This is a genomic window from Micromonospora sp. NPDC051196, assembly GCF_040682415.1.
In the GTDB taxonomy this organism is placed as follows: domain Bacteria; phylum Actinomycetota; class Actinomycetes; order Mycobacteriales; family Micromonosporaceae; genus Micromonospora.
In genome coordinates this window covers 230,687-288,357 of the sequence record NZ_JBFBAY010000009.1, presented here as the reverse complement: position 1 = coordinate 288,357, position 57,671 = coordinate 230,687, and the positions used below count along the sequence as shown (strand labels likewise).

Genomic DNA, 57,671 nt, shown 5'->3' with positions numbered 1-57,671 from the left:
CGGCCAGGAGAAGGCGACCTCCCGCAGGCGCGCCTGGTACTGCGCGGTGGCGGCGCTCGGGGTGATCCGGGCGGTCCAGTTCGGGCCGTGCAGAAAGGACAGATCCTCGACGATGCGTGGCAGTCGACGTAGTTCTTCGATGACGAAAGGACCGGCCACCGGGTCGTCGCGCATCGCGTCGGCGGCCTCCTCCAAGGTCTGGTAGACCACATGCAGCTGTTCGAGCAGCGCGGCGTATCCGGCCCGGTCCAGGTGTCCCGACAACAACGCGTCGAAGTACGTCACGTTCTGCGCGGCCCGGTGGTCCGCCCTGGTCAGCTCTCGCACCTCTGCGGCGAACCCCATGAGCACCTCCTGTTAGGTAAGCCTAACCTATCATGATCTAGCGCTCCTGGGGAGATGGCCGAAAGTGCCAGCCCAGGCGCCCCGCTAGGGGATACCCACCGGCCCCACTCGGCACCCGGCGTGGCGAGGCGCGGAAGCGTTGACAGCGCACGAGCCAAGTGATGTGCTCAGACCGGCGCGCCAATGGTAATCATTTCCATTAAGCGAGGAGAAGCATGTCGCTCACCGTGTCACCCGACCTACTGCGAGCCGCCGAGTCCGGGCCTGTCACCGACGAGGAGTTCACCGCCTGCGTACGCGAATCGCTGCCGTACGCCTGGCAGACCGTCAGCCGGGTGGTAGCGCAACTGGCCGCCTCGGACGCCGAGTTCACCGACAACGTGATCGCGCCGCCCGGTGATGTGGAGCGTGGGCAGCTGCTGCGCGCACTGGCCAGCGACGCGATCCGCGCCGGCCTGGAACGTCACTTCGGGGTGAAGCTGGCCTTCCAGAACTGCCACCGGGTCGCGGCGTTCCGTCCCTCGGCCGTCGACTCCGAGACGTACCACCGCTTCGTCTCCGCGCGCGGCCAACTGCTCAACCAGTCTCCGGAACTGCGCAACTGCTGACGCGGTCAGGCCCTCGGCGGGCGGGCCCACGCCACCGGCGTACGCCCCCGTCCCGCCCGCCGAGGGCCGCCGCCCCACCGCCCGGCGGCGCGTCGCCACCGGGCGCCGCGTCACTGCCCGGCGGTGACGGGATCGGGCCGCTACCCCAGCGGCGCCACGATCTGAATGAGGTTGCCGCAGGTGTCGTCGAAGACGGCGGTCGTCACACTCCCCACCTCCATCGGCTCCTGGGTGAACGTGACGCCCAGCCCCTTGAGCCGCTCGCACTCGGCGGGCACGTCCGCGACGGTGAACATGGTGAACGGAATCCCGTCCGCGACGAGCGCCTTCTTGTAGGCGGCAGCGGCCGGATGCTGGTCCGGTTCGAGGAGCAGTTCCACACCCTCCGGGTCCTCCGGGGACACCACGGTCAACCAGCTGTATTCACCCAGCGGCACCTCGGTCTTCTTACTGAAGCCGAGCACCTCGGTGTAGAAGGCCAGGGCCTTGGCCTGGTCGTCGACGAGAACACTCACGTGTCCGATTCGCATGGTCCCACCCGCCATCTCTGATAGATCTGCTGGAGTGGAGACGTGTCAAGGTCGATGAAGGTGTACCGGCCCTGGCGCCGCAACACCACCAGCCCCGCCTCGGCCAACACCGCGAGGTGCTGGGAGATGGCCTGGCGTGTCGAGGTGAAGCCCTTGTCCGTCAAGCGGACGCACAACTCGAACAGCGTCTGGCCGCTGCGATCCTGCAACTCGTCGAGGATGGCGCGCCGGGTGGGATCCGCCAGCGCCTTGTACACGTCGCCCACCACCAGACAATAGGCAAGCAGATACTTGCATGTCAAACCTCGACAACGTTCCGAGTAGGTAAACCCTTGCCCCAGGCGGCCGGCAGGCCTGGCGCGAGCCGACGCCGCTTGCGACGCTTACGCTCGTGTACGACTACGACGTGTTGGTGCTGGGTTCCGGACCCAGCGGTCAGAAGGCCGCGATCGCCGCCGCCAAGCTCGGCCGACGGGTCGGCCTCGTGGAACGGCGCGACATGATCGGCGGGGTGTGCATCAACACCGGCACCGTCCCGTCCAAGACGCTGCGCGAGGCCGTGCTCTACCTGACCGGCCTGAGCCAGCGGGACCTCTACGGCAGCAGCTACCGGGTAAAGGAAGAAATCACGGTCAGCGACCTGGCCGCCCGCACCCAACATGTGATCAACCGGCAGACCGATGTGATCCGCAACCAGTTGACCCGCAACCGGATCGCGATGATCACCGGCACCGGGCGGTTCGCCGACGCCCACTCGGTCTGGGTCGACGGCGGATCCGGCCACGAATCCAAGGTCACCTTCGACAAGGCCATCATCGCCGCCGGCACCCGCCCAGCCCGCCCGGACAGCGTCGACTTCGACGACCGGACCATCGTGGACTCCGACGGTGTCATCAACCTCCAGGCCGTACCGCGCAGCATGGTGGTGGTCGGCGCCGGTGTGATCGGCATGGAGTACGCCTCCATGTTCGCCGCGCTCGGCACCAAGGTCACCGTGGTCGAGCGGCGCGACAAGATGCTCGACTTCTGCGACGAGGAGATCGTCGAGTCGCTCCGCTACCACCTGCGCGACCTGTCGGTGACGTTCCGCTTCGGCGAGGAGGTCGCTGCGGTGGAGAAGCACCAGAGCGCCGCCCTCTGCGTACTCAAGAGCGGCAAGAAGATCGTCGCGGACACGGTGATGTACTCGGCCGGCCGACAGGGCCAGACCGACGCGCTGGACCTGGCAGCCGCCGGCCTGTCGGCGGACCGGCGCGGCCGCATCGAGGTCGACGCGAACTACCGCACCGCCGTGGCGAACATCTACGCGGTGGGCGACGTGATCGGCTTCCCCGCGCTGGCCTCCACCTCGATGGAGCAGGGCCGGCTGGCCGCGCAGCACGCCTGCGGCGAACCGGACCGACCGATGCACGAGTTGCAGCCGATCGGCATCTACACGATCCCGGAGATCAGCTTCGTCGGGCAGACCGAGGAGCAGCTGACCGACAGCGCCACCCCGTTCGAGGTGGGTATCGCCCGCTACCGCGAGCTGGCCCGAGGCCAGATCGTCGGTGACTCGTACGGAATGTTGAAGTTGCTCGTCTCGCCGGACGACGGACGCCTGCTCGGCGTACACGTCTTCGGCACCGGCGCCACCGAGATCATCCACATCGGACAGGCGGTGATGGGTCTCGGCGGCACGGTCGACTACCTGGTCGACACGGTGTTCAACTACCCGACCCTGGCCGAGGCGTACAAGGTGGCCGCGCTGGACGCCGCCAACAAGATCCGCAACATCACCCGCATCGACGGCTGACCCGTCGCGTCGGGCCGGGTGTACCGGCCTGACGCGACGGGCGTTGGTCAGCTGGCCGCCGCGAGCGACCGGCGGCGCGGCCCCAGGTGCCGGGCGTACGCGCCGGTGGTGAAGAAGGCCGGCAGGTCCTCGCCCAGCGCGGTCTCCTCGACGATGCGCGCCGCCTGTGCGGCGCGTTCCCCCTCGGCCTCCCCGCCTCCCTCGGTCAGCGCCGCCAACTCCTCGGCCAGCATCGCCCGCACCCGCTCTTCGGTGACGCTGCCGCCATCGGCCAGCGGCGTACCGTGGTGCAGCCACTGCCACAGCTGGCAGCGGGCGATCTCGGCGGTCGCGGCGTCCTCCATCAGGTTCCACAGCGCCACCGCGCCGGCACCCCCGAGCCAGGCGTCGATGTAGTGCAACGCCACCGCGATGTTGGCGCGCACGCCCGCCTCGGTGACCTGACCCGGTGTCTTGTCCACCGAGAGCAGGTCGGCGGCGGTCACGTCCACCTCGTCCCGCTGCCGGTCGAGCTGGTTGGGGCGCTCGCCGAGCACCGCGTCGAACACCTCCCGACAGGTCGCCACCAGGCCGGGGTGGGCCACCCAGGAGCCGTCGAACCCGTCGCCGGCCTCCCGCTGCTTGTCCGCCTGCACCTTGGCCAGGGCGGTCGCGTTGACCTCCGGGTCACGGGCCGGCACGAAGGCGGCCATCCCACCGATCGCGTGCGCGCCGCGCCGGTGACAGGTCCGCACCAACAACTCGGTGTACGCCCGCATGAACGGCACGGTCATGGTGACCGCGGCCCGGTCCGGCAGGACGAAGTCCGGCCACTGCCCGAAGTTCTTGATGATGCTGAAGATGTAGTCCCACCGGCCGGCGTTCAACCCGGCCGAGTGCTCACGCAGCTCGTAGAGGATCTCCTCCATCTCGAAGGCCGCCGTGATCGTCTCGATCAGGGTGGTCGCCCGGATGGTGCCCTGCGGCAGCCGCAGGTAGTGCTGGGCGAAGACGAAGATGTCGTTCCACAGCCGGGCCTCGCGGTGGTCCTCCAACTTCGGCAGGTAGAAGTACGGTCCCGCGCCGGCGGCGAGTTGCCGACGGGCGCAGTGGAACAGGTAGAGCCCGAAGTCGACCAGGCTGGCCGAGATCGGCCGGCCGTCCACCACGATGCCCTTCTCCACCAGGTGCCAGCCGCGCGGCCGGACCACGATGGTGGCCAACTCCTCGCCGAGGGCGTACCGCTTGCCGCGCGGGTCGGTGAAGTCGATCCGCCGGTCCAGGGCGTCCATCAGGTTGAGTTGTCCACCGATGACGTTGTCCCAGGTGGGGGCGGTGGCGTCCTCGAAGTCGGCGAGCCACACCTTGGCGCCGGAGTTCAGCGCGTTGATGGTCATCTTGCGTTCCGGCGGGCCGGTGATCTCGACGCGCCGGTCTTCCAACCCGGGTGCCGGTGGGGCCACCCGCCAGGTCGGGTCGGCCCGCACCCCGATGGTCTCCGGCAGGAAGTCGGGCAGTTGCCCGGTGGCGAACCGGTCCCGCCGCGCCCGGCGGGTGTCCAGCAGGGCCACCCGCCGGGCGGCGAACTCGCTGTCCAGGGTGACCAGGAACTCCAGCGCCTCGGGCGTGAGCACCTCGTCGAAGCGTTCGGCCATCGGGCCGATGATCTCGTACCTCATCAGATTCCTTCCCTGGATACTGCGGCCTTCAGGCCGGTGAGGAAACGGGTCCGCTGCGTAGCAGGGCAGGCGACGCCGGTCCGCTGCCGGGACGGACCGGCGTGCACCCGTGTGTCACCGCGAGCCTTGTCGGCGAGCGTGTTCGAATGTGAGCTGTGTCCAGGACTGTGAAGCGGGCGTTCAGGTACCGCTTCTACCCGACCCCTGAGCAGGCCGCTAAGCTTGTTCGGACGTTCGGGTGTGTCCGGTTGGTGTACAACATGGCGTTGCAGGCGCGGACCGAGGCGTGGACGTTGCGTCAGGAACGGGTCAGCTACGCGGCCACGTCGGGGATGCTGACCGCGTGGAAGAAGACCGAGGAGCTGGCGTTCCTTAACGAGGTGTCTTCGGTGCCGTTGCAGCAGACGCTGCGACACCTGCAGGCTGCGTTCACCAACTTCTGGGCGAAACGCGCGAAGTACCCGACCTTCAAGAGCAGGAAGAAGTCCCGCCGCTGCGCGGAGTACACCACCAGCGCGTTCCGCTACCGGCACGGCCACCTCACCCTGGCCAAAATGACCGAACCGTTGAACATCGTGTGGTCGCGGCCACTGCCCGACGGGGCGGCACCGTCGACGGTGACGGTGTCGCAGGATGCGGCCGGACGCTGGTTCGTGTCCCTGCTCTGCAACGACGTGATCGTGCAGAACCCGGCCACCGGCATAGTCGGTGTGGACGCCGGCCTGGACAGCCTGCTGACCCTCTCCACCGGAGAGAAAATCACCAACCCCCGGCATGAGCGCCGGGACCGGGCCGCCCTGACCAGAGCGCAGCGGAACCTCGCCAGGAAGGAGAAAGGCTCCGCGAACCGGGCCAAGGCCCGACTCAAGGTGGCCCGGGTCCATGCCCGGATCGCTGACCGTCGTCGTGATCACCTGCACAAACTGACCACTCGACTCGTTCACGAGAACCAAGTGATCGTGATCGAGGACCTGACCGTCCGAACCATGGTGAAGAATCACCGTCTGGCCCGCGCGATCAGTGACGCGGCGTGGCGGCAGTTCCGCACCATGCTCGAGTACAAAGCCGACTGGTACGGCCGCACTCTTGTCGTCGTGGACCGCTGGTTCCCGTCGTCGAAGCTGTGCTCGGCGTGTGGTGCTCTCGCTGAGCGGATGCCGTTGCACGTCCGGTCGTGGGCCTGCCGATGCGGGCAGACCCACGACCGCGACGTCAACGCGGCCCGCACCATCCTCGCGGAGGGGCTCTCCGTGATCGCCTGTGGAGACGGCATAAGACCCCAACGGGCAAACGCCCGCACAGGGCAGCCGTCGACGAAGCAGGAACCCCCTGGGGCGACCCAGGGAATCCCCGTCCGTTAGTGCGGCGAGGACTGTCAAGCGAACTGCTCCTCTTCGGTGGAGCCGCGCAGCGCGGTGGTCTCGGCGGCCGGGTTGAGCACGGTGCTGATCAGGTCGAAGTAGCCGGTGCCGACCTCGCGCTGGTGCTTGACGGCGGTGTAGCCGGCCGGCTCGGCGGCGAACTCCCGCTCCTGCAGCGACACGTAGGCGGCCATGCCGTCGCTGGCGTAGCCCCGGGCCAGGTCGAACATCGAGTAGTTCAGGGCGTGGAAGCCGGCCAGGGTGATGAACTGGAACTTGTAACCCATGTGGCCGAGTTCCCGCTGGAACTTGGCGATGGTCGCGTCGTCGAGGTGCTTACGCCAGTTGAACGACGGCGAGCAGTTGTAGGCCAGCAACTGGTCCGGGTACTCGGCCTTGATCGCCTCGGCGAAGCGGCGGGCGACCTCCAGGTCCGGGGTGCTGGTCTCCATCCACAGCAGGTCGGCGTGCGGGGCGTACGCCAGCCCTCGGGCGATGCACGGCTCGATGCCGTTGCGCACCCGGTAGAAGCCCTCGGCGGTGCGCTCGCCGGTGACGAAGGGCTGGTCGCGCTCGTCCACGTCGGTGGTGAGCAGCGTGGCGGCCTGAGCGTCGGTACGGGCGATGACCACGCTCGGCACCCCGGCCACGTCGGCGGCGAGCCGCGCCGCCTCCAGGGTGCGGACGTGCTGGCCGGTGGGGATGAGCACCTTGCCGCCGAGGTGGCCGCACTTCTTCTCGCTGGCGAGTTGGTCCTCCCAGTGCACCCCGGCCGCGCCGGCCGCGATCATCGCGTTCATCAGCTCGTACGCGTTGAGCACGCCGCCGAAGCCGGCCTCGGCGTCGGCCACGATCGGGGCCAGCCAGTCGATCGCCGAGGTGTCCCCCTCAGCGGTGGTGATCTGGGCGGCGCGCAGCAGCGCGTTGTTGATCCGGCGGACCACCGCGGGCACCGAGTTGGCCGGGTAGAGGCTCTGGTCGGGGTAGGTATGCCCGGCCAGGTTCGCGTCGGCGGCCACCTGCCAACCGGACAGGTAGATCGCCTTGAGCCCGGCCCGGACCATCTGCACGGCCTGGTTGCCGGTGAGCGCGCCGAGGGCGTGGATGTAGTCCTCGCTGTTCAGCAGCCGCCACAGCCGGTTCGCCCCGTGCCGGGCCAGGGTGTGCTCCTCCTGGATCGCGCCGCGCAACCGCACCACGTCCTCGGCGCGGTAGCTCCGTCGCACACCCCGCCAGCGGGGGTTGGTGTCCCATTCGTGCTGCAACTGCTCGACCGGAGTAGGCATCGTCTCAAGTCCCTTCACCATTCGTGGCACACCGTGGCCGTTGAGCTCCGCTGCTGGCCGCCGGTGGTGCAGACCACGTTCACACGCCTGGTCGGCGGGGGTCGAGAGACGGAAAATGCCAATTCTTGTAAATCCTCGGAGGCGTTTTGCAAAGTTGTTAATGAGCCTATTGGCAGCGGTGCTAATGTGATCCGACAAACCTGCTGGCGTGGGAGGTGAGGACGATTAGCAAGACCTTCGCCGGGGCCCGGCTACGCCGGCTGCGCGAGGAACGCGCGCTCAGCCAGACCGAGTTGGCCCGGCACCTGGGCATCTCCCCCAGCTACCTCAACCAGATCGAGCACGACACCCGACCGCTGACCGTGCCGGTGCTGCTGCGCATCACCGAACTCTTCGGCGTCGACCCCACTGTCTTCGCCGCCCACGACACCCCACGCCTGGTCACCGGGCTGCGGGAGGCCCTGCCCAACCGGGCCAGCCCCGCCGAGCTGACCGAGTTGGCCACCCGGCTGCCCGAGCTCGCCGCCGCCGTCATCGACCTGCACCGGCGCTACCAACAGGCCGAGGAGCAGCTCGCCGAGCTGGTCGGTGACCGGGAACGACTCGGCCGCAGCCCGCACGACCAGGTCACCGAGTTCTTCTACCGGCGCCAGAACTACGTACCGGAAATGGACGAGGAGGCCGAGCGGCTGGCCGCCGAGATGGGGCTGCGGCGCGGCGAGATACGGGGCCGGCTACGCGACCGACTCGCCCAGCGGCACGGGGTACGCATCCTCCGCGAGGACGGCGACACGCTCGGCGGTGAGCTGCACCGCTACCGGCCGCAGACCCGCACCCTGCACCTGTCCACGTCGCTCCGCGGCGGGCAGGAGGCGATGCGGATGGCCGCACAGATCGCGCTGCTGGAATTCGCCGACGTCATCGACGAGATCGTCGAGTCGGAACACTTCGACGACGCGCAGACCCAGATCCTGACCCGGGTCGGCCTGGCCAACTACTTCGCGGCGGCGTTGATCCTGCCGTACGAGCAGTTCCTGACCGCCGCCGAGCAACGCCGGTACGACATCGAACTGCTCACCCAGCGCTACGCGATCGGCTGGGAGACGGTCTGCCACCGGCTCAGCACGCTGCAACGGCCCCGGGCGCGTGGGGTGCCGTTCTCCTTCGTCCGGGTCGACCGGGCCGGCAACATGTCCAAACGCCAGTCCGCCACCGGCTTCCCGTTCTCCCGCACCGGCGGCACGTGTCCACTGTGGAACGTGTACGAGGCGTTCAGCGCACCGGGCCGGGTGGTCACCCAGGTCGCGGCGATGCCGGACGGGCAGCGCTACCTGTGGATCGCCCGCACCATCACCCGCCACCACGGCGGCTACGGCCAACCCGGCAAGGTGTACGCGATCGGGCTGGGCTGCGAGACCCGGCACGCCGGCCGGCTGGTCTACTCCACCGGCGTCGACCTGCACGCCGCCGAGGCCGCCACCCCGATCGGGCCGGGCTGCAAGACCTGCGAACGGATGACCTGCCCGCAGCGGGCCGCCCCACCGATCAGCCGCCAACTGGACGTGGACGAGAACCGCAGCACTTTCGTCCCGTACCCCCTTCGTGATTGACCTCTGCAGGCGTTAGATCATCAACGGTCGCGCCGTCCTTTGATCACGGTTTGTCGGTGACAGACGCTGGGGCGATGCGCAGTCCGGCGCAGTTGATCCCACCGCTGCGGTTACGCGTCGAGGAACGTGGTCACCGTGTCGAGGTAGGCGTCCGGCGCGGTCTCGTGCACCAGATGGCCAGCGTCGATGGTGACGAGCCGGGAGTCGGTGAGTCGCTCGGCGAGTTCGACGACGTACTGCTGGGGCACCGGGCTCGACGGCCCGCCACCGATCACCAGGGTGGGTACGGTGATCCGGGCGATGATGTCGGCCCAGTCCGGAGCCGGATCGTCGATCTCGGGGCGAACCTGCTCCACCACCCGCCAGTCGAATGGCAACTCCCCCGCTGGCCGCTCGGGTGGCGCAGGTGGACGAGGGTACGGAAAGCCGATGTCCTCCAACACCAGGCGACGGATACGCCGAGGTCCGGCTGCGGCCGCTCGGCAGGCGACAAGACCGCCGAGGGAATGACCGATCAGATCAACCGGCCCGCCGTCGAGTCGGTCGAGCAGACCCAGGACGTCCTGGGCGAACAACTCCAACCGGTACGCGCCAGGCCAGTCACTGCCGCCGTGGCCGCGCAGATCGACGGCGTGCACCGTCCGCTCGACGGCCAGCCCTTCCGCGACCGCATCCCAGTCACCGGCGGTCCGGCCGGTGGCGGGCAACAGCACCACGGGTGTGCCGGCCGCATCAGCGACGGGCCATACCCGCAGCGAGAGGCGAATGTCGCCGAGCATGACGTCAACCAGGTCGGGCACCAACCGAGCATGGTCGACCTCACCGCCCGAGGCCAAGCGATTCCGCTACCGGCAGACCCGCCGCCCAGGTGTGCGTAGTGTCCCGGGCCCGAGAGCCCCCCGCCGGCGCTCACCATGCTGGCCTGCGGGGTTCATGCGGCTTCCTTCTGCAGTGCGGGGCCGAGGAGCAGTCCCCCGTCGATGACATACTCGGCGCCGGTAATGAAGGTCGCGTCCGGCGATGTGAGAAACAACAGCAGCGCAGTAATGTCGGCGGGCTGACCGAGTCGCGGGACGGCGAACGGCTCGGGCGAGTAGAAGTCGGCGATCGGGGTGTCACTGCCGGCCGCCGGCTCGGTGATGAACGGGATGGCGACAACGCCGGGGTGGATTGCATTGACGCGGATGTTGTCGCGGCCCAACTCAAGGGCAGCAGTCTGAGTGAGCCCTCGAACCGCCCACTTGCTGGCGACATAGGGCGCGTAGAAGGCAGTACCACCGATGCCCATGGTGGAGGCGATGTTGATGATCGCTCCTCCGCCCGCGCGCCGCAGTGCCGGTGCGGCTGCCTTGATGCCGAGGAAAGTGCCGGTGAGGTTGATGTCGAGGACGCGAGCCCACGTAGCCTGGTCGGTGGACTCGATGAGGGCCGGCGGGTTCTGCACCCCGGCGTTGTTGACCAGGATCGTGAGCGCGCCGAAGGCCTTCCCGGTCTCCGCGACGGCGGCGGCGGCCCACGACTCCTCCTGGGACACGTCGAGGCGGACGAAACGCGCCTGATCTCCCAACTCGGCGGCGAGGTCAGCCCCACGCTCGGCTTTTGTGGCACCGATGACGACGTTGGCGCCTTCGGCATGGAAGGCGCCAACGTGGCTGGCCCCCTGCCCACCAGTGCCACCGGTGACGAGAACGGTCTGATCGGCGAAGTGCCCGGACCGACCTGCGCCCGCCCTCCGGTTGATCATGAGGTTGGCGGCATTAATTGATCTCCATACCGCAGTCAACCTCATGATCAACGGGGACGGGCGGGCGCCGGGGTTATCCCTGGGTGATGGTGATGTCGTCGACGGCGGCTTCGACCAGGCTGGCGGTGCTGGCGTCGGCGGCTTCGATGAGGATTCGTATGCTTTGGCCGGTGTAGCTGCTCAGGCTCCAACTGCCCGACGCCCAGGCGGCGTTGCGGTTGGTGGCGCTGGCCGACTGGGTGAACAGGGCGGTGGTGCCGCCGTTGTGCACCACGGAGACCCGGAAGAAGTCCGCGCTGGTGGCGTTGCTGCCGTGGGCGAGATACCAGGACAGCTTCAACGTCAGCGGGCCGGTGGCGGGCAGCGTGATGGCCGGCGAGCGGACGCTGGTCGTACCGCCGTCGATGTCGTAGTCGCCGGCGGAGGTGCCGGCGAGCCTGCCGGTGACCAGGTCGTTCGTGCCGGAGAGGGCGGTGAGTTGCTTGGCGCCGCTGGAGTTGGTGGCCTGCGCCACGCCGCGCTCCCAGCCGCCGACGGTGGCGGTGTCGGTGCCGGCGGGATTGGTGGTCCAGCCGGTCGTGGTCTCGAAGGTGTCCGACCAGACCGTCGTCGCCGGGGTGCCGGCGGCCAGCGTCCACAGCGCGTACGCGGCCGCGTCGCCGGCCCGGTTGAGCACGGTGTCGGAGATGTTGCTCGGATACGTGTCGCACGCCCGGTGGTAGCAGGGGTCGAAGGCGCTCTGGGTACCGCCCCACTTGGTCACCTGCGCGGCGGTCTTCACCCGGGACGCACCCGCCGCCACGCCCGAGGTCTGCACGCCGATCGCGTTGAAGGGGGCATCGTCGGAACGGCCGGCGCCTTCGGTGTTCTCCTCGGTCGGTACGCCAATGGAGTCGTAGTACGCCTTCAACGTCTGGCCGGGTGCGGAGGTGATCCGGTTGATGAAGTAGCCGCCGTTGACGGAACCGATCATGTCGAAGTTGAAGTACGCCTTGATCTTCGCCCGTTCCGCGCTGGGCAGCGTGTTGGCGTAGAACCTCGACCCGTTGAGGCCCTGCTCCTCGTCGGTCCAGAAGGCGAACCGGACCCGGCTGGTCAGGCTCGGATTGGTCGCCGCGAGGGTCAGGGCGATCTCCAGCAGCGTCGCCGACCCGGAGGCGTTGTCGTTGATGCCGGGACCGGCGGATACGCCGTCCAGGTGCGCGCCGAACATGTAGATGCTGTTCGGGTCCCCACCGCCCGGCCAGTCGGCGATCACGTTCGGGCCGGCTCCACTGGTGCATCCGGAGGTGCAGTTCTGCCGGGTCACGGTGAATCCGGCGGCGACCAGCCTGTTGTACACATAGGTCACCGAGGCGGTGTAGCCGGCGCTGGTGGCACGCCGGTTGCCGCCGTTGTTGGTCGCGATCGTCTGGAACTGTTGCAGGTGCGCCTTTGTGTTGGTCAGCGAGATGTCAGGTGCCGCCATGGTGGATACCACCGTGGCGGTTGCGGGAGCGGTGGTCGCGGGGGCTGTGGTCGGCACGGCGACCACAGCCACGAGGGTCAGGGCCAGGGCTGTGCAGGCACGCAACACCGAAGTTGCTCGCATCGATTTCTCCTGCCGGGTAGGGAACGCCGGGCCACCGGCAGCCGCAGACTAGGACCGCGCGAAGAATGGCGTAAATGCATCGAGCCATACCTCTTTCTCCATAGCGCGGTAAGCGCGAGGTGACAGTCATTGGACGCAGTAGATGATCACGCAAATCGACACTCGTGATCGCGTACGGTGATGACGCCGGTCAGTCGGGTCAGAATGCCGATACGCTTGCCACCCGTCCGCGAGCACAGGTCAGGTGTATGGCTGGTCGTCCGCACCGCGTTGCGCGGCCACTGCTGGCCGTCAGCCTGCTGCTCGTCGCCGCGGTGCTGGCCGGTTGTACGGTGGCACGCCCGGCCGAGACCACCCGGTTACGGGTGCTCCAGATGAACCTCTGCAACAGCGGCATGGCGAAGGGCTGCTACACCGGGCGGGCGGTCACCCGGGCCGCCGAGGTGATCCGCACCGAGACACCCGACATCGTCACCCTCAACGAGATCTGCTTTGGCGACGTCGACGTGTTGGAGCAGGTGATGACGCAGGTGCACGCCGGTCGGGTGGTGGCGGCCTTCCAACCGGCCCGCAACGGCCGCACCGGCGACCCGTACCGCTGCGTCAACGGCCAGCAGTACGGCGTCGGCGTGCTCGCGCACATCCCCTCGCCGTACCGGGGCCACACTGTGCACCACGGGTTCTACCCGGCGCAGGACCCGGCCGACCCGGAGCAGCGGGCCTGGCTCTGCCTCGCCGCCACCGGCGTCTACTACGCGTGTACCACGCACCTGGCGTACACCAGCGCCAAGTTGGCCCTGGCCCAGTGCGCGCACCTGCTCGGGGTGGCCATCCCGCAGTTGCAGGCCCGCTCCGGCTACCAGCCCACCGTGGTCAGTGGCGACCTCAACCTGCGCCACGGCGGGTCACCCGACGTGCGGTCCTGCGTGCCGGCGGACTACCGGCACCGGCACGACGGCGGGGTGCAGCAGTTCATGGTCACCGCCGACAGCACCGTCGAGTCCGTCGGCTCGATCGGGATGAACCGGACCACCGACCACGCCGCGTTCCTGGTCACCCTGGCCACCCGTCGGCAGCAGGACCCGCAGGTCTGAGCGGGGCGCTCAGTCCCACCAGAACGCCCAGGTCGGCGCGTCGACGAGACGCTCGGCGTAAGCGGCGACAGTGTACGGACGCTGCCCCTGCAGGACGTTGTCCGGGCAGAAGGCGAAATGTTCGGCGGCGATGGGCAGCGCCTCGTCGAGGTTGCTCGGCGGTGCGGCGACGCTGAGGTAGAGCTCGGCGAAGCCGGCGCCGATCACCCGTACCCCGAAGCGGTCCTCCCAGCTCCGCAGCACCGCGCACAGCTCGGCGACACCGATGTGGTTGATCGCACCGTGCCAACCGACAGCGGCCAGCACGTCGCTGCTGCGCTGTGCGGGCACCAGGCCGAGATGCGCCTCGGTCAGGGCCTGCGACAGCTGCTCGGCCCAATGGTCGGCGTGCTCGCGCACCGCGACCCGGGGCGGCAGCACCGGGGCCAGGCCCGGCCAGGCCCGACCGTACGGCGCGACGAGCGAATCCCCCTCGGCCGGGGGCGGCGAGTCGTCGCCGTCGCCGGTCTGGTCGGCCCACCGGTCGGCGAGTACCCGCTCGGCGTCGTGCTGGTCGGGCGTAGAGGCCGCAGGCCAGAGCTCACCGCCTTCCCAGGGGCGGGACATGTCACCGCCGAGGCCGTCCAGCAGCAACGGCCACAGCCCGGAGCTCTGGTGTGCCGCGTGCAACCGGGACCACAGTCCGGCCGGTGCCGGCTCATCGCTCATCCACAACACCGGTCGTTCGTCGGCACCCTCGCTGCCACGTACCGTCCGGCCGGGCGGCAGCGGCACGGCAAGCGTTCGCGGAGCATCGTCCGGGAACAGTTCCAGCAGGTCGGCGGGCATATCGTTCAACTGCGAAGTCACGAGGCGTGAGCGTAACGGCCGGGGCGGACAATTCCCGCGCTCCGCGCGGCACCACCTCGACGAAAACCGGTTGCCCGGGCGGTCGGGCTGCGCCAGGGTGGGCGCATGACGTACTGACGGATCGCACCCCGCTGCGCCGAGACACCTCCGCGCGCCCCCTCGTGCCCTCACCCACCGTCCGTGCCTCCTCTTCTCCTCGGGAGAGAACTCCTTGTCTGAGCTCCACCTGCGGCAGTCACGGCTGCCCGCGTCCGGCCCCGCCACGATCAGCGTCTTCGCCTCGCCCACCAGTTGGATCGAGTCCGACGCCCACACCCAGTGCCGTCAGGTCGCCGCCCTCGACGGCATGATCCACGTCGCCGCCATGCCCGACCTGCATCCGGGCAAGGGCGCCCCGATCGGGGCCGCGATGACGTCCCGCGTGCTGTATCCGTTCCTCGTCGGATCCGACATCGGCTGCGGCATCGCGGTGTTCCCGATCCGACTCAAGCGGCCCGTACCGGAGAAGCTGGCCGCGCGTTTCCCCGACCTGGACCGTCCGCTGCATCCCGAACGGGACGCCGACGATCCGGCCTGGACGGTGTTGACCGGCGAGATACCCGCCGGCCACGTCGAGGGTCTCGGCACGGTGGGCCGGGGCAACCACTTCGTCGAGTTGGCGCGGATCGGCGCGGTGCTCGACCCCACCCACGCGAGTCGTCTCGGACTGGCCGCCGGCGACCTGGTGCTCGTCGTGCACACCGGCTCCCGAGGGCTGGGCGAGCGGATCCTGCGGGAGCACACCGAACGGCACGGCGCGGGCCCGGCCCCGGAACCGGCGGCGTACCTGGCGCGGCACGACGAGGCCGTGCGGTGGGGTGCGCTGAACCGCCGGCTGTTGGCCGCCCGGGTCGCGTACGCGCTGGGCGCCGAACCGACCGAGCCCATCGTGGACCAGTGCCACAACCTGGTGGAGGTACGTGACGGCAGCTACCTGCACCGCAAGGGCGCGGCGCCGGGTGACGGCCGGGACGTGCTGATCGCCGGCACCCGGGGCACCCCGTCCTATCTGGTCGCGGCGCACGCCGGCGCCCAGGCCAACTACTCGGTGGCGCACGGTGCCGGACGGAAGATGTCCCGGGCCGACGCCCTGCGCCGAGGGCGGGCCAAGCACACGGTCGAGGAGCTTCGGCGTACGCCGGCGGGCTCGCTGGTGGTGTGCGGCGACCGGCAGTTGCTCTTCGAGGAGGCGCCGGGGGCGTACAAGCGCATCGAGCAGGTGATCGCCGACCTGGTCGAGCACCGGCTGGCCACCCCGATCGCGACCACGGTTCCCCTGGTCACGTACAAGACGGCCGACCTCGCGGCCGGGTCGCGGCGCGACGAGCGACGTCGGCGGGGCCGGCGATGACGGTACGCCTGCTGCTGTCGGCCGGACGCGGCCCGCAGGAGTGCTCCTGGGCGCTGGCCCACCTGCTGCGACGCCTCGAAGCCGACGCCGCACGGCAGCGGCTGCGGGTGCACCGCCTCGACACGGTCGCCGGTGACCGGCCCGGCACCTACCGCTCGGTCCTGGTCGACATCCACGGCGCTGGTGTCGAGGCGTTCGCCGCCTCCTGGACCGGGACATTGTGCTGGCAGGCACCCAGCCCGTACCGGGCCGGGGTCGGTCGGAAGAACTGGTACGTCACCGCCCAGCCCTGCCCGGCGGACACGGACGTCACACCGTTCGAGGAGTCGGACGTCGAGATCGTCGCCTGCCGAACCGGCGGGCCCGGCGGTCAGCACCGGAACAAGGCCAGCACTGCGGTACGGGCGACGCACCGACCGTCGGGGCTGGTGGTGGTGGTCGACACCGAACGCCAGTTCAGCCTCAACCGCCGGATCGCGCTGCGGTTGCTGCGACAGCGCCTCGCCCGCCGGGACGATGCGGCGGCACGCCATGCCATCACCGATCGCTGGCACCTGCACGATCGGCTGGTACGCGGCAACCCGACCCGGGTCGAACGTCCGTAGCTACCCGGCGCTGCCCCAGGCGGCATCGACCAGGGCGGGAAGCACCCGGGCCGCCGGACCACGCAGGTTGATCTCGGACACCCGGTCCAGCGGCGTCGGTTCCGGATTGATCTGGATCACCGTGGCGCCGGACCGGGCGGCGACGTGCGGGATCTCCGCGGCCGGATACACCAGGCCAGAGGTGCCGACGGTCAGCAGTACGTCGCAGGAGGCGGCGGCCTCGGCGGCGGCTTCCAGGGCCGGCTGTGGCAGCGCCTCACCGAACCACACCACGCCGGGCCGGACCGGTGCCGAACAGCGGTCGCAGCGCGGCGGCGGCAGCCGGCGTCCCTCGGCGGGCTCGTCCGGCGCGAGTGTCGGTGCCGGGTAAGCGCAGGCGGAGCAGCGCGGCGCGAACAGGCTGCCGTGCAGGTGCAGCGGGGCGGTGGAGCCGGCGCGCTCGTGCAGGTCGTCCACGTTCTGAGTGACCAGCACGGTGTGCGGGACGTGGGCCTCGATCGCGGCCACGGCCAGGTGCCCCGGGTGCGGTCGGGCCCGCGCGACGACGGCGCGCCGCCACTCGTACCAGCCCCAGACGAGGGCCGGGTCGGCGTCGAACGCCTCCGGGGTGGCCAACTCCTGTGCGTCGTAGCGCTGCCACAGGCCGGTGAGCGCGTCGCGGAAGGTCGGCACACCGCTCTCGGCGGACATGCCCGCGCCGGTGAAGACCACCACTCGCTGGGCCTGGCCGAGCAGCTTCGCGGCCTGCGTCGTCGCCGTATCGGTCATCCGTCGAGACTATCGGCGCTCGGGTCGGTCGCCGGGGTCGCCTACAGTGTCGGATCACCCCGTCGCCACGCCACCACGGCGTGACGAGGAGGATCGGAGGGCCGTTGCGCCGGATACGCGAACTCGAACTCCACGACTGGTTGATGCTCTCTTTCGTCGCGGTCTCCTTCGGTTGCGCGATCTGGATGGCCGTCCTCGCGATCGACTCGTTCCGGGCGGCGTACGGCGGGGTGGCCGGCGCGATGACCGTCGAAGACTGCGTGTACGCCGACACCGACGACGGACCCCAGTGGACCTGCTCCGGGCCGTTCGTCTCCGCCGACGGTGCCGTCCACATCGACGCGGTGACCCTGCAGGACCGTCCCACCGGCCCTCTCGAAGACGGTACGACGGTGGCGGGCCGGGTCAGCAGCCCCTCGGCGGGCACCCTGCACACCGACGGCCACACCTGGATGTGGACGGCCGGGGCAATGCTCTTCTTCCTCGGGCTCGGTCTCTACCACCTACGGCCCGTCCTGCGAACCGAGCCCGAGATGGCGACGCCGCCTCCGGTTGATCCCGAAATCGCGGCGGTCGCCGAACGGGCCCGCGCGTTCCTCACCGAGTGGGACCATGCCTTCGCGCCGTCGACCCCGTTGGCCGTGGCGCCGTCAGCAGGGTCGACCGTCGACGCACCGAAGCGGGCGAACCTCGCCGTTGGGAAGGTCGTGGCCGGCTGGCTGCTGCTGGGGCTGACCATCGCCGCCACAATGTGGCACCTGATGGAGTGGGAGCGCCAGCAGGACGCGCCCCTGACCGCGCAAGCCCTGGGCACGGTCACCGGTGCCCGACTCGGCGCGGAAAACCGGATCGAGGTCGCCTACCGCGACGCCGCGGGAGACGACTGGCGGGTGCGGTGGAAGCCGCTGGACGCCGACAGCTATCCGGAAGGCGGCCAGGTGCCGGTGCGGTACGACCCGACCCAGCCGTACGAGGTGATGCCGGCGTATCCCGAGTTCTTCGAGATCGAACCGCGAGGGCGGACGGTGCTCGTCCAGCTGGTGCTGCTGCCCGGGTACGTGTTGGCCGGGGCGTGGACGTGGCGGCTCGGGCGCTGGGTGCTCGGCGCGTTGCGTCGTCGCCGACCGGCCGAGGCCCGGGTCATGGTGGCGCAACTGCACTGGGGCACCGAGCCGACGTCGTTCTGGCTCGAGCTACGCACCGAGGACCGGATCTGGTACCAGCGGATCGTCTGGGATCGCCGGCTGGTGCGCTGGCTGGACCGCAACCCGTGGAGCGTTGACCGGGTGCCGCTGAGCGTCGAGCTGCGCCGCTGCCCGGGGCTGCGGCGCATGTACCTGGTCGACGCGGCCGGGGTGGGGCGGCTCTGGCCGGCGAGCACCGCCCGCGCCCGACCGCCCCGCAACTACGAACTGAGTCCGGTCAAGCTCCACATGTTCGGCTTCGCCGAGCCGATGAGCAGACATCTGGCGATTCTGCTGGCGTTGACCGTCCTGGCCGGGGGCGGTTGGCTGCTGGCCGGTCCGGCCGCTGCCGCCTACCTGCTGGCGTTGATCGGCAGCTACCAGCTGTGGGGTGGTGGCGCACCCTGGCGCGGCTTCTACGCCCTGCGCCGCTGACCTCGTCTGGAGGCCTATCCGTTCACTCGGCCAGGATCTGCTCGCGCAGGATGTCGGCGTGCCCGCAGTGCTGGGCCAACTCGCGCAGCACGTGCAGGTACACCCAGCGCAACGGCAGCGGGCCGCGCCGGTTGCCGTACACCAGGTCGTCCAGGTCGAGCGACGCGGTGGCCCGGCGGGACTGTTCGCAGACCTGCCGATGTCTGCGTTGCACGTCGGCGATGGTGTCGGCGTCGGTGAGCACGAAGGACTCGTCAGGTGTCGCGGGAATGCCGATCTCGTCGCGCGAGCGGCGGGTGATCGCTTCGTCGAACCAGACCTGTTCGACGAAGGTCGCGTGCTTCACCAGGCCCAGCAGGGTGGTCCGGGACGGCACCAGCGAGCGGCGGGCCTGCTCCTCGGTGAGCCCGTCCAGGCAGCTGTTCAGTGCGGCGCGGTGCTGGTCGAGGAAGACCTCGAACTGCGGCCGGATCGGGTGGTCGCGCACGTCGTCGACGGATGTCGTCGGCAGGGAGGACATGCGGTCAGCATCCCAAACGCGCCCGCCGGCGGCAACGCACCGGGCCGAAGCGGGCGGCGACCGTTACGCCGCAACGGCGGGGTCCAGGTCGGCGGGAAATCGCCGTTGCGGCGTAACGGGGTTGGTCACGGTCAGGCCGGTAGGCGCCAGACCTGGTTGGACCCGCCGAAGCAGTCCCAGATCTGTAGCCGGGTGCCGTCGGCGGAGCTGTTACCGGTGGCGTCGAGGCACCGGTTCGACGCCGGGTTGCGCAGCGTGCCGTTGGACTGGGCCTGCCAGACCTGGGCGCCGGTGCCGTTGCAGTCCCACAGCTGGATCGGGGTGCCGTTGGCGGTGCCGGCACTGGTCACGTCCAGGCACTTGCCGAGGGCGCGCAGCGTGCCGTCGGCGCCCACGGTCCACCGCTGCGCGTTGGTGCCGTTGCAGGTGTAGAGCTGGATGGCGGTGCCGTTGGCGGTGTTCGCGGCGGCGACGTCCACGCACTTGCCGGCGATGCCGGTGATCGGGCCGGTACCCCCGGACGGCGTACCACCCATGACGGTGTCGTAGATCGCGCTGACCAGTGAGGTCGCGCCGCTGGTGTCCTGGGTGAGTTCCCAGTTCATCATGCCGCCGGCGTTGGCCATCGCCCACTGGGTCTTGCGCTTGACGGTGGGGATGCCGTTGTAGCACTGCTGGGCGCCGCCGGCCGTGGTGCAGTCCCGGTTGGCGTTGGCCGGGTCCATGCCGACCAGTTGGGCGTACGTGTAGTAGCCGGGTCGGCTGTAGAAGGGCACGCCGAGCACCGCCTTGCTGGCCGGCAGGCCACGGGCCTTCCAGCCGTTGACCGCGTTGATCGACCAGTCGTAGTTGGCGTGTGGGCTGCCGCCGTCGTACGCCATGATGTTGAGGAAGTCGACGTGGTTGAAGACCGACGTCGGCACCCCGTCGCGGTAGTAGCCCTCGGCGACCACAGCGGCGGTGAGCAGCTTGCCCTGTGGGCGCAGCGCGTTGCTGAGTTGTTGCATGAGCAGGCTGAAGTTGTTGGCCGAGGCGCCCGGGTCCGGGTACTCCCAGTCCATGTCGACGCCGTCTAGGCCGTACTGGTTGACGAAGTTGACCACGTTGTTGACGAACGTGGTGCGGGTGCTGGCGTTGGCGGCCAGGGCCTCGAAGGCGGAGTCGTCGCCGTCGTTCCAGCCACCGATGGCGATGGAGACCTTGACGTTGTTGGCCCGGCCGAGCGACACCAGGGAGGACAGTTTGCCGGGATTCTCCACCGGCCGCAGGGTGCCGTTGCTGTTGGGCAGCACGAACGCGTAGTTGATGTGGGTGAGCTTGCCGTACTGGACCGAGTTGACGTTGCCGGTCCACGATGGCAGGTAGCCGACGCTCTTGAAGTTGTTCGGCAGGACCACGGCCTGGGCGGCGGTCGGGGTGACGGCGAGGGTCGCGCCGGCGGTGACCAGGGCGAGCAGGCCGGCGGTCAGGGCCGAGCGGGGCCGGAGACGTGGTGAGGACATCGAGGGCCTTCCCGGAGCAGGTGGCGACACCGTGTCGTCCCGGCCGACGCCGATGACAGCGCCGGTCGGGGCGTACGGATGGACAGGGTCGGTCACCTCGAGGCAGCCAAATCTTAAGGAATGTTAACGGTAGTGGTCAATGACGCTTGTCGATGTCGGTCAGTTGATGGCGACCGAGTAGGAACCGGTCTGGACCTCGCCGCTGCCGGTGAAGATCTCCGGTCCGGCCTGGACACTGGTCAGGTACTTCGAGCTGCTCATCCAGCCCCGGGAGACCACGTCGTTGGTGAAGTCGCGGATGTTGAGCGTGGCGCTGGTGGTGTTGCTGGTCCGCACGTACGAGTAGACGTTCCAGGTGCCCACGTAGCCGCGCCACACCTCCCAGGTGGTGCCGGCGATGGTGACGGTGCCCTGGCGGGTGCCGGCCGGAGAGGCGTTCGAGCGGTACAGCCAGATCATCAGCTCATCGGTGGGCTGGTCCGCCGAGCCCGGGTTGGCCATCGGGTGGAACCACATGTCGTACGCGACGTTCATGTTGCCGCTGCCGGTGACGTTGAACTGCCAGGTGGTGTTGACGTTGCGGTTGGCGGACACCTGCACCGGCAGGCCGGTGTTCGGCCGTCGCCAGCCCCAATGCCAGCCGAGGATGGCCGCCGCGTACGACTTCACGCTGCCGGCGTCGCCGCTCCAGGTGTAGCGGGTCCCCCACCGGATCCGGTCGCCGGAGCCTCCGTTGGTCCAGATGCACTGGTTGCCCGTGGCGCCGGTCGCGCCCCACTGGTTGTTGGGGATCCAGTACTTGCCGATGTCGATCAGGTCGCTGCTGTTGCACAGCGGACCGACCGGCACGTAGTCGCCGATCGGTGGCGGCGTGGTCGGCGTGGGCGAGGGGTTGGTCGAGCCGGTGCAGGTCACCCCGTTGAGCGTGAACGAGGTCGGCGCCGGGTTGGCACCGCTGGACGACCCGCTGAAGCCGAAGCTCGCGGTGCCGTTGGTGCCGATCGCGCCGTTGTACGACACGTTGGTCGCGGTCACCTGAGCCGCGCTCTGGGTCACGGTGGCGTTCCATGCCTGCGTCACCCGCTGGCCCGAGCCGAACGACCAGGTCAGCCGCCAGGACGAGACCGGGTCACCGAGGTTGGTGATGGTCACGTCGGCGTTGAAGCCGCCCTGCCACTGGGCGGAGACCACGTACCGCACGGTGCAGCCGACCGCCGCGGCATGAGCGACGGCCACCCCGACGGCGGCGGTGACGACGGTGACGGCCGTCGTGGTGGCCAGGAGCACGAGGCGATGACGTTTCGCCATGGGTCTTCTCCTTCGGTAGCGGACCGCCGACCGAAGCATGTTGGCGTTCACATCGAGGCGACCGTCCCGGATGGAGCGAGCACGTACCGACCGCGACAGCCTGCGGCGGTGTGCGCGACGGTCGGACCGACGCCGATGCGCAGGTCGTTGGCGGTCGCGGCCCATCTCACCGGTTACCGTGCCCGAGGTCGACCGGCGGACACGGCGCCGGCTCGGCCACCCTGCCCTTTATCGATGGATGTCATTGTGAAGGTACGACAGTCGCCGGACGCCAGTCAACGAATACCCGTCGCCTGGCGTCCGGTGTGGCGGGTCCGGATCAGTCGCGCAGCAACGGCAGCACCCGCTGGCCGAGCAGGTCGATCCCGCTACGCGGAGTGAGCCCGTGCGGGGTGCCGAACTCGACCCGACTCGCCCCCGCGTCGAACACCGCCGCGGCCTGCGCGGCGACCTGTTCCGGCGTACCGGAGAAGGCGAACAGGTCGAGCAGGTCGTCGCCGATCAGGGCACCGGCCGCGTCGTCCTCCCGGCGGGCCACGTGCTCCTTGATCCGGGCCAGCAGCTCCGGATCGACCTCGACGGTGGGATCGAGGGCGGCGACCACCGCGAGGTACATGGCCACCTCGGTACGGGCCACCCGCCGGGCCAACTCCCCGTCCAGGTCCACGACCGTCACCGCGCCCAGCACCACGCCGGTGCGGTCACCCCCCGCCTCGTCGAGCCAGGCGCGCATCGTCTTGGCCATCGCCGGGTTCGCCGAGCCACCGACCTTGACCTCGGCGGCGTACCCGGCGGCGGACCGGGCGGTCTGCTGCCCCCAGGTGCCGACCAGCACCGGCACGTCCGGCCGGGCCGGCGCGTAGCGCAGGCTGGTGCCCGGCGCCACGGTGAACTCCCGGCCCTCGAAACCACTGTCGTCGCCGCCGAGCAGCCGACGGACGATCTGCACCGTCTCGGCGATGCGCCGCAGCGGCCGGGCCTGCGCCACACCGATCTCCTGCAACCAGGTGCCCCGGGCCAGGCCCAGGTACGCCCGGCCGTGCGAGGCCAGGTCGAGGGCGGCGACCTGCCCGGCGACCTCCACCGGATGCAGGGTGAACGGGTTGAGGCAGGCCGCGCCGAGCCGGATCCGGCGGGTGTGCCGGGCGGCCACCAGCAGCGGGAAGATCGGCGGCTGGTACATCAGGTCACCGAAGACCGACAGCACGTCGAAGCCGTACCGTTCGGTCAACTCGGCGAGCTCGGCGTACTCGTCGGCGGACTTGTCCGATTGCAGGCCGATGCCGACCAGGCGGTCGCCGGTCACGTCAACTCCTCGGTGGGGATCTGCCGCAGGGCGGTGCGTTCGATGCGCATGATGACCCGCTCCTCGGGATCCGGGCAGGCCACGTGGCTGTCCCGGGCCATCCAGTCCCCCTCGGCCAAGGCCCGCTGCTTGGCGGGCAGCAACGGCAGGCAGGCGGCCAGCGCGTACATGCAGAAGTGCTGGCCGGCGGGGATGCTCAGCCGGCATGACTCGGTCAGGTCGATCTGGTCGCCGACCTTCATGCCGCACACCGAGCGGCCCTCGATCCGCTCGACCACGACCCGCAGGTCGTACACCTCGGTGGTGGCTTCGTCGGTGGTGGGTTCGTCGGTGCTCATCGCATTGCCTCCGCGTGGTGGTGCACGATGCGCCAGCCGGTGTCGTCGCGGCGCAGTACGTCGGTGACCCGGAAGCAGACGTCCGGGCGGTCGTCGCCGAAGCGGGCCCGCAGCACGTAGCGGACCAGGCCGGTGTCGCCCCAGCTCTCGGCACCCAACTGCTCCGGTGCCACGCTCACCGGGGCCGGACCGGTCGCGGCGGCGGCCCGGGAGTCCCGCAGGTCGTCCAGGGCGGCCAGGCCGGTCAGCAGGTCGTCCGCATCGGACTCCCAGATGGTCAGGTCGGGGTGCAGGTGGGCGTCGAACGCCGGGCGGTCGCCCAGCGACCGGTACATGTCGCTGATGGTGGTGCTGAGTTCGTCGATGCTCATCGGGTCACTTCCGGGTGCTCAGGTCGGGGGTGGCAAGGCCTCGGCGAGGCGGGCGCGTAGCGGGTCGAGGCCCATCGGCCCGAGGGCCAACGCGGTGTGGTGGAACCGTTTCCGGTCGAACGCGGCACCGGCACGTCGTTCGGCGTCCCGGCGGGTCTGCTGCCACAGCCGGGCCCCGACCTTGAACGCCAGGGCCTGCGCCGGCCAGCCGAGGTACCGGTCGACCTCGAAGCGGGCGGTCGCGGCGTCCAGCCCGGCGACCCGGGTGAGCAGGTCCACGGCCACGGCCGGCGTCCAACGGTCGGCGTCGGTGAAGCCGTTGCCGGCCGGGATCGGCAGGTCGAGGTGCAGGCCGAGGTCGATGACGACGCGGGCGGCCCGCCACATCTGCCCGTCGAGCATGCCGAGGCGTTCGCCGGGGCCGGCGTAGAGGCCGAGTTCGTCGGCGAGGCGTTCGGCGTAGTGGGCCCAGCCCTCGGCGTACCCGTGCACGTGGCACAGGTGGCGTTGCCAGGGGTGCAGCTCGTCGGTGGTCAGCGTGACGGCGTGTTGCAGATGGTGCCCGGGCAGCCCTTCGTGGCAGAGCGTCCCGACGTGACGCCACACCGGCACGGTCGACTCGCCCGGCGGCACCGACCACCAGATCCCGCCGGGGCGGGTCAGGTTCGCGTCCGGCGGGGTGTAGTACATGACGCCGGACGCGGCGGGGCTGATCCGGCACTCGACGTGGCGGGTAGCGGCCGGGATGTCGAAGTGGGTGCCGTCGAGCTGGTCGGTGAGCAGGGCGGTGCGCTTGCGCAGCCACTGCTCCAGGGCGGGACCGACCGGCACCCGGCCGGCGGGGTCGGCGTCCAGCGCGGTGCGGGCCGTCGGCGGATCCGGGTAGCCGCAGTCGACCGCCGCGGCGCGCAGTTCGGCGTCGGTGCGGGCCAGCTCCGCCCAGCCGTACGCGTACAACTCGTCGAGGTCCACGGTGGCACCGAGAAAGGCGCGGGAGGTGACCTCGTACAGCTCACGGCCGACACCGTCCACGTCGGATGCGGCCGGGGCCAGTTCGGTGCGCAGGAACGCGGCGAACCCGTCGGTGGCTGCGGTGGCCTGCCGGGCTCCCTCGGTCAGCCGGTCGGCGAGTGGACCGCCGGGACAGCCGGCGACGAGCCGGCCGTAGAAGTCGCCGGCGGTCCAGCTCTGGCACTGCTCGGCGACGACCAGCACCTGCCGGCGGGCGACCAGGTGACCGCGCTGCGCGGAGCGGCGCAGGGTCGCGGCGTACTGGTCGAGTGTGGCGGGCAGCCGGTGCAGGTGCTCGGCGACGACGGCCCAGTCGTCGGCGGTCTGCCGGGGCAGGTTGTCGAAGACCTGCCGGGCCAGGTGGACCGGGGTGGCCAGCGGGGCGAGCAGCCGGGTGGTGAACCCGGCCTCGTGCAGTGCGACCTCGCTGGCCAGCCGCTCGGCCAGGGCACCGGCGAGGGTCCGTTGCGCCGGGTCGTGGGTGGTGACCGAGGCGAGCGCGGTCGCGGTGTCGCGGGCCAGCGCCGCGCGGGCGTCGAACGCCTCCGGGGACAGCTCCGCCAACTGCGAGTCGGGGGTACGCCCGGCCGCCTCGGCGGCCTGCGGGTCGAGTTCGGCGAGCGCGGCGAGATAGTCGTCGGCGATCGTCGTGATCACGGTCATCGTCGCGCCCGGGTGCGGCCGTGGTCGTCGCGGTAGACGACGCCGCCCTTCATCACCACGTGCAGGGTACGCAGGGCGGAGACCGACCGGGTCGGGTCGTCACGCAGCACCAGCAGGTCGGCGTGCTTGCCGGCACTGATGCTGCCCAGCTTGTCGTCGGCTTCGAGCCACTCGGCAGGCCGGATGGTGGCGGCCTTCAGCGCATCCGCGACGGGCATCCCGGCGTCCACCATGAACTCCAGCTCCCGCACGGTGGCGGTGGTCTCGTCGTAGCCGGCGTGCGGCGGCATGTCACTGCCCAACGCGATCGGTACGCCGTTACGGATGGCGTGTTGCAGGCTCTCCCAGTGTCGGGGGCCGGCGCCGAGAGCGCGTTCCATCAGCCAGCCGGGCACGCCCGAGTCGCGGAAGAACTGTTCACAGCGGCTGACCACGATGGTCGGGACGTACCAGACGTTGCGTTCGGCCATCAGCCGGGTGACCTCGTCGGTCAGCTCGTAGCCGTGCTCGACGCAGTCCAGGCCCAGTTCCACCGCCCGGCGTACGGTGTCGGCCGGGCCGGCGTGCGCAGTGACCTTGCGTCCCCAGTCGTGGGCGACCCGGATGACGGCGGCCATCTCGTCGTCGAGCAACTGCGGGGTGTCGATCGCCTCGTACTGGCCGGCGATGCCGCCGGAGATGCACACCTTGATCAGGTCGGCGCCAGCCCGGATCTGGGCGCGGGTGAGTTGCCGGAACCCATCGGCGCCGTCGGCTTCCAGGGCGTCGGCCTCCCAGCCGTGGCCCCCGGTGCAGCACAGCGCGTGCCCAGCGGTGAAGATCCGGGGGCCGTCCACCGCGCCGGCCTCGATGCCCTTGCGCAGCGCGAAGTCGGCGTAGCGGCCCTCGCCGACCAGCCGGGCGGTGGTGACCCCGGCGTGCAGGGTGCGCCGGGCGGAGTCGGCCATCAGCAGCACCAGTTCGGCCAGGTTGGACCGGTGCACCTCATCGGCGAGGTGGCCGGGCAGGCCGAGGGAGAGGTGCACGTGCATGTTGGTCAGTCCGGGCATCACCACGTCGCCGCCCAGGTCGACCACCGGGACGTCGCCGGCCTCGGCGAGCACGTCGTCGACCGGCCCGACGGCGCGGATCATGCCGTCGGCGCCGATCCAGATGCCCTGGTCGGCTTGGAGGTGGTCGGCGACGCCGTCGTAGAGGGCGAGGTTGACCAGGACCTGTTCGGTTGCGCGATGCATGACGGCGTCCTCAGTGGGCGGCCACGGCGGGGGCCGTGGTGGGGTCGTTGAGCCAGCAGGCGGCGCTGCGTCCGCCGAGGTCGAGGGTGGGTGGCTGGTCCCCGCACGGGGCGAAGGCGTTTGCGCAGCGCGGCCGGAACCGGCAGCCGGTGGGGGCGTTCGCCGGGTCGGGCACCTCCCCGGCGAGGGTGGCGGGCAGTCGTGGGGTGGGGCCGATCTGCGGCACCGCGTCGATGAGCGCCCGGGTGTAGGGGTGGCGTGGGTCGCGCCACAGTTCGCGGGTGGGTGCGGTCTCCACGATCCGGCCCAGGTACATCACGGCGGTGACGTCGGCGATCTCGTGGACCAGGGCGAGGTCGTGGGAGATGAAGAGCATGCCCATGTCGAGTTCCCGGACCAGACCGACGAGCAGGTTGACCACCTGGGCCTGTGAGGAGGCGTCCAGGGCGGTGACCGGCTCGTCCGCGATGATCATCCGGGGTTGTGGGGCGAGGGCCCGGGCGATGGCCAGCCGTTGCCGTTGGCCGCCGGAGAACTGGTGCGGGTAGCGGTCGGCGGCCTCGGCGGGCATGCCGACCCGGTCGAGCAGTTCGGCCACCCGGTCGTTGCGGGCTGCGCCGGTGACCGTCGCCGGAACGCCGTCGAGCAGTTGGGCGCCGATGGTGCGCCGGGGGTTGAGCGAGGCGTACGGGTTCTGGAAGACCATCTGGAGACCGATCTCGGTCTCCGGTCGACGTCGCCAGCCCAGCGGGGTGATCGGGCGGCCGGCGAAGCTGACCTGGCCGGCGCTCGGCGGGGTCAGTCCGACGGCGACCCGGGCCAGCGAGGACTTGCCGCAGCCGGACTCGCCGACCAGGCCGACGATCTGGCCGGGTGCCACGTCCAGGCTGACCCCGGCGACCGCGCGGACCCGACCGTTGCCCCGGGAGCGGTACTCGACCTGCACGTCGCTGATCCGCAGCAGGCTGCTCATCGGGCTGCCACCTCCAGGTGTGGGCGTACCACGCAGGCCACCGACCGGTGCTCGCCGGCCGGGGCCAGGGGCGGCGGGCTGGTGCCACAGGCGGGTTCGGCGTACCCGCAGCGGGGTTGGAACGGGCAGCCCGGCGGCGCCTGGCCGGGCGCCGGTGGGCTGCCGGGGATCGGCCGCAGCGTGCCGACGGCCTGGGTGCCGTGCGGGCGGGCGCCGAGCAGCGCGGCGGTGTACGGGTGGGTGGGTGCGGTGAGCAGCGCCCCGGTCGATCCGGTCTCCACCACCCGCCCGGCGTAGAACACGTAGCCCCGGGTGGTCAACGCGCTGAGCACCCCGAGGTCGTGGGTGATGAACGCGACGGCCAGACCGGTCTCGGCGCGCAACCGGTCCAGCAGGGCGAGGATGCCGGCCTGCACGGTGACGTCGAGGGCGGTGGTGGGTTCGTCGGCGATCAGCAGCCGGGGGCGGGCGGCCAGGGCGATGGCGATGGCTGCACGTTGGCGCATCCCGCCGGAGAACTGGTGCGGGTAGGAGCGCAGGGCCCGTTCCGGGTCGGGGATGCGTACCTGGTCGAGCAGTTCCACCGCCCGCCGGTTCGCGGCGCGGCGGTCCATCCGCAGGTGCACCCGCATGTGTTCGGTGAGCTGCCGGCCGATGGTGAGCATCGGGTGCAGGGCCGCGGTGGGGTCCTGGAAGACCATGGCGATGCCGGCGCCCCGGACCCGCTGCCAGCCCCGCTGGTCGAGGCCGAGCAGGTCGGTGCCGGCGAACCGGGCCGTCCCGCTGACCTTGGCGCCGGATGGCAGCAGACCGAGCAGGGTCTGTGCGGTGAGGCTCTTGCCGCAGCCGCTCTCCCCCGCGATGCCGACCAGCTCACCCTCGTCGACGGTCAACGACACGTCGTGCAGGATCGGCAGTGGGCCGCGCGGGCCGGGCAGGGTGACGGCGAGGGAGTCGACGTCGAGCAGCGGTGCCATCTCTAACGTCCCTTCGCGTAGCGGGGGTCGAGCCGGTCGCGCAGCGCGTCGCCGAGCACGTTGAACGCCATCACGACGGTGAGGATGGCCAGGCCGGGGAAGACGCTGACCCACCACATCGACAGGTCCTGGGAGCCGAGGGCGACCATCGAGCCCCATTCGGCGGCCGGTGGGCGGGGGCCCAGGCCGAGGAAGGAGAGCGCGGCCAGCAGCAGCACCGCGTTGCCGAGTTCCAGGGTGGCCAGCACGATCGCCGGGCCGATGCTGTTGGGCAGCACATCGCGGCGCAGCGCCTTGACCGGCCCGACGCCGAGCAGCCGGGCGGCGTTGAGGTAGTCGTCGCCACGCATGCTCAGCACGGCGCTGCGGATGACCCGGGCGTAGACCGGCCAGGAGACGATGACCAGCGCGAGGACGGCGTTACGGGTGTTCGGGCCGAACGCGGCGGTGACCGCCATCGCGAGGATGATCTGCGGGAAGGCGAACACCAGGTCGGTCAGGCGCATCAGCGCCTCGTCGGCGAGCCGGCCGAGGTAGCCGGCGAGCAGCCCGAGCAGGCCGCCGATCAGCAGGGCCAGCGAGACGATGGCCAGGGCCAGGGGGATGGACAGCCGGGCGCCGTGGATGACCCGGCTGAGGATGTCCCGGCCGAGGGAGTCGGTGCCGAACCAGTGCGTCGCCGACGGTGACGCGTACGCCTCGGGGCTCTGGGCGAGCGGGTCGTAGGGGGCGATCAGCGGTGCGAACAGCGCCACCAGCAGCCATCCGCCGAGGATGATCAGTGCCACCAGGGTGACCGGCTGCCGCCAGATCGGCCGGGAGCCGCCGCCGCGCAGCCGGCCGAGCCAGCGGCGTCGGCTCAACGCCCGGTCCACCTTCGGGTCCGGGGCCACCGGGTCGGGTGCGATCGTGGTCATGACAGGCGGATCCTCGGGTCGATGAGCCCGTACAGCAGGTCGACGGTCAGGTTGACCAGCGTGTAGACCAACGCCACGAAGAGGCTGACGCCGAGAATCGACGGCAGGTCCAGCGCGGTGGCGCTGCGGTAGGCGTACTGGCCGAGGCCGGGCCAGCCGAAGATGCTCTCCACCAGCACCGTGCCGGACAGCAGGGAGGCGAAGGCCAGGCCGGAAACGGTGACCACCGGGACCAGGCCGGCGCGCAGCAGGTGCCGGCGCAGCACCACCCGGGCCGGCAGACCCTTGGCGTACGCGGCGCGGATGTAGTCCTGCTGGAGCACTTCCAGCATGGCGGAGCGGACGAAGCGGACCAGCAGCGCCACGGTCAGCGAGGTCAGCACCAGCACCGGCAGGACCAGGTGCTGGGCGGCGTCCCAGGCCACGTCCCACTGCCCGGCCAGCGCCGCGTCGACGGTGTACATGCCGGTGACGGTGGGCGGTGGACTGAACGCGGTGGAAAGCCGACCGCCGCTGGGGGCCAGGCCGAGTTTGTAGAAGAAGACGTAGAGCACGACGAGCGACAGCCAGAACGGCGGGGTGGACAGGCCCAGCAGGGCGCCGATGCGGACCAGCTGGTCGGTGAACCGGCCGTTGCGGACCGCGGCGAGCATGCCGATGCCGGTGCCGATCAGCAACGCCAGCACCATCGTGGGGATGGCCAGTTCCATGGTCGCCGGCACGTACCGGACCAGGTCGTCCAGGACGGAACGGCCGGTCTGCTGGGAGATGCCCAGGTCGCCGGTGAGCAGGTTGCCCAGGTACTGGAAGTACTGCGCCCAGAGCGGCTGGTCCAGGCCCCACTTCTCGCGGAAGGCGGCCACCGTGGCCGGGTCGTTGAGCGCCTGGTCGGACAGGTTCGCCGTGACCGGGTCGCCGGGAACCACGTTGACCAGCCCGAACGTCACCACGGTGACGCCCAGCAGCAGGCCGGCGGTGATCGCCAGCCGCTTGGCCAGGAAGACCAGCAGCGGGTGCGCGCGGCGCGGCCGGGGCCGGGACGCGGTCGTGGTGACCGCGCCCGGCTCGCCGTCGTGAACTGTCGTCATGTGTGTTGCCGGCTACTTCCGGCCGACCGCGGCGACGTCGACCTGCCAGCCGGCGGCGGTGTAGTCCGCGCCGGTCAGGTCGGCCGTGGCCACCACTGTGGAGGAGTTGCTGGCCAGCACGATGTACGGGGAGGACTGGTTCATCAGTCGCTGCCATTCCTGCATCGCGGTGGCCCGCTGGGCCAGGTCGAGGGTCTCGGTGACCTTCTTGCCGGCGGCCACCACCGCCGGGTCGGCCCGGTCCACGGTCCAGCCGGAGCGCAGCGCGGTGGGCTGTCCGGGCGCCATGTTGTTGATCAGCGAGTCGGCGACCGGGTAGTTCAGGCTCTGCGGGGTGAAGCCCATCGGCATCTTCCCGCCGCGCATCTCGTCCAGGAAGGTGGTCAGCGGCTGCGGGTTCAGCTCCAGGGTGATGCCGGCCTCGGCGGCGTCGCCCTGCACCTTGGTGGCCACGGTGCCGAGGTCCACGCCCTTGTAGGTGATGGCCGGGTAGCTGAACTTGACCTTGGGGTTGGTCAGGCCCGCCTCGGCGAGCAGCGCCTTGGCCTTGGCCACGTCGCGGGTCGACGCCTCGCCCTCGGGCAGCGCGCCGGGGAAGGCGGGGGCGACCAGACCGGCGCCCGGTGCGGCGCCCTGGCCGTAGAGGGCGGCGATGCCCTGGTAGTCGATGGCGGCCCGCAGCGCCTGGTTGAACTTCGCGTCCGCGGTCACCGCCGACACGGCCGGGTCGGCGTTGAGGAACAGGAAGTAGACGGTGTCCTGCACGCCGGAGGTCTGCAGGGTGCTCGGCAGCCCGTCGAGCAGCTTGCCGGAGATGTCCAGGGAGATCTCGTTGGCCTCGGCGCGCTGCATGGTCAGCTTCTGGGTCTGCACGTCCATGTTGCGCAGCACGACCCGGTCGAACTTCGGCTTGTCGCCCCAGTAGTCGGGGTTGGCCTCCAGCACCACCTGGGACTCGGGCTCGTACGACTTGAGCACGTACGGGCCGCTGCCGATGGAGTTGGTGTCGAGGTACTGCTGGGCGGTGTCGCCTTGGGCGGCGTCCTCGCCGTCCTTGGCGCCGTTCTGCTGGGCGACCTTGGCGTTGATCACCGCGGTGGAGGGCATCGACAGCACCACCGGGACGTTGGGGTTGGCCGTCGCCGAGGTGACCACGACGGTGCTGTCGTCGGTCTTGCTGACACTCAACTCACTGACGGTGACCGCCGGGCTGCCCTTGATGTTCTTCAGCCGGTTCAGCGAGAAGACCACGTCGTCGGCGGTGAGCGGGCTGCCGTCGGAGAACTTCACACCCTGCCGCAGCTTGAAGGTGAAGGTCTTGGCGTCCGCGGAGACCTCGTACGACTCGGCCAGGGCGGGGACCGGCTTGCTCACGTCCGACCCCTCGAAGGTGAGCAGCGTGTCGTAGAGGGCGTGCACCGCGGTCAGACCGGTCGCCTCGTAGACACGACCGGGGTCGAGGGTCTTGAGCACGAACGAGGTGTTGACGGTGAGCGTGGTGGCGCCGCTGCCACCGCTCGCGTTTCCGCCGCCACCGCCGGCCGTGCAGGCGGCGGTGGAGATGATGGCCAGCGCCGTCAGAGCGGATGCTCCGACGCGAAGCCGGCGGGGGGACACCGACATGCTGTTCCTACCTTCGTATGACGCGGTCCGCTTCCGCGTGGGCCGCAGGTTGTCGACGACCTGGGACGTGAACGCCGGTGTCTCCGGTCGCGGTGTCTCGGGTTTTCAGGGGCGTCGTTTCAGGGTTGGATGTAGCCGGACTCGCGTTCGTCCGGTTCGTGCCCGGGCGTGGCGTGTCTACCGTTATCAAACAGAGCCGCAAGTTGTTTGACCAGCCTAAACAGGGCCGTATAGCTTGGTCAAACATTTTCAGTCACACTGTTATCGGATCGAGGTTTAGATGCTCGGTGATCGACTCCGCGATCTTCGGCAGCAGCACTCCATGACGCTGCGCCAGCTCGCCACGGCCGCCGACGTGTCCCCCGCGCTGCTCAGCCAGATCGAGAACGGCGCGACCGATCCGAGCCTGTCCACGCTGCGCAAACTGGCCCAGGTCTTCGAAACCTCGATCGCCGAGCTGTTCTCCGAGCCCGAGGCGCCCGCGGTGCACCTCAGCCGCGCCGGCAACCGCAGCCGACTGACCGCTCCCCCCGGCCAGATCACCTACGAACGGCTCACCCCCGGGCGGGGCGACCTGGAGGTGCTGCAGGCCCACCTCGCGCCCGGCGACGCCAGCTCGGCCGAGCCCTGGGCCCACCCGTCGACCGAATGCGCCATCGTCATCACCGGTGAGGTCGTCGCAGAGATCGGCGGCGAGAAGCACATCCTGGCCGCCGGCGAAGCGGTCACCTTCGACTCCCGCCTGGCCCACCTCTACCGCAACGCCAGCGACGAACCGGCCCACCTGATCATCGCGGTCACCCCACCCACCCCCTGACACCACCAGGGGTACGCGTGGCGCGCCGTGCCGCCTAGCATCGGTGCACATGACCGATTCCGCCACCTTCGGCAACCCCGTCGTGCCCGGCTTCCACCCCGATCCCAGCGTGTGCCGGGTGGGCGAGGACTACTACCTGGTCTGTTCCAGCTTCGAGTACTTCCCCGGCGTACCGATCTTCCACAGCCGGGACCTGGTGAACTGGCGGCAGATCGGCAACGTGCTCGACCGTCCCAGCCAGCTCGAACTGCCGCCGGACACGCACGCCTCCGCCGGCATCTACGCCCCGACCATCCGCCACCACGACGGCCGCTTCTACATGGTCACCACAAACGTCACCACCGGCCGTCACCTGCTGGTCACCGCCACCGACCCGGCCGGCCCGTGGTCGGAGCCGCTCCACCTCGACGTGCCGCACATCGACCCGTCGCTGACCTGGGACGACAACGGGGACTGCTGGTTGACCGTGTCGGGGGTCGAGTCGTACCGGATCGATCCGGAGACCGGCACGGTGCTGGAGGGGCCGGTGCCGATGTGGTCGGGCACCGGCGGGCAGTACCCGGAGGCCCCGCACCTGTACCGGATCGGCGACTGGTGGTACCTGCTGGTCTCCGAGGGCGGTACGCACACCGGCCACGCCGTCTCGATCGCCCGGTCCCGCAGCATCCGGGGCCCCTTCGAGCCCGGCCCGGTCAACCCGTTCCTGACCCACCGCAGCACCGACCGGCTGGTGCAGGCCACCGGCCACGCCGACCTGGTGCAGGCCACCGACGGCAGCTGGTGGCTGGTGCTGCTGGGCATCCGCGCCAAGGGCCAGTGGCCGCCGTACCACGTGCTCGGCCGGGAGACGTTCCTGGTGCCGGTGCGCTGGGTGGACGGCTGGCCGGTGGTCGACCCGGTCGAGGAGACGATGGCCGCGCCGGCCGGCAGCCCGCCCGCCCTGGCCGCGCCGCCCGCGACCGGTGCGTACCGGGACGACTTCGACGCCGCCGACGCGCTCGCGCCGGAATGGATCTCGCTACGGGAGCGACCGAAGGACAGCTGGTCGCTGACCGACCGGCCGGGCTGGCTCACCCTGCACGCCGCCGGTACGACCCTGGACCGGTCCGGCGCCACCCTGGTCGCCCGGCGGCAGCAGCACCACGACTGCCGGGCCAGCGTGCACGTCGACGCAGGCGCCGGTCGGGCCGGGTTGACGCTGCGCATCGACGAGGCCCACCACTACGACATCGAGGTCGGTGACGGGCTGGTGCGGGTGATCGGCCGGGTGGGGCCGTTCCGCCAGGTCTTCGGTGAGCTGTCGGTGCCGGCCGGCCCGGTCACCCTGACCATCGCCACCCGTACCGCCGACCTGCTCCCGCCGACGGTGACCGCCGCCGACCAGGTGACGGCACCCGGAGCCCCCTTCGGCGTACGCCCGGCCGCCTGCGACACGGTCAGCTTCGAGGTGCTGACCGACACCGGGCCGGTCGTGCTCGCCGAACTCGACGGGCGGTACCTGTCCACCGAGGTCGCCGCCGGTTTCACCGGCCGGGTGTTCGGCCTCTACGTCACCGAGGGCAGCGCGGCCTTCGACTGGTTCGACTACCGCCCGAGCACCCGATCCTGACTGTCACGTGCCCGCGAGCGTCCGTCCTCCGCTTCGGCCGGACGGGCGCTCGCGCTGCGGGTGAGAGCCAGGCTGTGCGAACTCGCGTTCGGCCGGCACGCCCTATGTGCCGGTGGTGGTCGGCTGCGCCGGCCAGAAAGGCCATTCCTCGAAGGATCCACAACGCCCGTCCTCGGCGAAACGCATGATCCACAAATCGCGGTACTCCTGGTCGACCGGGTCGCCGTACCGGACCTCCAGCCGCGCCACCGCAGTGTCACCCTCGACCGCGACGACCTCACTGGTCATCTGGAACACCTCCCCGGGACCGTCCCGCTCGGCTTCCCACATCCGGGCTATCGCCGGCAGACCGACGACCGGCTCCCGGTAAGGCCCCTGCTGGTAGCTCGCCTGCGCGGTGAAGAGCGTGGCGAGCATCTGCGTCCCCGGCGTACGCCACGCATGCTCGTACGCCGCGATCCAGGCAGCCACCTGTTTCCTGTCCATGGGTGTCAGCTTGCCATTCGACCGAACGCTCACCGGTGGCGTTCACGGCCACGGCCCAGTTGATGGCGGCCGGTCTGAGGGGGTCGGCCGCAGCCAGCCATATGCGATCATCACTGCCATGGGAGGACGTCGCGACCGGCTGGACCCGGCTGAGCGACGACTCCAGTCAGCGTTTTTCCGAGGCGAGGAACTCGACCTCAAGGATGCCGCAGTTCGCGCCGATGTCGTCGCCGATCTTGTGACGCGTGCGGTCGACCGGGCGGCATCCCCCCGGGCGGCGTTGCGGCTGCGTAACGCCAGGATTGTGGGCCGCCTTGACGTCCGGCAGGCCGACGTCGGCGTACCGGTGTTCCTCGTCGGTGTGACGATCACCGACGTCCTGGACCTCACCAACGCCTGCACCGCAGGCGTCACTCTGATCGAATGCGTGCTGCCGGGCTTTCATGCCCGGCTCTTGGAAGTCCGTGGTGATCTCAACCTGACCAGATGCCGCATCACCGGCCCGGTCGACCTGCGCGATGCGCGAATCGGCGGATCCCTGACACTCGACGGCGCCACGTTGGGCGGTTCAGGGACGCAGGACTACGCGCTCGCCGCTGCGCGGATGACGGTGAGCGGCGATCTCAGCGGCAGGTCTGGATTCGTCGCGTACGGCAGGGTTTGGCTCTCCGCGGCGACCATCGGCGGTGACGTGCTGTTCACCGGCGCCACCGTGCAGAGTTCGCGCGGACCGGCCATCGACGCCAATCGCCTGACCATCGCCGGCAGTTTCTCCGCCCGGTACGGATTCACCGCCGAGGGCGGCATCATCCTGGTCCACGCACAGATCGGCAACCAACTGAACTTCACCGAGGCGCGGATCAGCACCACGGGCATCTGGGCGTTACACCTCGGCGGCGCCCGGGTCGCGAGTCTCTGGCTGACCTTCGCAGCCCCGCCAGTCGGCCGGGTACGTCTCAGCGGCCTCCAGGCCGACTCGATCTTCGACAATCCGGCGACCTGGCCGGCAGAACTCGACCTGATCGGATGCAACTACCGGCTGCTGGTCGCACGGTCGCCCGCGCCCCGTGGGTCACCGTTGCCACCGCAGTCGGTCACCATCGGGCAGCGCCTGGACTGGCTGCGCCGTAGCCCTGACGGCTACGCGCCGCAGCCCTACGAGCAACTGGCCGCCCACTACCGGCAGAACGGCCAGGACCAGGAAGCCCGACGCGTGCTCCTGGAGAAACAGCGCCAACGTAGGGCAACCCTGAACCGTCCCAAGCGGATTTTCGGATACCTCCTCGACGGTGTTGTCGGCTACGGCTACCGACCCTGGCTCGCCGGTGTCTGGCTCGCCGCATTCTGGGCTCTCGGGACGCTGACGTTCACGGTCCAGCCGTCAGCTCCCCGCTCCGACGCGGCACCGGAACGCAACCCGGCACTACAGTCTCTCGATCTCCTCCTGCCGATCATCAACCTCGGACACGACGGGGCATGGCGCGCTGCCGGTGCCAGCCAGTACATCTCGGCGCTGCTCGTGCTCGTCGGGTGGATGCTGACCACCGCAGTCGTTGCCGGACTCACCCGTCTGCTCAACCGATGACCTCTTTGATCGACGCCGTTTCGGCGTGATCGCGGTATCAGGTCGGGTGGAAGACGCCTTCTCACCGAAACGGCGCCGGCCGTGCGGGGAGAACCCGCACGGCCGACGGCCTGCTCGACTACCGGTGGTCAGCCGGCGGTGCAGGACACGATCTGCGGTCGGGCCCCGGAGTTGCCGTTCATCATCGTGGTGAAGCCGAACGTGTTGCCGCTGCCGTTGGAGCGCATCGTCATCACGTTGCCGCTGCCGTCCCAGGTCGGGTTGCCGCTCCAGGTGGCGGAGATCCGCTGCGGCGGGGTGATGTTGACGACCACCGACCAGGTGTTGGCACCGCTGACCGTCACCGAGGTGTTGTAGCGGTCGCCCCAGACCTGACCGGGCGTCATCGACGCGGTGCAGCCGCCGGGGTTGGTGGGCGGCGGGGTGGTGCCGGGCGGCGGGGTGGTCGGGTCGCCGCCGCCGGGCGCGGCGCTGTTCAGCGCGTTGAGCACGGCGGTGTAGGCGGCCTTCTTGTTGCCGCCACCGTCGAACAGCAGCGGGCTCTCGTTGGAGCGCCACGAGTCGGAGTCACGGATGCCCCACACGGTGATGCCCTTGCAGCGCGGGACGGCGAGGCAGTCGTTGACCGTGTTGCGGTAGGCGTCGCTCGGCGCGTTGCGGATGTCCAGCTCGGTGATGTGCACGTCGACGCCGAGGGCGGCGAAGCTGGACAGCGTGGTGCGGTAGTTGCTCGGGTAGTTCGAGCCACCGGTGAAGTGCGACTGGAGACCGACACAGTCGATCGGCACGCCCCGCTGCTTGAAGTCCCGCACCATCCGGTAGACGGCCTGGGTCTTCGCGTCGTTCCAGTTGTCGATGTTGTAGTCGTTGTAACACAGCTGCGCGTTCGGGTCGGCCGTACGTGCGGCACGGAAGGCCGCCTCGATCCAGTCGCTGCCGGTACGCTCCAGGTTGGAGTTACGGCGGGCACCGCTCGATCCGTCCTCGAACGCCTCGTTCACCACGTCCCACCAGGCGATCTGGCCGCGGTAGTGGGTGGCGACCTGGGTCACGTGGTTGAGCATGGCGTTGCGCAGCTGCTGGCCGGACATGTTCTGCATCCAGCTCGGCTGCTGCGAGTGCCAGGCCAGAGTGTGGCCCCGGACCTGCATGTTGCGGCTGCGCGCGTGTTGGACGAGCCGGTCGCCGTTGCCCCAGTTGAACTGCCCCTGCTGCGGCTGGAGCGCGTCGATCTTCATCTCGTTCTCGGCGGTGACCTGGTTGAACTCGCGGTTCAGGATGGTCGTGTACGCCGAGTCGTTGAGCCTGTTCACCGCGACGGCGGTGCCGAAGTACCGGCCACTCTGCGCCGCCGCGGCACCGAGGGTGGTCTCGGCGGCGCTGGCGTTGCCGGGCAGCACCACAGCACCCACCGCTGCCATCAGGCCGACGGCGCCGAGGGCGAGGGCTGCCCGCAGTCTTCTCGGCCGTCCGGGTACTCGGGATTCCTTGCTCATAGCAGCTCCTTCCGGGTCCGGTGGCCCGATTCGGGCAGCATGAATCCGGACTCGCGGGATAGGGACGATGCCCGCGATTCCCCGACAAAGGGATCGCATCGGCCTTACTGGCCGGAAGTATTTCAGCGCGGTTTCACAGACGTCAATGACTTCCGGAAGTTTTCCGGAAGTTTCAAGGCCATTCTGGGTGCGAAGGTCGTCGCTTCGCACCCAGGTGGCGCACGGGCTCGGGGGGCCGGGAACTACCGGGCGGTGCAGGTGGGGGACAGTCCGGTACCCGTGCCGGTGCCCTGGAAGCCGAACTCCGTCGACTGTCCTGCGGCGACCGATCCGTTGTAGCTGACGTTGGTGAAGGTGACGGTCCCGCTACTGCCGCCGTGGGTGGCGTTCCAGGCGTTTGTGACACTGGCCCCGGCCGACAGAGGCGCGGTCACCGTCCAGCCGTTGAGCGGCGAGGAGCCGGCGGTGACCCGTACCGTGGCGACGAAGCCACCGGTCCACTGGTTGATCGATGCCGTCGCCGTGCAACCACCACCAGCCGGAGGCGGCGTGGTCCCCGGGGGCGGAGTCGTCGCCGGAGGCGGGGTCGTTCCCGGAGGCGGAGTGGTCGCCGGGGGCGGGGTCGTCGGGCCGTCGGCGAGGGTGGGGGTCTGCCAGTCCCGCCATTCGGCCAGGTTGCCGGCCTTGCGGCTGGAGATCCGGAAGGTGCCGGTGCTGCTGCCCGTCTTGTGCAGGAACTTCTGGATGTGCTGCTGAAGCGGGGCCCGCCACTCGGACCTGCTGGCGCAGTGCGTGCCGTCCTGGACATCGGACCAGTAGGTGATGTTGTCGGCCGTGCCGAGCGCCCGGTAGACCTCGGCGCCGCCCAGGGCGGCCACGCTGCTGGATCGGGCGGCCAGCCAGTCGATGTGCGGGTTGTCCATGATGAACAGCCCGCGCGGCGCCACCAGGGCCAGCGTCTGATGGGTGTCCACCGGCAGGTTGGCGGGATTGCCGGTGAACGAGCCGAAGGCGTCACCGAGCCAGGGCTGCTCGCCGTAGGCACTGCTCAACGGCTGGGCGCCCGACTCACCGGGGATGCCGCGGAAGATCGGAGAACCGGCGGAGCCGGACTCGATCGGCATGGTCAGGGCGATGCGCTGGTCGAGCGCGCCAGTGACGAGAGCGCCCTTGCCGTACCGGGAACAGCCGGTGACGCCGGTCGCGTCCGCACGGAGAATGGTGCGGTTCGATTGTTCGAGAACGTCGATGATCCGGCTCACCCCCCAGGCCCAGGCGGCAAGCAGTCCGGTGCCGCTCGAGGAGCCGTAGATGCTGTAGAAGGCGCCCTGCTTGTTGTTGCGTGCGGTGCCCTCCCGCCCCACGGAGAGCGGGTCGTAGTTGATGACGGCGGCACCGGCGGCCCTGATGGTGGCCGTGTCAGCGCCGAATCCGCCCAGGACGACGACGGCCGGGAACGGTCCGGTGCCGCTGGGCAGTTGCACGCTCGCGGAAAAACTGGCGCTACGGCCGTTGTCGGTCACGTTCACGGTGATGCCGGTACTCGTGACCGTGCCCGAAACTCCCTGCGGTCTGCCGGGCTTCTCGCCGTAGACGTACCGCTCCGCCAACCGTTTGGTCTGCGCGCGCTGGCAGCGCCAATCCGATTTCGTGGATATCCGGGTGTTGTCGATCCGGCGGAACGGATCGGGCAACCGCGGGTTCGCGGTCAGCTGACCGGGGTTGGTCACGGGACAGTCGGCGCCCTCGTCCTCCACCGACGCGGCCACCAGGACTTCGCTGCCCGAGGCGCGGGCGGTCCGATGTTGCGCTGTCACCGTCACCGCTGCCACGACGACCACCAGGACCGTCAACAGGGCGACCATCCATTGGAACGTGAAGCGACCCGTGCGGTTGATCACCGAAGGTCTCCTTCCCGGCGGAGTCAAGCGGCAGTCTTGATTGACGTACATCGATGCAGGTCTGGCGAGTTTCCGCCCAATGAGCGATAGATGTCAATATGGTTTCGGTAACTTCCGGAGACGGATCTTTCCGGGCCGCAGGGCAATTGATCCACAGACCCTCCAGATCATCCGCAGCCCGGCAATGCGCAGCGGCGTTGCCCCTGGTAGCGGGGTGCGCCGACGCGCCGCCACCACATTCGACCTGCGGCGGAGCGCAGCAGTGATTGACCCTCTTCAATGCATTGGTTTACTATTCCCGAAATAGTTCCCGCAAGTTTACCGGAAGTTTCGACTGTGTTCGGCTGCTCGTCCACGGGTCGCAGGACCGCGTGAACGGTGCCAGGCCGACGCGGCAGCGACCCAGGAGGAACGAACGAGATGCCGCAGCTCGTCCTGTTCGCAATCGACATCTGCGCGGTGGTGTTGCTCGTCTTCGGGCTCTACTTCCCACGCCACCGTCGCCGCGATCTCGTCGTCGCCTATCTGGGAGTCAACGTCGGCGTCCTCGCCGTGGCCAGCGCGCTGAGTGCCAGCAACGTCGGTGCGGGGCTCGGATTGGGGTTGGCGCTGTTCGGCGTACTGTCGATCATCCGGCTCCGCTCGACGGAGCTGGATCAGCACGAGGTCGCCTACTACTTCTCCGCCCTGGCCCTGGGCATCCTCGGCGCGCTGAGCACCACCTCGGTCTGGCTCAGCGGCGGCCTGATGGGTCTCATCCTCGTGGTGATGTTCCTCGGCGACCATCCCCGGCTGCTGCGCCACTACCGGCACCAGATCATCGTGCTCGACTCCGCCGTCACCGACCAGGTCACGCTCGTCGCCCAACTGGAGCAGCTGCTCGGCGCCCGGGTGCACACCGCCACCGTGCAACGACTCGACCTGGTCAACGAAACCACCCTGGTCGACGTGCGGTACTCGGTGCGGGGCCGAGGCGGCGCCCCGGTGAAGGCCGGCCGCCCGGCTCAGGCGGGAGCAGGTCGATGACCCCGATCACCGCGCCCCTGGCGGAACTCGCACCGGTCGGGCTGACCGAACTCGTCGACCAGGCCGCCCTACAGACCCGCATCGACCGCAAGTACGTCGTGCCCCTCGACGAGCTGCCACACCTGCTGGCAGAGCTGTCCGCGTACGCGCGGGTGTTGGACATCGACGGCGCCCGCGTCTTCCGCTACGAGTCGGTGTACTTCGACACCCCACGACTGGCCAGCTACCACTACGCGGCCTACCGGCGACGCAGGCGCTTCAAGGTACGCACCCGCAGCTATCTGGATTCCGCGCAGTGCTGGCTGGAGGTCAAGATCAGCGGAGCGCGGGGCAGCTGCACCAAGCACCGGTTGCCGTACCGACCACAGGACCGCGCCACCGTGCACCCCGGCCGCGCCTTCGTGCAGGAGGCACTGGAACGCGAGGCGGTCTGCCCGCCCGCCGGTAGCGCGCTCGATCCGGTGCTGGTCACCACCTATCGACGGATGACTCTGCTGCTGCCCGCCACCGCCAGCCGGGTCACCGTCGACACCGACCTGACCTGGCAGGACGGCGACCGCATCCTGCGACTGCCGGACCTCGCCGTGGTCGAGACCAAGACCGGCCGTGCCGTCTCACCGGCCGATCGACTGTTGTGGCAGCGCGGAACGCGGCCCGTCCGCATCTCCAAGTACGCCACCGGGTTGGCCGCGCTGCGCCCGGAACTGCCGGACTCGCCGTGGCGGCGGACGCTGCGCCGCCACTTCCGGGACAGCACACCGTCGGCGGGCACAGCACCATCCACCACCCTTCGATCCGTCCAGGAGGCATCGTGCGTCTGACCGTCCGCAGTACACGCATCGCGGCTGCCCCGGCGCGGGCGATCGGCGTCGTCGCCGCCGCCGTGCTGGTCGCCGGACTCCTCGTCCCGGCTCCACCGCCGGCCGGCGCCGAACCGGCCGCCGCCACCAACGACACCTCGGTCACCGGCACCGCCGGCACCACGGGCGATGCCGTCGCGGCCACCGCCGCCGCCGACGACCTGGTTGGTGACATCACCTTCTCCGTACCGAGCGGCACCTTCGCCGGCGAGGTCACGGTGTCGCTGAGCAGCACCGTCAACGGTGCCCAGATCCGCTACACCACCGACGGCCGGCTGCCCACCGCGCAGTCGGCGCTGTACTCGGGCACACCGCTGCGGCTGACCCGGACGACCCAACTACGGGCCCAGGCCTTCGACGGGCAGACGGCCACCGGCGCACCCGGTACCGCCATGTACGTCGCCCGCAACACCACCAACGCCCATGACCTGCCGGTGATCCTGATCGACTCGTACGGCGCGGGACGCCCCCAGCGGGAGTACTTCGACGCCGCCACCATGATCTTCGAGCCCGGTGGTGGCACCACCTCGCTGGCGGCCGCGCCCACCGTGGCGACCCGCGCCGGGTTCCGGCTGCGTGGGCAGTCGTCGTCGAGCTTCGACAAGACGCCGTACCGGATCGAGTTCTGGGACAACGAGGACGACGACGCCGACTATCCGGTGCTGGGCATGCCGGCCGACTCGGACTGGGTGCTGCGCGGCCCGTTCACCGACAAGGCGCTGATCCGGGAGGCCTTCGTCTACGACCTCGGTCGTGAGATGGGCCTGCCCGCCCCCCGGTACGCGTTCGCGGAGTTCTACCTCAACACCGACGCCGGCCCGGTCGGTGCCGACGACTACATGGGCGTCTACATGATCGTCGAGACGATCAAGAACTCCAAGAACCGCCTCGACCTCAAGCAGTTGCGCGCCGACGACCGGACCCTGCCCAGGATCACCGGCGGCTACATCTTCAAGTTCGAGTGGATGGCCGCCGAGGAACCGACCCTGCCGTGCACCGGCCCCGCCGCCACCTGCTGGAACTACCTCGAGGTCGCCGACCCGTCGCCGTTGCAGCCGGAACAGCGCGACTGGCTACGCAACCACATCCAGGAGTTCCACAACGTGCTGCGGGCACCGAACTTCGCCGACCCGACAACCGGCTATCGCGCGTACATCGACGTGGATTCCTTCATCGACCAGCTCATCGTCAACGAGCTGAGCCGGGAGATGGACTCGTACGTCCGCAGCGCGTACTTCTACAAGGACCGGGACACCAAGATCTTCGCCGGGCCGCTCTGGGACTACGACCTCAGTTTCGGGGTGGGTGGCTACTTCGCCAACGACCAGACCTCGGGTTGGCAGCACCAGCAGGGGCGCCAACCGCTGGCAAACGACTGGTTCACGCAACTGTTGCGCGATCCGGCCTTCGTCAACCAGGTCCGGTTGCGCTGGCAGACGTTGCGCCGTGGCCCACTGTCCGACGCGGCGTTGCAGTCCCGCCTCAACTCGCTCAGCACGCCGCTGACCAACGCGGCGCAGCGCAACTTCCAACGCTGGCCCAACCTGAGCACACGGATGATCGGACCGTTCATCACCCCGACCGCGCCCACCTGGCAGGGACAGGTGCAGTTCCTGCGGGACTGGATGCTGCGCCGCGCGGCCTGGCTGGACACGACCGCCGGTTGGGGCGGGCCCACCACCACTCCCCCGCCGACCACCCCGCCACCGGGCCCGACCACCCCACCACCGGGGCCGACCACTCCGCCGCCGGGCGGTAACGCCTGCACGGCGACGTACACGGTGACCAACCAGTGGACCGGCGGCTTCCAGGCCGAGGTACGGGTGACCGCCGGCGCGACCGCGATCAGAAACTGGACGGTGACCTGGACCTACGCCAACGGGCAGACGATCAGCCAGGCGTGGAACGCGACCGTCACCAGCCAGGGATCGGCGGTCACCGCCCGCAACGTCAGTTACAACGGCAATCTGGCACCGGGCGCCAGCACCTCGTTCGGCTTCCTCGGCACGTTCGGCGGCACGAACACCGCCCCGACACCGAGCTGCACGGCGAGCTGACCGGTTGATCCGTTCCTGGCACCGGGGCAGCCCGCTTCGGTGCCAGGAACATCCGCTCCATCCTTGATCAGCTCGACCGGGATGGACTCACCCTCGCCGCGCTGCGGCAGCCTCTGGTCAGGTAGTCGGGATGAGGTCAGCGAGCAGTTGCTCGATGCGGGACTTGATCTCGTCGCGGATCGGGCGTACGGCCTCGACGTCCTTGCCGGCCGGGTCTTCAAGCTTCCAGTCCTCGTAGCGCTTGCCGGGGAAGACGGGACAGACGTCGCCGCAGCCCATGGTGACGACGACGTCGGAGGCTTCGACGGTGTCGTACTCAAGGAGTTCGGGGGTCTGGTCGGTGATGTCGATGCCGACCTCGCGCATGGCCGCGACGGCGGCGGGGTTGATGGTCTCCGCGGGGGCGGAGCCGGCGGAGCGGACCTCGACGGTGTCGCCGGCGAGGTGGCGCAGCCAGCCGGCGGCCATCTGGGAGCGGCCGGCGTTGTGCACGCAGACGAACAGGACGCTGGGCTTGTCGTCGGACACGAGAGCTTCCTTATCGGTCGAGGCCGGCGGGGAAGAGCCGGCGACGCAGGGCGAGGCTGACGTAGACCAGGGCGACCAGCACCGGGACCTCGATGAGCGGGCCGACGACGCCGGCCAGGGCCTGGCCGCTGGTGACGCCGAACGTGCCGATGGCCACGGCGATGGCCAGTTCGAAGTTGTTCCCGGCGGCGGTGAACGCGAGGGTGGTGGTGCGTTCGTAGTTCAGGCCAAGGGCCCGGCCGAGGGCGTAGGCGCCGGCCCACATGACCGCGAAGTACACCAGCAGCGGCACCGCGATCAGCACCACATCCCACGGCTGCGAAGTGATGGCGTCGCCCTGAAGCGCGAACAGGATGACGATGGTGAACAGCAGCCCATAGAGGGCGAGCGGGCCGATCTTCGGCAGGAAGCGGCGCTCGTACCAGGTGCGGCCCTTCGCGCGTTCGCCGAGACGGCGGGTGAGATAGCCGGCGAGCAGCGGGATGCCGAGGAAGATCAGCACGTTGACCGCGATGTCCCACCCGGAGACCTGCAACTGCGCGCCGTTGAGGTTGAGCCAACTCGGCAGCACGGACAGGTAGAACCAGCCGAGCAGGCCGAACGCGAGGACCTGGAACACCGAGTTGAGGGCGACGAGGACGGCGGCGGCTTCGCGGTCGCCGCAGGCCAGGTCGTTCCAGATGATGACCATGGCGATGCAACGGGCGAGACCGACGATGATCAGGCCGGTGCGGTACTCGGCGCGCTCGGCGAGGAAGATCCAGGCGAGGGCGAACATGAGGGCCGGGCCGAGGATCCAGTTGAGCAGCAGTGAGGACAGCAGCAGCCGGCGGTCGCCGGTGACCGAGTCGAGCCGGTCGTAGCGGACCTTGGCCAGCACCGGGTACATCATGATGAGCAGACCGAGGGCGATCGGCAGCGAGATCCCGCCGATCGTGACCGCTTCCAGGGCGGTGTTCAGGCCAGGCACGAGCCGGCCGAGCAGCAGGCCGGCGGCCATGGCCAGGCCGATCCACAGCGGGAGGAACCGGTCGAGGCGTGACAGCCGCGCGACGACTGTCGGCGGTGCCACGCCGGCCGGGGTGGTCGTCACGTCAGCAGGCCCGGAAGTTCTCGGAATGGGCCCGAGCCTGCGCGGCGAGATCGGCCAGGTGCAGCGCCGCACCCTGCAGAACCTCCGGGACGAGCCGGTAGTAGGTGAAGCGTCCGCGTGGCTCGGCGGTCACCACACCGGCCTCGCGCAGCAGCTTGAGGTGTCCGGACACGTTGGGCTGCTTCGCTGCGGTGTCCGCGACCAGGTGTGACGTGGTCGCCGGGCCGTCGGCGAGGATCTGCACGATCCGCGCCCGCAACGGATCCGCCAGCAACCGCACCACATCAGGATTGGCTGATATCAGCGCCTCCTGATGTGTTTCGGGTCGCATCTGCGGCGCCCCGGAGGCGCCGTGGCTCGACCTGTCGGCGGTGCCGGTCAGCAGGTTGCCGAGCAGGTCCAGAGCCTCCCGGCGCACCCAGTAGTAGACCCAGGTGCCCCGGCGCTCGCTGTCGACCAGGCCGGACTCCCGCAGTACCCGCAGATGATGCGAGATGGTCGCGCCGGTGACCTCGAAGGCCTCGGTCAGCTCACAGACGCACACCTCCGTGGTGGAGGCGATCAGTGACAGCAGCCGCAGCCTGACCGGGTCACCCAGGGCCTTGAACAGCGGCGCCAGTTCGCCGGCGACCGATGGCGCGAGCGGCTGCACCGCCAGGGGCGGGCAGCAGCCCGGCGCGGCGTCCAGCACGGAAAGGACCGACATGCATCTAGCTTGACAGTTGTCTAGCCACGATGCAAGGTAGGGGCACCGGTTCGACAGGTTTCGAGCCACCGATCGGCCGAGGCTGATGCGTCCGGCCCGCAGCGCAGTTCCGGCTGCCGGCCGGATCACCTGATCGCCGGGCACGACGCCCGGTGATGCGCGTCCGCCCATGTCAACAAGCAGAGAGAGTCGTGATCATGAGCGAGGAGCAGGCCGCCGCAGCGTGCTGCGGCACCGTCCAGGCCGCCGGACAGGCCGACACCGGCTGCGGCCCGAACGAGAACGTCGCGACAGACGCGGGCCGCTGCGACCCCGGCGACACATCAGTCACGAATGATGCCAGCGTGACGGCCCCGACGGCCGGGCGGGTCGACGGGCCGTACCCGGTCGTGGTGATCGGCGCGGGGCCGGTGGGTCTGGCCGCGGCGGCACACCTGCACGAGCGAGGGCTGCCCTGCACCGTGCTGGAAGCCGGGCCCTCGGCCGGAGCGGCCGTGGCGCAGTGGGGACACGTGCACCTGTTCTCGCCGTGGCGGTACAACATCGACCATGCCGCCCGCCGGCTGCTGGAAGCCGCCGGCTGGGTCGCCCCCGACCTCGACACGCTGCCCACCGGCGCGGAGCTGGTCGAGGCGTACCTGCGGCCGCTGGCGATGCTGCCGCAGCTCGCCCCGCACGTCCGCTACGACGCCCCGGTCACGGCGATCGGCCGCGTCGGCGTCGACCGGGTCCGGACCGCCGGCCGTGAGCACGCGCCGTTCGTCGTCCGGCTGGCCACCGGCGAGGACCTCCTCGCCGCCGCGGTCATCGACGCCTCCGGCACCTGGCGCACACCGAACGTCCTCGGCGCGAACGGACTCCCCGCGCACGGCGAGACCGACCCGCAGACCAGCGCGCTCGTCGACGGGGCGCTGCCCGACGTGCTCGGCGTCGACCGCGACCGGTACGCCGGCCGGCACACCGTCGTCGTCGGCGCGGGACACTCCGCCGCGAACACCCTGCTCGCGCTCGCCGAACTGGCGGCACTGGAGCCCGGCACGACCGTCACCTGGGCCACCCGAGGCGGCTCCATCGACCGGGCGATCGGCGGCGGGGACGCCGACGCGCTACCCGGCCGCGGGGCGCTGGGCACCGGAGTCAAGCAGCTCGTCGACTCCGGTCGGGTGCAGTTGCTCACCGGCTTCGCCGTGCACGCCGTCGCCGCCGTCGACGGGCACGTCCGGCTGACCGCCGCCGACGGGCGCGCGTTGACCGCCGACCGGATCATCGCCGCCACCGGTTTCCGACCCGATCACCGCATCGCCGCCGAACTGCGCCTCGACCTCGACCCTGTGCTGGGCTGCACCCGGGCCCTCGCTCCACTGATCGACCCGAACGACCATTCCTGCGGCACCGTCCGCCCGCACGGCGTCGACGAACTCACCCAACCCGAACCCGGTTACTTCGCCGTCGGCATGAAGTCCTACGGCCGCGCCCCGACCTTCCTGATGGCCACCGGATACGAGCAGGTCCGCTCCATCGCCGCGGCCCTCGCCGGGGACTGGACCGCCGCCCGTGACGTGCAGCTCGACCTGCCCGAGACCGGCGTCTGCTCCGCCACCCCGAGCGTCGACCTGCCGCGCGCCGAACTCGGGCTGGTCACCGCCTCCGCTGGGGGCAGCTGCTGCGGAGGGTGACCCTCGCTCCACCACCGCCGAGGTCCCCGCCGGCCAGCCCGATGCCGGCGGGGACTATCGCGGATCAGCCGCCGTGGCCCTCGGCCGCGCCGTCGGGCGTCAAGGCGCCGTCCGCGCCGCCGGTGTCCAGGTGTACGTGTTGGTGGCCCTGTCCGGCGTCGATGTTGATCTGGTCGAGCTGGGTCGCGGCCACCGACCAGGTGGTCACGGCGACGGCGGCCTGCCGCGCGGCCAGCGCCAGCCGTTCGTCGGCTGCGTTCGCGGCAACGGCCAGCGCGAGCGAGTCGACCGCGATGGCGGCCTGTTCCACCGCGCTACGCAGCCCGCCACGGGCGACGTTGGTGGCGGTCGTACCCGAGGGCGGATCGGCGAACCGCGCGGTCAGCTGGCGCATGGTCTGCTGCCACTGGCCGACCTGCGCCGCCTCGGGCGGGCGTCCGGCGTCCGACGCCTGCCGGAGGGCGGTGAGGATGGGCGACAGCTCGTCTCCGGTCCGGTGGGCCAGGTCGGTGAGCTCGATGATCTGCTGCACGTCGCGCTCGGCCTCGGCCTTCTGGAGCCGCACGATGCTCGCCTCGGCCTCGCTCGGCCGTCCCACGGAGTAGCCGATCAGCCCGCCGAGCAGGCCGGTGGCCAGCGCCGCCGCGACGATGCCGGCAAGCAGGCGGGCCCGGGCGGACGCCTTGCGGGCCGGCGGATCGAGCAGGTAGGAGGGCCTTCCGGTCTTGGGGGACATCACGCTCCTCGCATCGACGGCCATCTGGCTGGGAGATTAGCGCCTTCCGCCGCACCCGTCGACACTTACGACGCCCACGCCGGACACTTTCGTCCACATTGGCGAAAGCGCCGGTCAGCCCTGGGCATCCTCGACGGCGGCCGCGTGGGCGGCGGTCAGCAGCGTCACCAGCTCGTCGAGGGTGTCCAGGGAACCGCCCGCGTTCAGCTCGATCTCGACGCCGTACTCCGACTCGATCGCGTCGACCAGGCGCAGCAGTCCGAGCGAATCGACGCCGAGGGCGATCAGGGAACCGCCGGCAAGCACGTCGGCCGCCGGCACCTCCCCCGCCGTGGCCTCGCTCACCAGTACCGCGACCCGCTCGCGCAGTTCGGTGTCATCCACTTGTCAGGACTCCTTCTGGGACTGTCGGACGATGTCGGCGATCTCGGCGATGGTCGGGGTCTCGAAGAAGGCATCCAGCGGCACGTCGACCCCGAGGCGCTGCTGGATACGACCGCTGATCCGGGTGATGGTCAGCGAGTGTCCACCCAGGTCGAACAGGTCCTCGTGCAGGCCGATGTCGGGGATCCGCAGCACCTCCTGCCAGATCAGTCGCAGCTGGGCCAGCAACGGGTCGTCGTCGACCGGTCCGGCGGTGGTGCCGGCGTCCTCGTCGGCTTTCCGTGCGGCCGGGGCGGGCAGCGCGGCCCGGTCCACCTTGCCGTTCGGGCTGATCGGCAGCCGGTCGAGGGTCACGTAGTCGGCGGGCAGGGCCGCCTGCGGCAGGCTCGCCGCCAGGTGTCGGCGCAGGTCGGCCGGATCCACCACGCTGCCTGGTCGGGGCACCAGGTAGGCGACCAGGCGCGGCTCGTCGGCGTCCTGCCGGAGCACGGTGACCGCCTCGGCCACCCCGGCATGGTCGAGCAGCCGGGCGTCGATCTCCCCCAGTTCGATCCGGTGGCCCCGGATCTTGACCTGGTGGTCGGTACGGCCGAGGAACTCGATCCGCCCGTCGGGCAGCCACCGGCAGCGGTCACCGGTACGGTACAGCCGCCCCCCGGCCGGGTCGTACGGGTCCGGCACGAACCGCTGCGCGGTGAGATCGTCGCTGCCCAGATAGCCCACGGCCAGCCCGGCGCCGGCCAGGTGCAGCTCACCGGGCAGCCCGATCGGCACCGGCAGACCGGTCTCGTCCAGGATGTACGCCCGCACGTTCGGCAGCGGACCGCCGATGGTGACGTCGACGGGGTCGGCCGGGATGTCGGCCATCGTGGCGTACACGGTGGCCTCGGTCGGGCCGTACCCGTTGATCAACCGGGCGGTGCGGGCCCGCAGGTCCCGGGCGAGGGTGACCGGCAGCGCCTCGCCACCGGCGACCGCGACCAGCGGCGGCGCGGGGTCGCCCGGGGCAGCGAGGCCGGCCTCCAGCAGCACCCGCCAGCCCGACGGAGTGGCCTGGGCGTGGGTCACACCCGCCGCGCGGATCAACGCCAGCACAGCCGCGCCCTCCAGCGCGCTGACCGTCGAGGCGACCACCACCCGGCCCCCGGTGACCAGGGGCAGGAAGACCTCCACCGTGGAGATGTCGAACGACAGCGACGTCAGGTGCAGCCAACGGTGCGTCGGCCCGCTGCCCAGCAGGTCCCGTACGCCGAACAGCATGTTGGCCAGTGCCGCGTGACGCACCGCCACCCCCTTGGGGCGACCGGTGGAGCCGGAGGTGTAGAGCACGTAGGCCAGCGCGTCGGCGCTCGGCCCTTCGGCGGGTTCCGCCGGCACCGGGCCGTCGAGCAGGGCGACGCTGTCCAGGGCCAGGGTGGGTCGGTCCGACGCGGTCGCGGTGCCGGTCACCACCAGCGCCGGGGCAGCGTCGCTGAGCACCGCCTCCTGCCGGGCAGGTGGGTGATTCGGGTCGATGGGCAGGTAGGCGGCGCCGCAGCGCAGCACCGCCAGCAGGGTCACCACCGCCTGCCAGGACCGTTCGAGGGGCACGGCCACGAGCGTTCCGGGGCCGACGTGGCGGTGCCGCAACGCCCCGGCCAGGCGCCGGGTGGCCTCGTCGAGTTGGTGGTAGCTGAGCGTCAGGTCACCGTCGACCAGGGCCGGCGCGTCGGGATCGGCGGCGACCCGGGCGGCGAACAGGGTCGGCACGGTCGCCTCGACCGGATAGCTGCGGGCGGTGTCGTTGCCGGCCCGGGTGACCTGGTCGAGTTCGTCGTCGGGCAGCAGCGGCAGTCGCGCCACCGGCTGGTCCGGATCGGCGGCCACGGCGGCGAGCAGGGTGTGCAGGTGCCCGGCGATACGGCGTACCGCGTCGGTGTCGATGGCCGCGCGGCTGTGCTGGAGACCGATCGTGATGCCGGTGGGCGCGTCGACGATCTGCACGTGCAACGCGTTGCGGGCGGCACCGCTGAACAGGGTCCACTCCACCTGGCTGGTCACCCCGGGGAAGGCCGGTTCGGCGCCGCGCCGCCGGTAGCCGACACTGACCGGGGTCAGCGCCGGTGCCGGCCGCAGGCCGGGCCCCGCGTGGGCCAGCGGCACGGCCCGGTACCGGTACACCTCGCGCAGCCGTGCCCGCAGTGCATGGGCATGGTCGCGGAAGGTCGCCTCGGCGGGGTCCGCAGCCACCGGCAGTTCGTTGACGAACAGCCCGACCAGGTCGGCCTGTTCCGGGGTACGGGTGGACAGCGCCACCCCGACCGGGACGCCCTGGTTGCCGTAGCGGGCGAGCAGGGCGTGCAGCGCCGCGAGAAGCACCTCGAAGCGGGTCACGCCCAGCGTTCGGGCCACCCGGTCGACGCCGTCGGCCAGGTCGGCGGGCAGGTCGGCGGCGACGACGGCGCCGGGCTCCGCGCCGGTGGGCAGCCGACGCAGACCGGGCAGGACCACGTCACCCGGCCCGGACCAGTGCCGGGCCCAGTAGGCGCGGGCGGCGGGCAGATCCACGGCGACCCGCTGCTGTTCGGCTGCGGCGAGGCCGGTGTGATCGTCTGTGCGGGCCGGCAGGTCGACCGGTGCGCCCGCTCGGGCGGCGGCGTACGCGGTGGCCAGGTCCCGGGCGAGAACGTCCTTGGAGGCGCCGTCGAAGGCCAGGTGGTGTGCGGTGACCAGCAACAGATGGTCGCCGTCGACGCCGGTCAGCAGGGTGAACCGGGCCAGCGGTCCGGTGCCGAGGTCGAACGGTCGGGCGATCTCCTCGGCGACGCGCGCGTCGGTCAGTTCACCGAAGCCGACCGACGGGCCGGTCTCGGCCGGGGCGAGGCGTGGGGTGCCGTCGTCGGCGCCGACGATGCGGGCGGAGAGGATCGGATGCCGTTCGGTCAGCGTCGCGCAGGCCGCCACGAGGGCTCGACGGTCGAGTTCGGCGCCGAACCGTACGCCCAACGCCATGTGATACGCCGTTCCCGCGGCCCCGGCCTGCTCGGTGAACCAGACCGCGTGCTGTGCGTACGTCGCCTCGGCGGTGCCCACATCTGCTCCCATGGTTGTGCCGGTGGTGATGATCATTTCTCGAACAGGTCGGTGAGCTGCCGCTTGAGCACCTTGCCGCCCTCGTTGTGCGGCAGTTGATCGAGCACCAGCAGCCGAGCGGGCAACTGGTAGTCGGCCAGCCGGTCGGCGAGGAAGCCGCGCAGTACGGGCAGGGAGAGGTCGTCCGGTCCGGCCGGCGGGCGGGGTACCACGGCAGCGGCGACCGCCGAGCCGAGCACCGGATGCGGTACGCCGACCACGGCGGCCTCCGCGACCAGAGGGTGTTCGTACAGCGCCGCTTCCACCTCCAGGGTGGAGACTTTGAACGCGCCGGTCTTGATCACGTCCTGGTGCCGGTCGGTGAGATACAGGTAGCCGTCGGCGTCGATACGGCCGACGTCGCCCATCCGCACCCATCCGTCGCGGAAGGTGGCCCGGTTGGCGGCCTCGTCGCGGTAGTAGGCGCGGGTGAAGGGGGCGCGCAGCCACACGTCGCCGGTGGTGCCGGCGGGTAGCGGGTTGCCGTCGGCGTCGGCGACCATCAGCTGCCCGCCGACCGGTCGGCCGACCGCGTCCCGACGCGACGGGTCGTAGATCATCGTGGTCTGTGCCGGGGCCGCCTCGGTGGAGGTGTAGTAGTTGACGATGGTGGCCGCCGGGAAGGCCGCGGCCAGCCGGGCGGCGACCGCCGGTGCCAGCGGCGCGGCGGTGGACCCGATCAGCTGTACGCCGCTGGTGTCGCGCCCCCGCAGCGCACCGGAGTCGAGCAGTTCGACGGCGATCGAGGGGACCACGAAGAGGGTGCCAGTGCCGGGTGCCTCGACCAGCCGGGCGAACCGGACCGGGGTGAAGCGGGGCAGGGTAAGCGCGCCGGCCTTCGCGGTGAGCGCGTTGAGCAGCATGGTCTGCCCCGCGTTGGTGCCGATGGCGAAGGCGTGCAGGAACCGTCGGGAGTGGGCCAGGGCCAACCGGCGGGGATGGTTCGGTGCCCCGGCGGTGAGGTTGGCGTGGCTGGCCGCCACCCCTTTGGGCCGCCCGGTGGTGCCGGAGGTGTAGAGGATCTGCGCGAGGTCGCCGGGACGAGCCGCCGAGACGGCGGCGTGGTAGCAGGGCGCCCCGGTGAGCAGTTCGGCGCAGGTCCAGACCGGCAGCCCGGCCGGCACGGTCGGGGCGGGGGTGTCGTCGCCGTGCAGGACGGCGGTGGCCGCGCAGTGGGTCAGCGCGTACTCCAGTTGTCCGGCGGCGAGCCGGTCGGACAGCGGCACGGCCACCCCTCCGGCCCGCAGCACGCCGCAGTACGCGACGGCGAAGCGGGTCCAGTCGCGGGCGCCGAACAGCAGGCCGACCCGGTCACCCCGGCGCAGGCCCCGGGCCAGCAGCGCGGCGGCGACCCGGCTCGCCTCGGCAGCCCAGTCGGCGAAGGTCAGGGTGGCCACACCGTGCACCTCGACCGCCACCTGGTCCGGGTGCAGGCCGACCCGCCAGTCCAGCAGATCCGGCACCGTACGCGGCGCGGGCGTCGTCGTGGCCACCTCAGCTCACCGTTCGGACGGCCGGTGCCGGGGCGACGGCGGCGGCTCGGGCCCGGCGTTCCTCGATGCCGACCAGGTCGTCCGGGGGCGCATCGGGCACCTGGTCGTCGAAGCGGGCGAGCACCGGCGTCACCAGCGCCAGCACCGCCGTCAACGCGATGCAGAGCCCGAACAGCACGTAGAGCAGGCCGTGGCCGCGTCCGGGGCCGACGCCGAGAACAACGCCGACGGTGCCGGCCAGCGCGCCGTCGGCCAGCATCATCGGCTCGGCGATCCGGGCGGCGGCCGGGGCGACCAGACCCCAGCCCAGCGGCAGGGTGGACTGCGCGACCATCTGGTTGAGCGCGAAGACCCGGCCGTGCACGCGCGGCGGCACCTTGGTCTGGATGATCGTGGCGTAGACGCCGTTGACGATGGCCAGGGACGCGTACATGCCGAAGGCACCGGCGGCGATCAACACCAGGTTGGGGCGCAGCCCGGTCAGCATGGCGGCCACCGCGATGCCGAGGGTGCCCAGCAGCACCGCGCGCATCCGACGGTGCCGGGGACCACCCCAGACCAGCATCACCAGGCCACCGGTGGCGGCGCCGATCCCGCCGGTGAGGGCGACCTGCGCGACCTCGTCGAGGTCGGCGAAGCCGAGCACCAGCGGGGAGAGCAGGAACAACACCGGGAAGAGGAAGAAGTTCAGCGCGGCGAAGAAGGTCAGCATGGCCCGGAACTCCCGGCGTCGCAGCGCGTACCGCAGGCCGGCGAGGATCTCCGCGCCGATGCTCTCCCGCCGTTGCAGGGCCAGGGTGCGGGGGAATTTCACGACCGCCAACACCGTGATGGCGAAGATGTAGAACGCCACGTCGACGAGGAGGATGCCGCGCAGCCCCACGGCCTGGAGCAGGGCCACGGCGGCCAGCGGCACCACGAACTGGGTGAGACCGACGGCGGTCTGGGCCAGGCCGTTGGCGTGGCCGAGGAAACGCTTGGGCACCAGTTGTGGCACCGCCGAGACGAACGCGAGACGTTGGAAGGCCAACGCCACCGACAGCCAGGCGGTGAACGGATAGAAGTGCCAGATCTCGACCCGGTCGAGCAGCACCAGTACGGCCAGCGCGGCGTTGCCGCCGCCGGCGGCGACGCAGGCCGTCAGCAGGACGGCCCGCCGGCTGAACCGGTCGACCAGCGCGCCGGCCAGCGGCGCGATGAGCAGGCCGGGCAGCAGCGCCAGCACGGCGAACAGCGCGAACCGGGCGAGTGACCCGGTCTGCGTGTAGATCCACAGCGGGACGGCGAAGGTGGTCAGTGCGGTGCCCATACCGGAGGCGATCTGCCCGGCGGCGACGAGACCGAAGCGGCGCATGCTCGGTGCCGGCGCGGTGTCCGTCCTGGTCCGGCCGGTCTGCGGCGGTTCGGGGCCCCGGTGGGAGACGGCGGCGAGCTGCCAAGCCGGCTCGACCGCGTCGGTGTCGGCCGCTCCGGAGTCGACTGTCTCGGCGGTCGGGGTGGGCGCGTCGATCCGCCGGTGCACGTCGGTGACGATCTCGGCCAGTTCGGCGGCCCGGTACTTGAGGAAGTAGTGGCCACCCTCGTCGATCACGGCGAGTGCGGTGCGGTCACTGAGGAAGTGCCACTCGCGGTAGCGCTCCTCGTGGAACTCGGTGCCCCGGTCGCGCTCGCCGACCACCGAGATGACCGGCGCGCGGAGTGGTGTCACCCGCTGGCGCATCAGCTCGGTGAAGTACTCCTCGGACACCTCGGCGTCGTGGCGCATCGCCCGGATCAGGAACCGCACCTCGTCGGGCGCGAGTTGGCCGATGTTGGTGCCCTGCGCCTGAAGCCAGGTGCGGTAGATCCGATCGCTGCGCAGCCGTTCGGCCAGTCGCAGTCGCAGCAACGGCCCGAGCAGGCCGCCGGCGGGTCGACCGAACGGGAAGACCGCGCCGAGGTACACCGCGAGCAGGTCCCGGCCGCCGGCCTCCAGCCGGCGGGCCACCTCCACGGCGAGGGCGCCACCGGGACCGCAGTGTCCGTAGAGGATCAGCGGGCCGCTGACCCGGTCCAGGATCTCCGCGACGACGTCGGCGGCGACCTCGTCGATGGGCGCGGGGTCGTCGGCGACGCCGATGTCGTGTCCGGGTACGGCCACCGACAGCAGCCGGTGCCCGGGTGGCAGCGCGTCGGCCAGCGGTTGGTACACCACTGCGCTGCCGCCGCCGTACGGGACACAGACCAGGGTGGCGATCCGCTGCCCGGCCGGCACCGACGGGGTCAGCTCGTGCAGCAGGCCGACGTCGCCGGCACCGTCGCCGCCGACCAGTTGGGCTAGTTCGCGTACGGTGCGGTGGCGGAACAGGTCCATCACGCTGACCGTCGGTGCGGCGCCGCCGAGCACCTCGGGCAGTTCCCGACGTAGCCGGGCCACCACCTGGGTGGCCAGCAGCGAGTGCCCGCCCAGGTCGAAGAAGTCGTCGCCGGCGCCGACCTGCGCGACCCCGAGCACCGCCTGCCAGATGCCGGCCACCAGGGTCTCCACCGGCCCGTGCGGCGCGACCTGCTCGGCGCTGGTCGCCGGCTCGTCGGTCGGCTCGGGCAGGGCCCGCCGGTCCACCTTGCCGTGTTCCTGCAACGGCAGCCGGTCCAGCAGCACCCAACGGCTGGGCAGCATGTGTTCGGGCAGCCGCTCGGCGAGTCGGCGGCGCAGCTGCGTCGGCTCCGGCCGGTCCTGATCGGCCGCCGGTTCCAGGTAGGCGACCAGCCGGTCGTCGCGCAGCAGCACCGCCGCCTGCCGGATCTCGGGGCAGTCCCGCAGCGCGGCCTCGATCTCACCCAGTTCGACCCGGTAGCCACGGATCTTCACCTGGTGGTCGCGACGGCCGAGGAACATCAGCTGCCCGTCGCCGCGCCAGCGAGCCAGGTCGCCGGTGCGGTAAAGGCGGGCGCCGGGTGGGCCGTACGGGTCGGGCACGAACCGCTGTGCGGTCAGGTCGGGCTGGTTCAGGTAGCCACGGGCCAGCCGGTCACCGCCGAGGTACAGCTCGCCGGGCACCCCGACCGGCACCGGGCGCATCCGCTCGTCCAGCACGTAGACCCGGGCGTGTGGCAGGGGCCGACCGATCGGCACCGGGCCGGTGCCCGCCTCGGTGGCGGTCACCTCGTACGTGGCCACGCCGACGGTGGCCTCGGTGGGGCCGTAGTGGTTGAACACCCGGGCCGCTCCGGCGGCCGCGAGGGGGACGACGCGGTCCAGTTCGGACGCCTCACCGCCGAGGATCAACGCGCGGGCGGGCAGCAGGTCGCCCGGTTCGGCGTCGGCGGTGAGCGCCATCAGGTGCGACGGGGTGATCTTCAGGTAGTCGATGCGCCGCGCCCGTAGCCGCTCGGCGAGTTCGGCGCCGGTGCACCGACGCGGCAGCAGGTGCACCGCACCA

At 70.7% G+C, this 57,671-nt stretch carries 48 protein-coding genes and 3 pseudogenes (2 of these 51 running past the window's edge); 16 read left to right on the top strand and 35 right to left on the bottom strand.

Going from position 1 to position 57,671, the window contains the following annotated elements; all coding sequences use genetic code 11:
* Positions 1–345 carry the 5' portion of a biliverdin-producing heme oxygenase gene (locus tag AB0M35_RS19380; protein ID WP_363746926.1) on the bottom strand. It extends 297 nt beyond the left edge of the window, so the window shows 345 of its 642 coding nt (coding positions 1–345); its start codon is at positions 343–345; its stop codon lies off the left edge, out of view.
* Positions 346–560: 215 nt separating this feature from the next.
* Here AB0M35_RS19380 and AB0M35_RS19375 point away from each other — a divergent pair, with 215 nt between their 5' ends.
* Complete coding sequence (locus AB0M35_RS19375) at positions 561–953, top strand: SCO5389 family protein (RefSeq protein WP_363746925.1); 393 nt, start codon at positions 561–563, stop codon at positions 951–953.
* A gap of 140 nt (positions 954–1,093) precedes the next feature.
* On the opposite strand, the gene AB0M35_RS19370 is transcribed toward AB0M35_RS19375, so the two are convergent.
* Positions 1,094–1,483 carry a VOC family protein gene (locus AB0M35_RS19370; protein WP_363746924.1) on the bottom strand — a complete coding sequence of 130 codons (390 nt, stop codon included), beginning with the start codon at positions 1,481–1,483 and terminating at the stop codon, positions 1,094–1,096.
* Complete coding sequence (locus tag AB0M35_RS19365; protein ID WP_363746944.1) at positions 1,465–1,755, bottom strand: metalloregulator ArsR/SmtB family transcription factor; 291 nt, start codon at positions 1,753–1,755, stop codon at positions 1,465–1,467. The genes AB0M35_RS19370 and AB0M35_RS19365 overlap by 19 nt, the downstream gene beginning before the upstream one ends.
* Before the next feature lie 119 nt (positions 1,756–1,874).
* Between AB0M35_RS19365 and sthA the strand changes: the two genes are divergently transcribed.
* Positions 1,875–3,278, top strand: coding sequence for a Si-specific NAD(P)(+) transhydrogenase (gene sthA / locus AB0M35_RS19360; protein ID WP_363746923.1), 1,404 nt, complete (start codon positions 1,875–1,877; stop codon positions 3,276–3,278).
* A gap of 47 nt (positions 3,279–3,325) precedes the next feature.
* On the opposite strand, the gene aceB is transcribed toward sthA, so the two are convergent.
* A complete protein-coding gene (aceB, locus tag AB0M35_RS19355) occupies positions 3,326–4,936 on the bottom strand; it encodes a malate synthase A (RefSeq protein ID WP_363746922.1) in 1,611 nt (536 codons plus the stop codon).
* Positions 4,937–5,091: 155 nt separating this feature from the next.
* On the opposite strand from aceB, the gene AB0M35_RS19350 reads away from it, so the two are divergent.
* Positions 5,092–6,297, top strand: coding sequence for an RNA-guided endonuclease TnpB family protein (locus tag AB0M35_RS19350; RefSeq protein ID WP_363746921.1), 1,206 nt, complete (start codon positions 5,092–5,094; stop codon positions 6,295–6,297).
* Positions 6,298–6,311: 14 nt separating this feature from the next.
* Here AB0M35_RS19350 and aceA read toward each other — a convergent pair whose 3' ends face one another.
* On the bottom strand, positions 6,312–7,583 hold the full coding sequence (gene aceA, locus AB0M35_RS19345; protein WP_363746920.1) for an isocitrate lyase: 1,272 nt from the start codon (positions 7,581–7,583) through the stop codon (positions 6,312–6,314).
* Between the two features lie 215 nt (positions 7,584–7,798).
* Between aceA and AB0M35_RS19340 the strand changes: the two genes are divergently transcribed.
* Complete coding sequence (locus tag AB0M35_RS19340) at positions 7,799–9,193, top strand: short-chain fatty acyl-CoA regulator family protein (protein WP_363746919.1); 1,395 nt, start codon at positions 7,799–7,801, stop codon at positions 9,191–9,193.
* 110 nt (positions 9,194–9,303) lie between these two features.
* Here the strand turns inward: AB0M35_RS19340 and AB0M35_RS19335 are convergent, their stop codons facing one another.
* The 3 genes from AB0M35_RS19335 to AB0M35_RS19325 form a co-directional block, all read right to left on the bottom strand.
* A complete protein-coding gene (locus AB0M35_RS19335) occupies positions 9,304–9,993 on the bottom strand; it encodes an alpha/beta hydrolase (protein ID WP_363746918.1) in 690 nt (229 codons plus the stop codon).
* Between the two features lie 131 nt (positions 9,994–10,124).
* Positions 10,125–10,937, bottom strand: coding sequence for an SDR family oxidoreductase (locus AB0M35_RS19330; protein WP_363746917.1), 813 nt, complete (start codon positions 10,935–10,937; stop codon positions 10,125–10,127).
* Positions 10,938–11,010: 73 nt separating this feature from the next.
* Positions 11,011–12,528 carry a M20/M25/M40 family metallo-hydrolase gene (locus AB0M35_RS19325; protein ID WP_363746916.1) on the bottom strand — a complete coding sequence of 506 codons (1,518 nt, stop codon included), beginning with the start codon at positions 12,526–12,528 and terminating at the stop codon, positions 11,011–11,013.
* A 248-nt stretch (positions 12,529–12,776) separates the two neighbouring features.
* Between AB0M35_RS19325 and AB0M35_RS19320 the strand changes: the two genes are divergently transcribed.
* A complete protein-coding gene (locus tag AB0M35_RS19320) occupies positions 12,777–13,622 on the top strand; it encodes an endonuclease/exonuclease/phosphatase family protein (protein WP_363746915.1) in 846 nt (281 codons plus the stop codon).
* Positions 13,623–13,631: 9 nt separating this feature from the next.
* Here the strand turns inward: AB0M35_RS19320 and AB0M35_RS19315 are convergent, their stop codons facing one another.
* Entirely contained in the window at positions 13,632–14,471 is an 840-nt protein-coding gene (locus tag AB0M35_RS19315) for a DUF4253 domain-containing protein (protein ID WP_363746914.1), read from the bottom strand.
* Between the two features lie 211 nt (positions 14,472–14,682).
* Between AB0M35_RS19315 and AB0M35_RS19310 the strand changes: the two genes are divergently transcribed.
* Positions 14,683–15,861: an RNA ligase RtcB family protein gene (locus AB0M35_RS19310; RefSeq protein WP_363746913.1), complete on the top strand. Its 1,179-nt coding sequence runs from the start codon at positions 14,683–14,685 to the stop codon at positions 15,859–15,861.
* Positions 15,858–16,466, top strand: coding sequence for a peptide chain release factor H (prfH, locus tag AB0M35_RS19305; RefSeq protein ID WP_363746912.1), 609 nt, complete (start codon positions 15,858–15,860; stop codon positions 16,464–16,466). The genes AB0M35_RS19310 and prfH overlap by 4 nt, the downstream gene beginning before the upstream one ends.
* On the opposite strand, the gene AB0M35_RS19300 is transcribed toward prfH, so the two are convergent.
* On the bottom strand, positions 16,467–17,234 hold the full coding sequence (locus AB0M35_RS19300; protein WP_363746911.1) for an NAD-dependent deacylase: 768 nt from the start codon (positions 17,232–17,234) through the stop codon (positions 16,467–16,469). It lies immediately after the preceding gene.
* An 80-nt stretch (positions 17,235–17,314) separates the two neighbouring features.
* Here AB0M35_RS19300 and AB0M35_RS19295 point away from each other — a divergent pair, with 80 nt between their 5' ends.
* Complete coding sequence (locus AB0M35_RS19295; RefSeq protein ID WP_363746910.1) at positions 17,315–18,853, top strand: hypothetical protein; 1,539 nt, start codon at positions 17,315–17,317, stop codon at positions 18,851–18,853.
* Positions 18,854–18,875: 22 nt separating this feature from the next.
* Here AB0M35_RS19295 and AB0M35_RS19290 read toward each other — a convergent pair whose 3' ends face one another.
* The 13 genes from AB0M35_RS19290 to AB0M35_RS19230 all read right to left on the bottom strand — a co-directional run bounded on the left by AB0M35_RS19290 (position 18,876) and on the right by AB0M35_RS19230 (position 32,685).
* Positions 18,876–19,373 (bottom strand): DinB family protein, encoded by a 498-nt coding sequence (locus AB0M35_RS19290; RefSeq protein WP_363746909.1) that lies wholly within the window; start codon positions 19,371–19,373, stop codon positions 18,876–18,878.
* Between the two features lie 131 nt (positions 19,374–19,504).
* Positions 19,505–20,875 carry a glycosyl hydrolase family 18 protein gene (locus tag AB0M35_RS19285; RefSeq protein WP_363746908.1) on the bottom strand — a complete coding sequence of 457 codons (1,371 nt, stop codon included), beginning with the start codon at positions 20,873–20,875 and terminating at the stop codon, positions 19,505–19,507.
* A 159-nt stretch (positions 20,876–21,034) separates the two neighbouring features.
* Positions 21,035–22,183, bottom strand: a complete 1,149-nt coding sequence (locus AB0M35_RS19280) for a cellulose binding domain-containing protein (RefSeq protein ID WP_363746907.1) — start codon at positions 22,181–22,183, stop codon at positions 21,035–21,037.
* A 319-nt stretch (positions 22,184–22,502) separates the two neighbouring features.
* Positions 22,503–23,489, bottom strand: coding sequence for an LLM class flavin-dependent oxidoreductase (locus AB0M35_RS19275; RefSeq protein ID WP_363746906.1), 987 nt, complete (start codon positions 23,487–23,489; stop codon positions 22,503–22,505).
* Positions 23,486–23,827, bottom strand: a complete 342-nt coding sequence (locus AB0M35_RS19270; RefSeq protein WP_363746905.1) for a TIGR04076 family protein — start codon at positions 23,825–23,827, stop codon at positions 23,486–23,488. The genes AB0M35_RS19275 and AB0M35_RS19270 overlap by 4 nt, the downstream gene beginning before the upstream one ends.
* A complete protein-coding gene (locus AB0M35_RS19265) occupies positions 23,824–24,198 on the bottom strand; it encodes a nuclear transport factor 2 family protein (RefSeq protein ID WP_363746904.1) in 375 nt (124 codons plus the stop codon). The genes AB0M35_RS19270 and AB0M35_RS19265 overlap by 4 nt, the downstream gene beginning before the upstream one ends.
* An 18-nt stretch (positions 24,199–24,216) precedes the next feature.
* Complete coding sequence (locus AB0M35_RS19260) at positions 24,217–25,872, bottom strand: DUF885 domain-containing protein (RefSeq protein ID WP_363746903.1); 1,656 nt, start codon at positions 25,870–25,872, stop codon at positions 24,217–24,219.
* Complete coding sequence (locus AB0M35_RS19255; RefSeq protein ID WP_363746902.1) at positions 25,869–27,107, bottom strand: amidohydrolase family protein; 1,239 nt, start codon at positions 27,105–27,107, stop codon at positions 25,869–25,871. Before AB0M35_RS19255 ends, AB0M35_RS19260 begins: the two co-directional genes overlap by 4 nt.
* Positions 27,108–27,117: 10 nt before the next feature.
* On the bottom strand, positions 27,118–28,080 hold the full coding sequence (locus AB0M35_RS19250; RefSeq protein WP_363746901.1) for an ABC transporter ATP-binding protein: 963 nt from the start codon (positions 28,078–28,080) through the stop codon (positions 27,118–27,120).
* Complete coding sequence (locus AB0M35_RS19245) at positions 28,077–29,057, bottom strand: ABC transporter ATP-binding protein (protein ID WP_363746900.1); 981 nt, start codon at positions 29,055–29,057, stop codon at positions 28,077–28,079. The genes AB0M35_RS19250 and AB0M35_RS19245 overlap by 4 nt, the downstream gene beginning before the upstream one ends.
* Before the next feature lie 2 nt (positions 29,058–29,059).
* Complete coding sequence (locus AB0M35_RS19240; RefSeq protein ID WP_363746899.1) at positions 29,060–29,974, bottom strand: ABC transporter permease; 915 nt, start codon at positions 29,972–29,974, stop codon at positions 29,060–29,062.
* A complete protein-coding gene (locus AB0M35_RS19235; RefSeq protein WP_363746898.1) occupies positions 29,971–31,062 on the bottom strand; it encodes an ABC transporter permease in 1,092 nt (363 codons plus the stop codon). The genes AB0M35_RS19240 and AB0M35_RS19235 overlap by 4 nt, the downstream gene beginning before the upstream one ends.
* Positions 31,063–31,074: 12 nt before the next feature.
* A complete protein-coding gene (locus AB0M35_RS19230) occupies positions 31,075–32,685 on the bottom strand; it encodes an ABC transporter substrate-binding protein (protein WP_363746897.1) in 1,611 nt (536 codons plus the stop codon).
* A gap of 280 nt (positions 32,686–32,965) precedes the next feature.
* Between AB0M35_RS19230 and AB0M35_RS19225 the strand changes: the two genes are divergently transcribed.
* Positions 32,966–33,502 carry a cupin domain-containing protein gene (locus AB0M35_RS19225; RefSeq protein WP_363746896.1) on the top strand — a complete coding sequence of 179 codons (537 nt, stop codon included), beginning with the start codon at positions 32,966–32,968 and terminating at the stop codon, positions 33,500–33,502.
* 49 nt (positions 33,503–33,551) lie between these two features.
* Entirely contained in the window at positions 33,552–35,111 is a 1,560-nt protein-coding gene (locus AB0M35_RS19220; RefSeq protein ID WP_363746895.1) for a glycoside hydrolase family 43 protein, read from the top strand.
* Positions 35,112–35,213: 102 nt separating this feature from the next.
* Here AB0M35_RS19220 and AB0M35_RS19215 read toward each other — a convergent pair whose 3' ends face one another.
* Positions 35,214–35,597 carry a nuclear transport factor 2 family protein gene (locus AB0M35_RS19215; RefSeq protein ID WP_363746894.1) on the bottom strand — a complete coding sequence of 128 codons (384 nt, stop codon included), beginning with the start codon at positions 35,595–35,597 and terminating at the stop codon, positions 35,214–35,216.
* 118 nt (positions 35,598–35,715) lie between these two features.
* On the opposite strand from AB0M35_RS19215, the gene AB0M35_RS19210 reads away from it, so the two are divergent.
* Positions 35,716–37,182 (top strand): hypothetical protein, encoded by a 1,467-nt coding sequence (locus AB0M35_RS19210; RefSeq protein WP_363746893.1) that lies wholly within the window; start codon positions 35,716–35,718, stop codon positions 37,180–37,182.
* 128 nt (positions 37,183–37,310) lie between these two features.
* Here the strand turns inward: AB0M35_RS19210 and AB0M35_RS19205 are convergent, their stop codons facing one another.
* Both AB0M35_RS19205 and AB0M35_RS19200 read right to left on the bottom strand, forming a co-directional pair.
* Positions 37,311–38,678: an endo-1,4-beta-xylanase gene (locus AB0M35_RS19205; RefSeq protein WP_363746892.1), complete on the bottom strand. Its 1,368-nt coding sequence runs from the start codon at positions 38,676–38,678 to the stop codon at positions 37,311–37,313.
* Positions 38,679–38,920: 242 nt separating this feature from the next.
* Positions 38,921–40,543, bottom strand: a complete 1,623-nt coding sequence (locus tag AB0M35_RS19200; RefSeq protein WP_363746943.1) for a cellulose binding domain-containing protein — start codon at positions 40,541–40,543, stop codon at positions 38,921–38,923.
* Positions 40,544–40,999: 456 nt separating this feature from the next.
* Between AB0M35_RS19200 and AB0M35_RS19195 the strand changes: the two genes are divergently transcribed.
* The 4 genes and pseudogenes from AB0M35_RS19195 to AB0M35_RS19180 form a co-directional block, all read left to right on the top strand.
* On the top strand, positions 41,000–41,605 hold the full coding sequence (locus AB0M35_RS19195; protein WP_363746891.1) for a DUF4956 domain-containing protein: 606 nt from the start codon (positions 41,000–41,002) through the stop codon (positions 41,603–41,605).
* A complete protein-coding gene (locus AB0M35_RS19190) occupies positions 41,602–42,426 on the top strand; it encodes a polyphosphate polymerase domain-containing protein (RefSeq protein ID WP_363746890.1) in 825 nt (274 codons plus the stop codon). The genes AB0M35_RS19195 and AB0M35_RS19190 overlap by 4 nt, the downstream gene beginning before the upstream one ends.
* Positions 42,324–44,102, top strand: a pseudogene (locus AB0M35_RS19185) (CotH kinase family protein); the annotation flags it as partial. The gene AB0M35_RS19190 and the pseudogene AB0M35_RS19185, both read left to right, overlap by 103 nt.
* 33 nt (positions 44,103–44,135) lie before the next feature.
* Positions 44,136–44,522: pseudogene (locus AB0M35_RS19180) on the top strand (cellulose binding domain-containing protein); the annotation flags it as partial.
* Between the two features lie 117 nt (positions 44,523–44,639).
* On the opposite strand, the gene AB0M35_RS19175 reads toward AB0M35_RS19180, so the two are convergent.
* From AB0M35_RS19175 to AB0M35_RS19160, 4 genes and pseudogenes are all read right to left on the bottom strand, one after another.
* Positions 44,640–45,050 carry an arsenate reductase ArsC gene (locus AB0M35_RS19175; protein WP_363746889.1) on the bottom strand — a complete coding sequence of 137 codons (411 nt, stop codon included), beginning with the start codon at positions 45,048–45,050 and terminating at the stop codon, positions 44,640–44,642.
* Between the two features lie 10 nt (positions 45,051–45,060).
* Positions 45,061–46,143, bottom strand: coding sequence for an ACR3 family arsenite efflux transporter (gene arsB, locus AB0M35_RS19170; RefSeq protein ID WP_363746888.1), 1,083 nt, complete (start codon positions 46,141–46,143; stop codon positions 45,061–45,063).
* Between the two features lies 1 nt (position 46,144).
* Positions 46,145–46,474, bottom strand: coding sequence for a metalloregulator ArsR/SmtB family transcription factor (locus tag AB0M35_RS19165; protein ID WP_363746942.1), 330 nt, complete (start codon positions 46,472–46,474; stop codon positions 46,145–46,147).
* 78 nt (positions 46,475–46,552) lie between these two features.
* Positions 46,553–46,849 (bottom strand): annotated as a pseudogene (locus AB0M35_RS19160) (metalloregulator ArsR/SmtB family transcription factor); the annotation flags it as partial.
* Positions 46,850–47,046: 197 nt separating this feature from the next.
* Here AB0M35_RS19160 and AB0M35_RS19155 point away from each other — a divergent pair.
* Positions 47,047–48,525: an FAD-dependent oxidoreductase gene (locus AB0M35_RS19155; RefSeq protein WP_363746887.1), complete on the top strand. Its 1,479-nt coding sequence runs from the start codon at positions 47,047–47,049 to the stop codon at positions 48,523–48,525.
* A 64-nt stretch (positions 48,526–48,589) separates the two neighbouring features.
* Here the strand turns inward: AB0M35_RS19155 and AB0M35_RS19150 are convergent, their stop codons facing one another.
* From AB0M35_RS19150 to AB0M35_RS19130, 5 genes are all read right to left on the bottom strand, one after another.
* On the bottom strand, positions 48,590–49,261 hold the full coding sequence (locus AB0M35_RS19150) for a hypothetical protein (RefSeq protein ID WP_363746886.1): 672 nt from the start codon (positions 49,259–49,261) through the stop codon (positions 48,590–48,592).
* A 114-nt stretch (positions 49,262–49,375) separates the two neighbouring features.
* The gene (locus AB0M35_RS19145; protein WP_363746885.1) at positions 49,376–49,645 is read right to left on the bottom strand and encodes an acyl carrier protein; all 270 of its coding nucleotides are present in this window, start codon (positions 49,643–49,645) and stop codon (positions 49,376–49,378) included.
* A 3-nt stretch (positions 49,646–49,648) separates the two neighbouring features.
* Positions 49,649–52,729, bottom strand: a complete 3,081-nt coding sequence (locus tag AB0M35_RS19140) for an amino acid adenylation domain-containing protein (protein ID WP_363746884.1) — start codon at positions 52,727–52,729, stop codon at positions 49,649–49,651.
* Between the two features lie 20 nt (positions 52,730–52,749).
* On the bottom strand, positions 52,750–54,249 hold the full coding sequence (locus tag AB0M35_RS19135) for an AMP-binding protein (protein ID WP_363746883.1): 1,500 nt from the start codon (positions 54,247–54,249) through the stop codon (positions 52,750–52,752).
* Position 54,250: 1 nt separating this feature from the next.
* Positions 54,251–57,671, bottom strand: the 3' portion of a protein-coding gene (locus tag AB0M35_RS19130; RefSeq protein WP_363746882.1) for an amino acid adenylation domain-containing protein. Its footprint extends 2,093 nt past the window's final position; only the last 3,421 of its 5,514 coding nucleotides appear in the window; its start codon lies beyond the right edge, outside the window; it ends in the stop codon at positions 54,251–54,253.

Coding starts and splice junctions, on each gene's coding strand:
- AB0M35_RS19375 (WP_363746925.1), top strand. CDS start 561: ATGTCGCTCACCGTGTCACCCGACCTACTGCGAGCCGCCGAGTCCGGG.
- AB0M35_RS19370 (WP_363746924.1), bottom strand. CDS start 1,483: ATGCGAATCGGACACGTGAGTGTTCTCGTCGACGACCAGGCCAAGGCC.
- aceB (WP_363746922.1), bottom strand. CDS start 4,936: ATGAGGTACGAGATCATCGGCCCGATGGCCGAACGCTTCGACGAGGTG.
- aceA (WP_363746920.1), bottom strand. CDS start 7,583: ATGCCTACTCCGGTCGAGCAGTTGCAGCACGAATGGGACACCAACCCC.
- AB0M35_RS19330 (WP_363746917.1), bottom strand. CDS start 10,937: ATGATCAACCGGAGGGCGGGCGCAGGTCGGTCCGGGCACTTCGCCGAT.
- AB0M35_RS19325 (WP_363746916.1), bottom strand. CDS start 12,528: ATGCGAGCAACTTCGGTGTTGCGTGCCTGCACAGCCCTGGCCCTGACC.
- AB0M35_RS19320 (WP_363746915.1), top strand. CDS start 12,777: ATGGCTGGTCGTCCGCACCGCGTTGCGCGGCCACTGCTGGCCGTCAGC.
- prfH (WP_363746912.1), top strand. CDS start 15,858: ATGACGGTACGCCTGCTGCTGTCGGCCGGACGCGGCCCGCAGGAGTGC.
- AB0M35_RS19300 (WP_363746911.1), bottom strand. CDS start 17,234: ATGACCGATACGGCGACGACGCAGGCCGCGAAGCTGCTCGGCCAGGCC.
- AB0M35_RS19290 (WP_363746909.1), bottom strand. CDS start 19,373: ATGTCCTCCCTGCCGACGACATCCGTCGACGACGTGCGCGACCACCCG.
- AB0M35_RS19285 (WP_363746908.1), bottom strand. CDS start 20,875: ATGTCCTCACCACGTCTCCGGCCCCGCTCGGCCCTGACCGCCGGCCTG.
- AB0M35_RS19280 (WP_363746907.1), bottom strand. CDS start 22,183: ATGGCGAAACGTCATCGCCTCGTGCTCCTGGCCACCACGACGGCCGTC.
- AB0M35_RS19270 (WP_363746905.1), bottom strand. CDS start 23,827: ATGAGCACCGACGAACCCACCACCGACGAAGCCACCACCGAGGTGTAC.
- AB0M35_RS19265 (WP_363746904.1), bottom strand. CDS start 24,198: ATGAGCATCGACGAACTCAGCACCACCATCAGCGACATGTACCGGTCG.
- AB0M35_RS19260 (WP_363746903.1), bottom strand. CDS start 25,872: ATGACCGTGATCACGACGATCGCCGACGACTATCTCGCCGCGCTCGCC.
- AB0M35_RS19255 (WP_363746902.1), bottom strand. CDS start 27,107: ATGCATCGCGCAACCGAACAGGTCCTGGTCAACCTCGCCCTCTACGAC.
- AB0M35_RS19250 (WP_363746901.1), bottom strand. CDS start 28,080: ATGAGCAGCCTGCTGCGGATCAGCGACGTGCAGGTCGAGTACCGCTCC.
- AB0M35_RS19245 (WP_363746900.1), bottom strand. CDS start 29,057: ATGGCACCGCTGCTCGACGTCGACTCCCTCGCCGTCACCCTGCCCGGC.
- AB0M35_RS19240 (WP_363746899.1), bottom strand. CDS start 29,974: ATGACCACGATCGCACCCGACCCGGTGGCCCCGGACCCGAAGGTGGAC.
- AB0M35_RS19235 (WP_363746898.1), bottom strand. CDS start 31,062: ATGACGACAGTTCACGACGGCGAGCCGGGCGCGGTCACCACGACCGCG.
- AB0M35_RS19230 (WP_363746897.1), bottom strand. CDS start 32,685: ATGTCGGTGTCCCCCCGCCGGCTTCGCGTCGGAGCATCCGCTCTGACG.
- AB0M35_RS19225 (WP_363746896.1), top strand. CDS start 32,966: ATGCTCGGTGATCGACTCCGCGATCTTCGGCAGCAGCACTCCATGACG.
- AB0M35_RS19220 (WP_363746895.1), top strand. CDS start 33,552: ATGACCGATTCCGCCACCTTCGGCAACCCCGTCGTGCCCGGCTTCCAC.
- AB0M35_RS19215 (WP_363746894.1), bottom strand. CDS start 35,597: ATGGACAGGAAACAGGTGGCTGCCTGGATCGCGGCGTACGAGCATGCG.
- AB0M35_RS19210 (WP_363746893.1), top strand. CDS start 35,716: ATGGGAGGACGTCGCGACCGGCTGGACCCGGCTGAGCGACGACTCCAG.
- AB0M35_RS19205 (WP_363746892.1), bottom strand. CDS start 38,678: ATGAGCAAGGAATCCCGAGTACCCGGACGGCCGAGAAGACTGCGGGCA.
- AB0M35_RS19200 (WP_363746943.1), bottom strand. CDS start 40,543: ATGGTCGCCCTGTTGACGGTCCTGGTGGTCGTCGTGGCAGCGGTGACG.
- AB0M35_RS19195 (WP_363746891.1), top strand. CDS start 41,000: ATGCCGCAGCTCGTCCTGTTCGCAATCGACATCTGCGCGGTGGTGTTG.
- AB0M35_RS19190 (WP_363746890.1), top strand. CDS start 41,602: ATGACCCCGATCACCGCGCCCCTGGCGGAACTCGCACCGGTCGGGCTG.
- AB0M35_RS19165 (WP_363746942.1), bottom strand. CDS start 46,474: ATGCGACCCGAAACACATCAGGAGGCGCTGATATCAGCCAATCCTGAT.
- AB0M35_RS19155 (WP_363746887.1), top strand. CDS start 47,047: ATGAGCGAGGAGCAGGCCGCCGCAGCGTGCTGCGGCACCGTCCAGGCC.
- AB0M35_RS19150 (WP_363746886.1), bottom strand. CDS start 49,261: ATGTCCCCCAAGACCGGAAGGCCCTCCTACCTGCTCGATCCGCCGGCC.
- AB0M35_RS19140 (WP_363746884.1), bottom strand. CDS start 52,729: ATGGGAGCAGATGTGGGCACCGCCGAGGCGACGTACGCACAGCACGCG.